Here is a 57,671-nt window from a genome sequence, read left to right on the forward strand (position 1 = left end):
TAACAGTCGTTAACTACCTTTTCATTATTGTTGCTCGTTCTTTAATTTTGCATCTAGTACAAACGTGCCAAATGGGATAACTGATGAAACGAATGCCCCAAGTGCCCATAAAATTGATTTACGGTGTACGATTGTTACTTGAATTACTGCGAAGATAAATAAAATAAATAAAACACCGTGAGCCATGCCTGTAATTTTAACAGCTGTTGCAAATCCTGCGAAATATTTTAATGGCATTGCTACAAATAATAGTAGTAGAAAAGAAATCCCCTCAATAAGTCCAATTGCTCTTAATCGTCCGATTGGTGTAGATAACATGTAAAATAGCCTCCCTTAACGTATGCTTGTTTATAGTAAATTTGTATTCTTTTTTAAAATAAAATAGTCTATTTTGTTTCATTATATACAAAAAGAAAGTTTACACTACGAGAATAGTGTAAAGTTCAAAATATAGTCACAAAAGCATGGTAATTTAAATAAAAACCTATTTGAAGTGTTTGACTTCAAATAGGTTTTATGAGTGGAAATATTAAACAAGTGCTTCTTTTTTTAGTACGAACTTCTCTACAACCTTTGCTACACCATCGTTCATATTTGTATCTGTTACATAGTTTGCAATTTCCTTAATATCATCAGGTGCATTGCCCATTGCAACACCAAGACCGGCGAATTCAATCATCGCCTGATCGTTATAGCTATCGCCCATTGCGATAACTTCTTCGCGCTTAATGCCAAGTTTTTGGATTAATTGGTTTAAGCTCGTTCCTTTTGTAACACCGGCTTCAGTAAATTCTAAGAAGAATGGTTTAGAACGCATAACGCTTAATTGTCCTTCTAGTTGTTTTTGTAATTTCTTTTCTACTTCAACAAGGCGTTCAGCTTCTTTATTCATTAATACTTTTACTACAGGCTCTTTAACAGCAGCTTTAAAGTCATCTACTACAACAATAGGCATCCCAGTAATATCGCCCTCGATTTCAGTGTAAGGATTATTTTCTTCTGTTACGATATCATCGCCAATATAAGTATGAATCCATACATCTTCAGTTTTACTAATTTCAAATAAGTTGTGAACGATTTCAGGAGAAAGCGTACTACTAAAGATTTCTTCGTTTGTTTTACAGTTAATAATTTTTGCGCCATTAAAAGATAGAATGAAACTGCCGTATTCTTCTAAACGAAGTTCTTTCGCTACATTGCGCATACCAAACGTTGGACGTCCGGAAGCAAGTACAACTTTTACACCTTGTTCTTGTGCAGTCATTAGAGCTTCTTTCGTACGAGGTGAAATAGTATGGTCGTCACGTAATAAAGTATCATCTAAATCTAAAACAATCATTTTATAAGTCATATTGAAAATTCCCTTCTTTATTTAAATCAAATATATGTTCATGGAGATGTAAGAAATAATAGTAAGACATAATAGTAAGACATCGAACCTCTTTAAAAAGAAGTAGATTCATTTTTCTGAGTGTTTTTCTCATCATATTAATTAATAATCATTGGGGATGGACAAAACCCCAATGATTAAATGTTTATTTTATCGTAACAACTCTAAAGGTAGAGTGCAATAATGGAAGTTTTCCAATTTACGATACTTGTTTTGTTGTCGAACGAGAAAATAGTATTTCTAGTAAGATTGCCATTACAGCCCCAAGAACGAGACCATTACTTAGGAATGAAGCTAGAAATGGTGGAAGCGTGGAATATGCTCCTGCTGGAACGAACATAACCCCAATTCCTGTGAAGATTGACAGACCTGCTACTTTAAATAATCGTTCTTTATCCTGTACCGTTTCGTATTCTCGAAAGGCGAGACCGATCATGCTTGCAAATACAGGATAAATGGCAGCATAACCAACTGCAACTGGGATTGCCGCAAAGAATGAAGTGATCTTTGGGAATATACTAACGACAATAATAAAGCTTGACCCTAATATAAATGGGAGGCGTTTATAAATATTAGTCGTTGCAATAAAACCTGCTGATCCAGAAATAGCGACAGGTCCGATAGCCGAAAACAGGCCGCCTAGTAATTGATTGATTCCTGTTATAATACCGGCCTGTTTAAAACGATCTGATGCAGCATTTTCTTCATATTTAGAGACAACCTTTTGTACAACGCGAATACTTGCTAACATATTTGTTAGAAGTAAGAGTGTAACGAAAATGACCGTAATTACCATGTTCCATTCAACACGAGGCATTCCGAAAACAAATAAGGATGGAAAACGGATTATATCTGTCACTGGTGTTATTGGATTAGATAATCCGAAGCATGCGAATAATATCCAGCCACAGACGATACTGAAAAGAACAGAATATTGTCCGATAATAGGTAGCTTCATGATGAAAAAGGATAGTAAAATAACAATGAGTGAAAGAATAAATACGTTAGGTTGTACTTCTGTATGTTTTCCATCCAGGCCGAACATTCCTTTTAAGAAGGAACCACTAAGTTGTGCAACAAGAAGAAATAAGTACGTTCCAATGACTGTCGGTGTAAAATAGCGAACGAGTTTATCAATAAGTCCAAAAACGCTAAGAATAATACAAATGATACCGCTTAATAAGAAAGCATATTGAAGAACTTTAAGTGTCTCATTGTTTGATCCAAATAATACGACACCTAAACTTGCATATAGGGAGAAAATTCCCCACCAAAGGCCAGCAGGACCTTCTTGAATAGGAAGTTTATGCCCAAATATAGCTTGTAAGAGACCAGCAAAGCCTAGAACAAATAATGTTCTTTGTACGAATGCGATAGCTTCAGCGCCATCAAGACCATAACTAGTTGCGACGCTAATTGGTACAATAAGACTCCCAGCTAAAATAAATAGTGCCCATTGTAAGGCGGAAAGAAATGTTTTCATTATATCAACCTCTTTCATAGATTCCGTATCTAGTATATATGTATTTCATTTCCACTGGCAAAGATTGTAGATAGAGAAAAGAGTTGAAACATGATATGAATGCACGTAAGCAATTATGGATAGCAGTTATATGTATGACTTTTGTTGTAATTTTAGGAACGCTAGGATTTATGACGATTGAAGAGATTAGTTTGTTTCAAGCATTTTGGATGACGATGATTACTGTATTAACTGTTGGATACGGAGATGCCATTCCTGTAACACAGGCAGGAAAAGTTTTTGCGCTCCTTATCATACCGATTGGAGTCGGTATCGTTACGTATGCAATCGGTGTAGTGGCAGCTATGATTATTGAAGGGAACCTATTTCATGCAGTACGGAGGAAGAAGATGGATAAACAAATAGCACAGTTACAAAATCATATTATCGTATGTGGTTGCGGTAGAGTAGGGCTTCAAGTTGTACATGAATTGCAAGAAAAGAAAATTCCATTTGTCGTCGTGGATAAGGATGAAAGCATATTAGAGAAGGAAAAGCTTTTATATGTACATGGAGATGCAACAGAAGACCAAGTGTTACATCATGCTGGGATTTCAAAGGCAGCTGGTTTAGTTGCTATCGTAGCAAATGACGCTGAAAATGTATTTATTACGTTAACTGCAAGAGGATTAAACGATGCAATTAAAATTGTGGCAAGAGCAGAAAAACCAGAAACCGAAGACAAATTAAAGAGGGCTGGTGCAAATAAGGTGATTAATCCATCTAGTATGGCAGGGATTCATATTGCAAAAGGTATTGCGAATCCGCTAACAGTTCATTATATTGATACAGTACTGTATGGCGTGGAGCAGTCATTTGTAATTGAAGAAATTGCAGTAGGTAAGGGCTCTATTTTAGCTAATAAATCATTATTAGAGAGTGATGTTAGAAATCAATTTGATGTAACAATTTTAGCGATTTTGAGAAATGGGAATGTTATACATAATCCAACGGGGCAGGAAAAGTTGCAAGAACATGATATGATAATAGTATTTGGTTCAGTAGAGAAGCTGGGACAATTTGAGAAAGAACTACAAAGTACGAGGTGATAAGGGATGCAAATATCAAGCGATAAGATTTTAAATAAAATGGCGAATGAAATTGCAAAGGCAAAAAGTAGTGAAGGACAAAAATCAAAAGAACATGTATTAGTTGTGCGTGCTTTATGTGATTTATTATTAGATGAGCAAGTTGAATCTTCTACGTATAGAGAGCCACAAGTTCAATCACAAATAATTGGATCACAACCAATCACGATGCAACCAATTGCACCAGTTTCTAATGAGCCAGTATATATAAAAGAAAGTGATGCAAACGGTAATTCTTTATTTGATTTTTAGAGGATAAATCGTTTGGCTTATATGAAAAAATTGCTTATGATAAAAGTAAAAAGGGGAATTAAGATGAAGATTTTCTTTTTACTAGGTTGTATTGCAGCGGGGCTATCTGTTGCGTTAGGGGCTTTCGGAGCACACGGTTTAGAAAATAAAGTTTCTGCAAAAATGTTAGAGGTTTGGAAAACAGGTGTTACATATCAAATGTTTCATGCAGGTGGACTATTTGTAGTTGCTTTATTGATGGATAAAATTCAATCATCACTTTTAACTACTGCTGGCTGGCTTATGGTAGCCGGGATTATTATGTTTTCAGGTAGTTTGTATGCATTAAGTACGACGGGTATTAAGTTCTTTGGCCCAATTACACCTCTTGGTGGTGTGGCGTTTATTGTGGCATGGATCTTAGTCGGAACTGCAGTTGTAAAAGGATTATAAAAACAAAAGCTGGCATATGCCAGCTTTTTTTATGGTCTTGGAGCATAAGTTGCTTGTTGACCAGGCAAATACGTAATTCTTTCTGGGAATTCTACATAATCTAAGTAAATCATTAGTAGTAAATAACGTTTCCCTGACTCTGGCTCACTAATTACAATATGATCACGACCAGCTGCTTCGATAATACCTGTATAGGATTGTGTACCGAGTGAACTACCATGCTCATAAGTCATTACAACTGTGGCTTGCTTGCCCTTGTTCAAGCGAAGAATATTTTCAATATATGACTGTTCTAGAGGTAACATACCTTGAGAAACAGCATATTGAGCTTGCGCAGCTTGTAGTTGCATTGCTTGCTGTTGTTGCTGTTGCTGTGGGGTCATTTGTTGCGGTTGTACGTAAGTTCCAGATGGTTGATAGAAACCTGTTCCGTAATACGGATTTTGTTGCTGTGCCATTCAAAAATCCCTCCTTGTTTTCATTCCTTAATATATGCTAGGGCAATCCCCAGCATTTGGCTGGAAGAAGCAGTGCTTTTTGAAGCGACCAGAGTTTTGCTGGTTATACCAAGTTGGTGGGCATGCACCTTCAGGTCTAAAAAACCATAAGGCAAAGTTGGCAGGCCAAAAGCGTTGCCCTTGAATGGTCCGTCTTGCCAGAGCAATATCTTGTTCACGCGCACGCTGATAAAAATATCCTTTTTGCGTTGCTTCGAAACCGCCAGGGTTTTGATAAACCATTTGACGTAAATTACGAATGTTTTTAAAGTCCAAACAATTTCCACGAACGCGATTTACTCCAACATTTCCAACCATTAACATTCCTTGTTGCCCTTCTCCTTCAGCTTCAGCACGCATCAATCTAGCTAATAACTTAACATCTTCTTCGTTATGCGCGATAACGCCCATTATGTGTCACCTCTGTTTTTGGAATACCTTTTGGAAAGAGGTTTATCTCTAGATGAAGTGTGTAACAATTACTAGTTCATACGTATGAGGAAAAAGAGTCAGATATGACAACCAAACGAAGTTTTACATTGGGAGTAGAAAATAAAAAAAGCTAGCGTGAGCCAGCTTTTTTATTAAAAAACTTTAGACCATAAGTTTGAGAAGAAATCACCGATAGAGCGCATTGTTAACACAAACCAATTTGCTTTTTCAACTTCTTCTGTCGTTTTTGCAGTAACTTTCATACTTTTACTACCGTCTAAGAAACCATATTTATCAGTTGATTCTAAAGTAATCGAACCTACTTTGGCACCCTTCTTAATAGGAGCAACTAAATGACCATCTTCAGCAAGTGATTTATCTGCTTCAGTTCCAATTTTATAAGGGTCTTTGCTACCTTTTTTTGCAATTACGGTTATTTCTTTTTCCGGTGCAACAGTTACTTGATCTTCTTTTCCTTGTACTACAGAGAGTGTATTGTTTTTATCGACCTTTAGTTTTTGTTTTTCGAAGTTATTAAACCCGTATTCGATTAACTCACGAGATTCTGTGAAGCGCTCGTCCATTGATTTTGTTTTAATAATAACCGAAATAAGACGTACATCACCACGTTTAGCAGTAATAGTAAATCCGTATCCAGCTGTATCAGAACTTCCGGTTTTTAAACCATCAGTACCTTCATAAGCGAAAGCAGCTCCTGGTAACATCCAGTTCCAGTTTTCCATACGAATTGGTTTCGGATGATTATCTGGGAAGTTTCTAAATCTTTGTTTTGTATCCTCTAGCATTTCTGGATACTTTGTAATCATTGCTTTTGAAAGTATACCCATATCGCGAGCTGACATAGAGTTTTCTGCATTTGGATCAGTCCCCTCAGGATGTTTTCCTTTTAAGTCAGCGTTATTTAAACCAGTAGCGTTTACAAATTTATATTTCTTTAACCCTAGTTTTTTTGCATGTTCATTTGCAAGATTTAAGAAGTTTTTCTCACTTCCTGCAAGAAGTTCTGCTAAGGCAATACTAGATCCATTTGCAGAGAAGATAACGATAGAATGATATAGTTCTCTTACAGTATATTGACGTCCTTTTTCGAACGGCACGTTAGAGAATTCATTATTACGTGAAAATTCATAAGCGTAATCGGAAATATTTACCTTTGTATCCCAAGTGATTTTTCCTTCTTTAATTGCTTCTAACACGGCATAAACAACAATTAATTTTGACATACTAGCGATAGCTAGTAATTCATCTGGATTTTGTTCATGCAGTATTTTTCCTGTATCTGCATCAAATAGAAGTGCAGCAGCTGCCTCAATATGTATTTTTTCTTCCGCATGGGATGTTGTTACTCCTAAGGAAGAAATTGACAATAGAAACACTAGTAAAATAGAAAAGATTTTCTTCATATACATTATCACCTTCGCATCGTTATTAGCATATAGCTCGTACCATTTTAGCATAAATTTGGATATAGAAAGGTTACAATTTTGTAAGGTATTTAAAAGGGATTTGTCAATTTTTGTTCAAATTTGCGAAAAAAAGAAGTTTTTTGAGGAGAAATATAGAGGGGAATAAAAAAAGGAACGAATTTCGTTCCTTTTTCACGATTTATATGTGTAAAAATTTCTCTACCTTTTCGTCTGGTAAAATGTTTCCGACGAAAAATGTTCCGAATTCACCATAACGAGCACTTACTTCATCGAAGCGCATTTCATATATAAGCTTTTTAAATTGAAGAACATCGTCAGCGAATAATGTTACGCCCCACTCAAAATCGTCGAATCCAACAGATCCTGAAATAACTTGGCGTACTTTACCTGCATACTGGCGACCAATTTTACTATGACTGTACATCATTTTCTTACGTTCCTCCATCGGAAGCATGTACCAGTTGTCATCACCTTGGCGACGCTTGTCCATTGGATAGAAGCAAATATGATTTGCTTTCGGTAACTCAGGATATAAGCGAGCTAAGATTTGTGGATTTTGGTATGGATCTTCATCAGCTGGAAGGTAGTTGCTTAGTTCAACAACAGATACGTAAGAGTATGCAGGAACCATATATTCAGCTAAAGTTGTTTTATTCAATTCTGTCTCAATTTCATTTAACTCTTCCATTGTTGGACGTAAAATCATAAGCATAATATCAGCTTTTTGGCCAACAACTGTATACATTGCGTGACTGCCCTTTTTTGCAGCAGCTACGTCGTTCCATTTTTCAACGACATTTAAAAATTCAGACACAGCTTGTCCGCGTTCGTCGCTAGATAATGTTTTCCATGCAGCCCAATCAATAGAACGTAAATCATGTAAACAATACCAGCCATCTAACGTTGTTGTTGCTTCACTCATTCTATTCACCTCAGTTAATGATAGTTTTACACGTTAACTATAGCATATATAGTTTTAAAATCATCTATATAAAACCTTGGCGCATAAAATTGTCACATTTAAGTGTTTAAGCAAGGTGAATTTAACGGCTGAATTTTATGAAAATATAATCATTTTTATTTTATCTATTTTTTGGGAGCTATAAGTTTAAAATATAGAGGAAAAGAAGTATTCTTAAAGATAGAGTTTTTTAACATATGTAGGAGGGTTTATTCGTGAGCAACTTATTTACAACAGTAAAAGAAAAAGTTCAAGGAAAAGGCATTTCTATCGTACTTCCTGAAGGAACTGATGAAAGAATTTTAGGCGCTGCAGAGCGTTTAGCAAAAGAAGAGTTAGTAAAACCAATCTTAGTTGGTAATAAAGAAGAAATTAGCGCAAAAGCTGCTAGCATGAATTTAACATTAGCAGGCGTTGATATTTACGATCCAGCTACATACGAAGAAATGGATGCAATGGTAGCATCTTTCGTTGAACGCCGTAAAGGTAAAGCAACTGAAGAAGACGCTCGCAAAATCCTTAAAGACGAAAACTACTTCGGTACAATGCTTGTATACATGGGCAAAGCACACGGTTTAGTAAGTGGTGCAGCTCACTCTACAGCTGATACAGTTCGTCCAGCACTTCAAATCATTAAAACAAAACCAGGCGTTACAAAAACTTCTGGCGTATTCATCATGGTACGTGAAGAAGAGAAATATGTATTCGCTGATTGTGCAATTAACATTGCACCAAATAGCCAAGATTTAGCTGAAATTGGTATCGAAAGTGCGAAAACTGCTGAACTATTCGGCATTGATCCACGCGTTGCTATGTTAAGCTTCTCTACAAAAGGTTCTGCGAAATCTCCAGAAACAGAAAAAGTTGTAGAAGCAACTCGCATTGCAAAAGAAATGGCTCCAGAATTAGCTCTAGATGGAGAATTCCAATTCGATGCTGCATTCGTACCATCTGTAGCTGAGAAAAAAGCTCCAGGTTCTACAATTAAAGGTGATGCTAACGTATTCGTATTCCCAAGCTTAGAAGCTGGTAATATCGGCTACAAAATCGCTCAACGTTTAGGTAACTTCGAAGCAGTAGGACCAATCTTACAAGGTTTAAACATGCCTGTAAACGACCTATCTCGTGGATGTAACGAAGAAGAAGTGTACAAGTTAGCTTTAATTACAGCAGCTCAAGCACTTTAATTCTATAACGAATTGAAATAAAGACCGTCGCTAAAATAGCGACGGTCTTTATTGTTCTAAGCCAAGTGCTTTATTGTTACGATCAATAATACGTTGTAAATTCGTCTCATATAAAGGTATTTCATCTATTGTTAATTGAGATGGTGTTAACTTTGGAGCGAATTGCTGCAATGTTTTTAAAAGGCGCATCATTAAATCTTGTACTGTAATGGTTTCGCCAAGTAATTCTGAAAGTGAAGCCATCGTACTCGGTACAATTTCAGGATAAGTAAAGCGTGTTTCTTCTCCTTGAATGGCTAGGTTGTAGAAATCACGAACGAGTGCGGCACGTTCAGAGCCACTTCCTGTAGCACAGAGATAAATTTGGACAGCGACACCACCGCGAATACGGCGCTGTGAAATACCAGCAAATTTTTGATCGCGAATACTTAAATCGTAGCTACCAGGGCAGTAAGAACCAACGATTTCTTTTGCCTCAATTGTAACATCGTAATCCTTTAACATTTCCTGAATTAAATGCCACATTGTATCGTATCCAAGATCAATATCGATACCTTTTTCCGTCTCTTGGAATAAAAGCGATACGTTTAACACACCTTCATCAAGTACGACTGCAAGTCCGCCAGAATTACGAACGATAACATTGAAGTTGTTTTCTTTTAAAAAGGAAATACCTTCTTCCAAGTGCGGTAGGCGTGAATCTTGAATGCCAAGAACAATTGTATTGTGATGAACCCAAGAACGCATTGTTGCAGCTGATTGACCATTTCCGATACTTGTGCATAATGTGTCGTCCATTGCGAATGACTGCAATGCATGGAATGTTGGTCCCAAACTAGACTGATCTACAATACGCCACTCTGGCTGAGATAAAATGGAACGGGAATTGCTCATATAACTAACCCCTTATCTTTAAAATGACAATCTCTATTATAGCAAAAAATAATGAAAGTAGTTTTTAAGAGAAAACCTTACTGAATTGTAAGGTTGTTGTAAGGAAAGTGAATTGGTTAAATGATCTAAGATGGCTAAACTAAGAGATGTAATTATTGATTTTAGGAGGCATACAAATGAAAAATGTTAAATTAGGAATCGTAGCGATTATGTCAGCTGCTGTATTTAGTGGCTGTTCTATTATGGATATGATTGCACCACAAGCAACGGGTGTTGTTATGTACGGAGATGAAACAGGCGTTCAACAAACAATGGATCAATATAAAGATAAAATTGAATCTCAAAATAAATTTGAAGCTAAACTAGGTACTGTTAATGAGAAAAAGGTTTTAATCATGAATAAAACAACGGCTGAGAAGATGATAAAGGAAAACATGCTGAAAAAAGTAGTGAAAGAAGATGTAGAACCTATTAAAGCATTGCCGGCTATTTCTGATGAAGCTGGAATTGTATTTGCTAAAGAGGAACAAAAAGATGTAGTAATTGATGGAAAGAAAATGAAGTACGAAGGCAATGTAGTAATTGGTGATGCGCGTAAATATACAGATATGTATGCAGTTGTTAGTGATGCAGAATATGCAAAAATAAGTGAACCGGTAAAAACAATTGGTTTAGCATCCTTTAAAGAGAATCCAAAGGAAAAGATTTTCCCAGATATAAAGAGGGATTCTAAAGTAGAAGAAGCACATATGGTTGAAGTGAAATAACAAAAAGGATGCATGTAATGCATCCTTTTTACTCTGCAATTTTTTCTAAATTACCGTTTCGATCCATTCGGAAAGATGTTTGAGAACGTTCTTCTTCATCCATGACTGCCAACTTACGAGCGCGGTTCATAATGTTCATAAGTGTTTCGTAATCTTCTTGTACAGTATGAGATTGTTTTTCTAATTTTTCCAGTTTCTTTTCTAGTTCTTCATTTCGAAGGATTTGTGATTTAATTTCTTGTTTCAATCTCGTATTCTCGTTTTCAAGAGCTGTCACTTTTATATTTGAAGATCCGATTGTTTGTAAAAAATAAATAACATCTTGCATTGTCATAGAGCCTTTTGCAGTAGGAACGGTAGTTTCTTGATATGGAGTAGCTTCTTTATATTGTACAATTGATTCCTCTTGTACGAACTCTTCATAATTAGTTATCGAATCTGAAGCTGGTGGTGTATAAAGTAAACGTTTTTTCGCTTGTTCACCACTTGCAGCACGCATTTTATCTTTACGATGTTTTTTTGCTAGTTGAAGAGCTTGTTCATAGCTATAGCGAACAACAGCATTCCAACGGAAACCACAGGCAGCCGATGTACGATTTAATCTGTCTCCTACTTCTTCAAATGCATTTAATTGGGTACTTCCTTCTCGAACGTGACGAAGTACAGTTTCAGCAAGTAATAAATCATCCTCATCCGTCCAAGCATCTTGTCTTACTTTCATAGATTCAACTCCCTTTCTTTTTATGAACTTCCTATTTTTATAATGGGCAAAAAAGTGAGCTTTTATACAAAGCTTTTAAAAATATGGTAGATTTCGATGAGAGGTATAAAGTGAAACTTTAATCAGTGGGGAGGTTCTTCATCCCCTACCTAACTTCTTTGCTTTCGCTGAATTTTAAGGTGGGGATCTTACTGCCCATTAAAGCGGGATAAATTTTGCCAAGAATGATGGAAGGTGCTGTAGGAAAACATATAAATATGTAGCATTATATGAGGAAAGAGCGTCGAAAGGAAACTTGCAACGAGCTTCAAAGAGCGGTAAAATACCATTTAGTGTTTATTTTTAAATGTACTTGAGAAAAGTTTAAAATAGAGGAAGTGTTATATAATGGGAAACGAATTTCGTGTGTGTGATGATTGTCAGGCAACGAACGTTAAAACGCTGATTCCAAAGCTAAAAAAAGTAGATTCATGTGCAACGATTGAAGTTGGATGTCAGTCTTACTGTGGCCCTGGCCGTAAAAAATCATTCGCATTTGTAAATAATCGTCCAGTTGCAGCGCCAACAGAAGACGAATTAATTGTAAAAATTGAGGCAAAGTTAAATAAGTAAGGAAAAGAAGAGTGAACAGATTACTCTTCTTTTTTTATGCCCATAAGAGGGAGAATCTATTCTGAGAAAGCTTAACTGGTGATGATAATAGTTCATGACAGATAGGCATTATCTATTTATTAAGGTCTCGACCTATATGAATTTGTATTTCAAAATAATGGTTGACAGTCTTTTGAAGCGATAGGTAGAATAGAAGGTGTCTGATTCTGAGAATCATTATCAGAAAAGGGCCGATTCATTTAATTTTTTTATTGCTATTTGAGAATAAATTTCATTTCATTTCATTAAATTAAACATATGTTGTTGGTTAGGATGGTTGAGGGATGGAAGCGAGCGCAAGGAGTATAGAACAGCAAGATGTGAATGTTAAAGAGATTAAGAGCAGGCCGCTCATTGCTTCTATTATTTTAGTAGCAGGTACAATTTTGTTAGCTTTAAGCATGGCACTGTCTATTTCGTTTGGTGCTGCAGATATTAGTTTAAAGACTGTATGGCAAGCTGTATTTCAGTTTGACGGTTCTATTACGCATCATAATGTAATTCAAGAACTTCGCATGCCTAGAGCAATAGGGGGCGTAGTAGCAGGTGCCTTTTTAGCGGTATCAGGAGCAATTATGCAAGGTATGACGCGAAATCCACTTGCATCACCATCGTTAATGGGGATTACAGATGGAGCTGTATTTGGAATTGCAATTATGTATGCATTCTTCCCTAATTCACCTTATTTAATGTTCGTCATCGCATCTTTTATTGGTGCTGCGTTTGGAGCGAGCATTGTATATGGAATTGGATCTTCTTCACCAGGTGGATTAACGCCTGTGAAATTAGCTTTAGCGGGTGCCGCGATTAGTGCTTTATTAGGGGCCATTTCATCTGGAATTGCGCTATATTTCAATCTTGCCCAAGAGGTAAGTATGTGGAATGCAGGCGGAGTTGCTGGAGTGAAATGGGAAAGTATTAATATGTTAGTACCGATTGGTCTAGTTTGTCTCTTCATTGCAATTATGATGTCGAGGTATATTACAATTTTAAGCTTCGGTGAAGAAATTGCGATTGGACTTGGTCAAAATACTACATTAATTAAATTTATCGGGACAGTACTTGTTCTTGTGTTAACAGGTTCGGCAGTTTCTATGGCAGGATCGGTTGGATTTGTTGGCCTTGTCATCCCACATATGACTCGTTTCCTTGTAGGCTCAGACTATAAATGGGTTATTCCATGTTCTGCGGTCTTAGGCGGGCTGTTAATTGAATGTGCAGATATGTTATCTCGCGTTATTAATCCGCCGTTTGAAACGCCAATTGGAGCAATTACAGCGTTAATTGGGGTTCCATTCTTCCTCTACTTAGCACGTAACGAAGGGAGAGGAAAAATGTGAGGACAAGTGTCTTAACAAAAAAGAACGTTTCTGTTTTAACAATTTTAGTAGGATTAATCGTTACTGTATTTTTAGTGAGTTTAAATACAGGGACATTTAAAATACCGCCAATGGACGTATTAAAGTCATTGGTTGGACTCGGGGCTGAAGATCAGTCTGTTATTTTATTTGAATTCCGTATGCCGCGTATGGTCATTGCTATACTAGTTGGATCTGCTTTAGCGATGTCAGGTGCGATTTTGCAAGGGTTATCACGAAATCCACTTGCTGATCCAGGTATTATCGGTATTAACGCTGGAGCGGGATTAACAGTTGTTATCTTTGTCTACTTTTTCTTCGGGAAAGTAGGAACTGGTACATTTTTATCTGTATTCATTCTTCCGTTCTTCGCACTAGTTGGAGCGATATTAGCAGCTGTTATTATTTATTTACTAGCATGGAAAGATGGTGTTTCATCGACTCGATTGATACTGGTTGGTATCGCTGTTGCAGCCGGGTTTGGTGCTGTTAGTTTAATTTTTTCTATGAAGATGACATCTAACGATTTCCGTTTTGCTACGATTTGGTTAGCAGGAAGTCTATGGGGCACAGATTGGAAGTTTGTACTAAGTGTACTTCCATGGATGGTTATTTTCATGCCACTTGCCATTAGTAAAGCTCACATATTAAACGTAATGAACCTAGGCGATTCCACAGCAGTTGGCCTTGGTGTAAATGTAGAAAAAGAAAGACGTAAATTATTATTTATTGCAGTTTGTTTAGCTGGTGCATCTGTCGCTGTTGCCGGAGGAATTGGTTTTATCGGTTTAATGGCTCCGCATTTAGCGAGGCGCCTTGTTGGTGGTAAACATCAAATTATGCTGCCTACGGCTGCACTAATAGGAACGTTTTTACTTTTATTCGCAGACGTAATTTCAAGAAGTGTGTTAACAACTTCAGAAATACCGGTCGGTCTTGTTATTTCTGTAATTGGTGCACCGTATTTCATATACTTACTTATGAGGACAAAATAAAGGGAGGCTTTTTGTATGGCAACTTTAGCAGTTGATGCGGTATCTGTTGGCTATAATGAAGGGTTAATTATTGATGGATTAACAGTTGAAATTCCGGAAGGGAAAATTACAACAATTATTGGACCAAATGGTTGTGGGAAGTCCACATTATTAAAAACGGCTTCTCGTATTTTGAAGGCAAAAAAGGGTACTGTTTATCTTGACGGAAAAGCAATCGAGAAACAGCCAACGAAAGAAATCGCAAAGAAAATGGCAATTTTACCACAGACTGCAGAAGTACCAACTGGCCTTACTGTATTTGAACTCGTTTCATATGGACGCTTTCCTCATCAAAAAGGATTTGGAACGTTGAAAGAAGAGGATTATCGCTACATTCATTGGGCACTTGAAGTGACGGGAATGACAGAATTCGCAAATCGTCCAGCAGAGGCATTATCAGGTGGGCAACGTCAACGCGTATGGATTGCGATGGCTCTTGCACAAGGGACAGAATTACTCGTATTAGATGAACCGACAACGTACTTAGATATGGCTCATCAATTAGAAGTATTAAACTTATTGAAAAAGTTAAATGAAGAAGAAGGTAGAACGATTGTTATGGTTATCCATGACTTAAACCATGCTTCTCGTTTCTCAGATCATATGATTGCACTAAAGGCTGGTAAGTTAATGAAACAAGGAACGCCAGACGAAGTGATGACAAGTGAAACGCTTCGCAGTGTATTTGAGATTGAAGCTCAAATTGTTCCATGTCCAGTAAACTGTAAGCCAATTTGTTTAACGTATGATTTAGCGATGATTAGTAATCAATTGCGTAAAAAAGCATAAGTAGAATCCCCCTCGTAAAGAGGGGGGCTTCTAATGGACGTTGAGCTTCTTATTAGTAAATAGGAAGTTGAACACCCGTTAGAACGGGGGCATAAGCAACAATTAATCAATATATATTTATTAATTGTTAACCTTGTTTCTTATAGTTCACTGTAACTTATAAGAGAAATACAGCTAGAAGGAGTGGGAACATGAAGAATTTTAAAATGGCGTTATTAGCAATGGTACTAGTCGTTACTTCTGTACTATTTGCAGCTTGTTCTAACAATGAAGAGAAGAAAGCAGATGCGAAGGATGCGAAGACTGAAGAGCGCACTGTACAACATGCAAAAGGGGAAATTAAAATCCCTGCAAATCCCAAGAAAATTGCTGACCTTAGTGGTTCAACAGAAGAATTATTAATCTTTGGTATGAAACCAATTATTACTGCTAATACATCTCAAGAAAAAATTGATGCACATATTGAAAAGAAATTAAAAGACGTAAAACCAGTTGGTTCTGCTTGGGGAGATAAAATTAATATCGAAGCAGTAGCTGCTGCAAAACCAGACTTAATTCTTGTAAATAATCGTCAAGAAAAGATTTATGATCAATTATCTAAAATTGCACCTACAGTTATGTTAAAAACTCCATTAGACCAATGGCGTCCAAAATTCGAAGAAGTAGGTCAAATCTTCGGTAAAGAGAAAGAAACAAAAGAATGGTTCAAACAGTATGATGAAAAAGCAAGCAAATTACATGATAAAATCGTTGCGAAAACTGGCGATGCTAAATTCATGAAAATGGCTGCATATCCAAACGCTTTCCGCGTATACGGTGACTACGGTTACGGTAGCGTAATCTTTAATGATTTAAAATTACCAGCAGTTAAAGGTACACCAACTGATAAACCTTTAGTACAAGTACAAAAAGAAGCTTTAATCGATTACAACCCAGATTACTTATTCGTATTTACGACTGGTGACGGTTCTCAGCGTCTAAAAGAATTCCAAGAAGAATCAATTTGGAAAAATATGAACGCTGTTAAAAATAACCACGTATTTACAATTAAAAACGAAGACTTAAACAAAGGTTACTTCCCGCTAGGTAAAGAAATGATCTTAGATGAAGTTGCTGAGTTCGTTTTAGGGAAATAATATATAAAAAGAGATCACTTTTACTCCGGTAAAAGTGATTTTTTCTTTATATAAGGGCAATTAATATAGTCTTTCATTTCTTTCTGTTTCCTATTTCGTTTATAATATATAGTAAGAATGCAGTAAAGAAAGGGGGATGTCGGAAAGTGGTATATTTAAACGACAAACTCAGCGAAACAAAAGTGTTTAAAGACCCGGTACATAAATATGTGCACGTGCGCGATCGTGTTATTTGGGATTTAATCGGAACGAAAGAATTTCAACGCTTGCGCCGTATTAAGCAGCTTGGAACGACATTTTTTACATTTCACGGTGCAGAGCATAGTCGCTTTACTCATTCGTTAGGTGTATATGAAATTATTCGTCGTATGATTGATGATGTGTTTGATGGCAGACCGAACTGGAATGCTGAAGATAGATTGTTATGCTTATGTGCGGCATTACTTCATGATGTCGGTCACGGTCCGTTTTCTCATTCGTTTGAAAAAGTATTTTCATTAGACCATGAGAAATTCACGCAAAAGATTATCGTTGGAGATACGGAAATTAATCGTGTATTAAGTCGTGTGGATAAAGATTTCCCACAAAAGGTAGCCGATGTAATTGCGAAAACATCTACTAATAAATTAGCGATTAGCATGATTTCTAGTCAAATTGATGCAGATCGCATGGACTATTTATTAAGGGATGCGTACTTTACTGGCGTAAAATATGGAAACTTTGATATGGAACGTATACTGCGTGTTATGCGTCCGTACGGGAATCAAGTAGTTATTAAAAATAGTGGTATGCATGCTGTTGAGCATTATATTATGAGTCGTTATCAAATGTATTGGCAAGTATATTTCCATCCAGTAACGCGCAGTGCTGAAGTTATTTTAACGAAGATTTTACACCGTGCAAAATCATTGCATGAGAAGTACTATACATTTAAAAATCACCCTGTTCATTTCTATTCTTTATTTGAAGAAGAAGTGACAGTAGAGGATTATTTAAAGTTAGACGAGAACGTTATGTATTATTACTTCCAAGTATGGCAGGACGAAGAAGATCCAATTTTAAGCGATCTATGCCGTCGTTTTATGAATCGAAACCTATTTAAATATGTAGAGTTTACAGATAAGCACGGTTTAGATAATTGGATGGAATTAAGTAGCTTATTTAAAAAGATTGGACTCGATCCAGAATACTATTTAGTAGTTGATTCAACATCAGACTTACCGTACGACTTTTACCGTGCTGGTGAAGAAGAAGAACGTCTGCCAATCTTACTTCTTATGCCAAATGGAGAGCTTAGAGAGCTTTCACGTGAATCGGATATTGTTGAGGCGATTACTGGTAAGAAGAGAAGGGATCAAAAGCTATTCTACCCGCATGATTTAATCTATGAAGATGGAAGAAAAGGAAAATATAAAGAGAGAATCATCGAGTTACTAGAAGGAAAAAAATAAGAAGCAGCTAATGGCTGCTTCTTATAAAAAAACTTGAAATTATTTGTCGCTTAAGCGTTTTCCGCCAACTGCATAATGGTTTTTAGACATTTCTTCGATGAAAACAACGATGTTTTCTTCAGGAGCACCAGTTGTTTCGCTTACTGCTGCTGTTACTTTCTCAGCAAGAGCTTTCTTTTGTTCCTCTGTGCGTCCTTCTAGCATTTTCACTGTTACGTATGGCATATATAATCGCTCCTTTTATGTAAGTTACACTCTTATTATAGCGGATTATGTGGAAGAACAATCGAAAAAACAAATAATTTCTTTTTTGACATATGGAAGAGGAGATGAAATATGGATCAGTTATTTAGATACCCGTTGCACCAAATTCCTTTGGTAGCAATGGCCATTATTATCGCATTATCAGTGCATGAATTTGCGCATGCATATGTAGCATATAAATTTGGAGACGATACAGCAAAGAGACAAGGGCGCTTAACTTTATCGCCGATGGCACATTTAGATCCTATCGGGATGATTGCTGTATTAATTCTTGGTTTTGGTTGGGCGAGACCAGTTCCAGTTAACCCATATAACTTTAAAAGACCTCGTCTTGCAGGTATATTAGTTTCAATTGCAGGACCGATTAGTAACTTAATTTTAAGCGCAATCGGTTTAATTATTTGGTATAGCTTATTAACATTTGGTGTATTAGACTCAATTCCATTTGCAGTAGCAGATACGCTAGCTCAATTTTTCCAGATTTTTATTATGTTGAATATCGTTTTACTTGTCTTTAACTTATTACCAATCCCGCCACTTGATGGATATCGCGTAGTGGAGGATTTAGCACCAACAAATATTCGTGCGAAAATGACACAGTATGAAAAATACGGGGCAATTGCTTTATTAATTCTAGTTATTACACCGCTTAGCAATTACACAATCCAACCTATTTTTAATGTTGTCATTCCATACGTATTTGCATTTTTAAACAGTATTATTGCGCCTATCTTTGGCCTTTTATAATCATTAAGTGAGGAGGAATTTACATATGACAGAGAAAAAGAAAAAAATCGGTTTTAATATCGTGAAAAATGATTCAACAGATGGACATGGTGGTTTTGGCGTTGGGGCATTAAGTCTAGAAAACATTTCACCTGTATTTGTCGATGTACTAGAGAAAACAGCATTTGTTGATATCGGTGCGATGCATGCACGTAGTACAGTAGAAAAAGGTATTAAGTTTTTAACAAATAAAGATGATGTTCCAAACGGAAAACCATACTGGCTTGTATGGGTAACGATTGAAAGAACAGCAACAGGTGCGTATTACGCAGGTGTAACAGCTTGTGAAATGACAGTTGACCGTGAAATTCGCCGCGGATATAAGTCACTTCCAGAGCACGTAAACAAAATGGATAAATCATTGAAGCGTCACATTATGGTTGAACATATGGACGAATCATCTAAAAAAGTACTTGGTACATTCTTAAAAGAACATAATGAAGCGATTTGGAACGAGTCTAGCGAAGAATTGCGCCGTGCATTATTAAGTGAATAAATAAAAAGGATGTCTCACTAGTCGATTGTTGACTAGTGAGACATCCTTTTTATTTTGGCTTGTTGTATGAAGATATATCGACGATTCGACAAGGAATATCGATTTACCGACAAAGAATGACAATAAAGGCTATTCCACATTTTATTGGAATAGCCTCGTGTGTCACCAAGGAAGATATTTCTTCCACCAACTTGTTTTTTTCTTTTCTTCAGTTGTCTTTTCAAATTCCTCTTTATCATCAACGTGATCCATACAATATTCAGTTGGTTCTGTACCTTTTGCAAAATACATTTTCACTGAAATTGGACAATTTTTTGTAGCGATTTTCCCGTTTTCAGGGTTAATATCGACTGCAACGACGTCACTTGGTTGTTTAAACTCTTTTTTAGGTTGTCCATCTAAGCCTTTCTCCATCGTATCAGTCCATATTCTTTTCGCATAGCCTTGTTCTGCTACGTTTGAAATTGATTTAGGTTGATCATATCCAACCCATACGCCAGTTACGAGTTGCGGGGTAAACCCAATCATCCAACTATCTGTTTCAGTAGAACCAGATTTTCCGGCATAGGTTCTTGATAGTTTAGATAACATTGATTGACCAGTTACAGCAGCATAACTACTTAGTTTTTTATTAAACATGCCTGTCATCATTTCTTCCATCACAAATGCTTTGCTCTTATCAAGAACTTGTTTACTCTCCAAATGAGCATCGTATAAAATATTTCCTTCATGATCCATAATGCGGCGAATGAAAATAGGTTTTACTTCTTTTCCCCCGTTTGCGAACATGCTATAAGCGTTAACCATTTCAATTGGTTTTACAGGAGATGTACCGAGCGCGAGGGAAGGGACATCTTTTAATGCACTTTTAATGCCGAATTGCTTCGCCGTTTTTGTAAGAATGTCTTCGCCTAAAAATAAATTGGTCTTCACGGCATATACGTTATCAGAGACCGCAAGAGCTTGCGCCATTGTTACAAAATCGTCTGCATAATAGTCTTTATAGTTTTTCGGTTTATACTTTGAAACACCGTCACCTAAAGTGAACACGGTGTATTCGCTTTTTAAGCGCGTAGCAGGGGTGAATCCTCGTTCTAATGCCGCATAATATAGAAATGGCTTAAATGTAGATCCAGGCTGGCGAGCGGCCTGTGTAGCCCTGTTAAATTGACTTGTATTATAATCAGTTCCACCAACAAGGGCAGCTACTTCACCTGTTTTTGGATTCATAGAGACGAGCGCAGTTTGTATGTTTGTCGTGTCAGGTATGTGGTCTTTTACAGCTTGTTCTGCAACCGATTGTAATTTTGGGTCTAGCGTTGTATAAATACGCAAGCCGCCTTTTTGTAAGGCTTGCTCATCTAATCCGATATCACGAAGAAGAGAAGCTTGTACAGCATCTTGGAAATAAGGCGCAACCTCTGCGACTTTTTTCGTATCTAATGAAGCGAAAGTTAGTGATTCTTTCTTTGCTGAAGCTGCTTGTTTCTTCGTAATATAGCCTTGTTCTACCATTTCATCTAATATAAGAGATTGTCGTTCTTTCGCACGATCTTTTTTTAAATAGGGAGAGTAGACACTAGGTCCTTTTGGTATACCCGCGAGCATACTAGCTTCCGCTAATGTTAATTCTTTTGCTGTTTTATCAAAATATAGACGGGACGCAGCTTCGATTCCATAAGCACCATGCCCGTAATAAATTGTATTTAAATATCCTTCTAAAATATGATTTTTATTATAATTCACTTCAAGACGGATTGTGTACATTGCTTCTAATAGTTTACGTTTCCACGTTTTATCATGATCTAAGTATAGGTTACGGGCATACTGTTGTGTAATCGTACTAGCGCCTTGGACTTTTGCCATCGCTTTTAAATCAGCAACAATGGCACCAACGATACGCTTCATATCAAAGCCATGATGTTTGTAGAATCTTTGATCTTCGATAGAAAGTGTTGCCTCTTTTACATAAGGAGAAATTTCATTGAGAGATACATTGTATCGTTTTTGCATCTCATTACTTTGTCCTATAACAGTGTCATCATTAGCATAAAAGACACTTGTTTGCGGGACAGCGACAGGAGGAGGTCCCATAATTTTTGCAACTATAATAATAACAAAAAAGGAAAAAACGAAAAAAAGAACAGAAGAAAACATTACGGTGAAGAAAAGACGTTTATATTTTTTAAGTTTTGGATTCATAGTTTGATCCATCTTTTTCAGCCCCTCATTCATACAAACATTATTGTATTAGTATTGAGGGTTTTCGATTATTTTAAACAATGAAATTTCGAAAATAAAGAGCTCCTTCAATTAAGAAAGGAGCTCAAATGCACGTGCTGGCCAATCGGTAATAATGACATCTACGCCATAATCAATCATAGTTTGTAAATCTTTGTATTCGTTAATTGTATAAGGGCGGAAAACATACCCTTGTTTTTGCGCGAGTTGAACAAATTCCTTTGTTAGTAGTTGAAAGTTTGGGTGTAAACCAGTTGCATCTCTATTTTTTGCTTCGGCGATAGGATCAGCAAGTGGTGTATCATATAAAATTGCTCTTGGGATTTCAGGAGCAATTTCTGCTAATAATGAAACAGAGTCGTGATTAAATGAAGAGAATACAATTTGATTAGAAAGGTGATATTCTCGAACGAGAGCAACAACTTTTTCTTCAATGTTTGGATAGTGAATGACATCTGTCTTTAACTCAATGTTGAGCTGTAACTTTGTTGTAGATAACCAAATGAATACTTCGCGTAACGTTGGGATTTTTGCTTCATGGAAAGAAGGATCTTTATGGCTGCCGGCATCTAAAGCTTGTAACTCTTCTACCGTTTTTTCAGAGACAAGACCTACATCATTCGTTGTACGATCGACTGTTTCATCGTGAATTACGACAAGTTCACCATCTTTTGATAGGTGGACATCAAGTTCAATGCCATGGGCGCCGATGCGTTCAGCTTCTTGGAAGGCAATCATCGTATTTTCTGGATGTGTTCCTTTTACGCCGCGATGAGCGAAAATAAGTGGTTTACTCATGTGAAATTCTCCTTATCATTTCTTTTCTTTCATTATGAAACTGCTTTTGAAAAAATACAATTTAATATGACAAACATTTACAAAAGTCTAACAGTTGCACAAAAGTTAACGTTAACGTAAAATGTAATAATCGAGTGAAGGGAGGAATAAACATGTATAAGATTGATGAAGTTACAAAGCAAGTTGGTTTAACAAAACGTACACTTCGTTATTATGAGGAAATTGGTTTAATTCATCCCCCAGAACGTAGTGAGGGGAACATTCGCCTGTATACAGATGAAGATATCGCTAGAATTAAAAGAATTGTGGAAGCGAAAGAAGTGTTAGGGATTACGCTTCAAGAAATGCAACATTTTTTATCGTTAAAAGAAAGAATGGAGCAAAGAAGAAATAGTGAGAATCCCCGTGATCGTGAAGTGATTCAAGAAATTAAAGAGATGCTTGAAAAACAAGTGCAAACGCTAGACGAGAAAATGGAGCAAATGCAGCGTGTAAAGGGAGAACTTGAAGACAGCTTACATCGTGCAGTGACATTTTTAGAGAATACAAAAGGAGAGTAATCAAAATGGAGAGCAAACAAAAACTAGGGAGATTGATTACAGTGTTGGCTACTTTCCTTGCCTTTTCAGGTATAGGGGTAGTCGATCCAATTTTGCCAATTATTGCTGAAAAGATTGGTGCATCGCATTGGCAAGTAGAGATGTTATTTACAGCGTATATTTTGACGATGGCAATTATGATGTTACCAGCTGGAATATTTGCATCGAGATTTGGTGATAAACGAATGATGACAATCGGTCTTGCGATCGTGACTGTATTTGCGTTTATATGCGGTATATCGCAAACGATTGCTCAGTTATCTCTTTTCCGCGCTGGATGGGGATTAGGGAATGCGATGTTCTTCGCAACGGCGATGACTTTATTGATTGCATTAAGTAAAGAAGTTCATGAAGCAGTAGGGTTATATGAAGCAGCTATCGGTTTAGGAATGGCAGGTGGACCATTATTAGGCGGGATATTAGGTGGACATTCTTGGCGTTACCCATTTTTTGCGACGAGTATTTTAATTTTCTTAGCATTTATTTTAGTTTTCTTCTTTGTGAAAGAACCAGAGCGAAAAGTGAAGCGTAAAGCGGCAGGCGTAGGAGAATTACTTAACCTGGTGAAGTATAAGCCATTTATGCAAGGCGCCATTTCAGGAATGTTATACTACTACGGATTTTTCGTTGTGTTAGCATATTCACCACTTATTATGCATTTATCTGCTATTCAATTAGGTTTTGTATTTTGTGGATGGGGACTCGCGTTAGCTTACGGTTCTGCAATTTTAGCACATAAGCTAGAAGGGAAATATGAGCCGAAAACATTGTTGAAAGGCAGTTTACTCGTATTTGCGCTGTTCTTAATTGCACTATTCTTCGTGAAAATTATGTGGTTACAAATTGTATTAATTGTTCTATCAGGATTAGCATCAGGATTAAATAATGCATTATTTACAAGTTATGTAATGGATATTTCACCTTATGAAAGATCTGTTACATCTGGTGTTTATAACTTCGTTCGTTGGTTAGGTGGCGCAATTGCTCCGATTTTATCAGGAATTATCGGTCATACTGTTTCACCACAAAGTCCGTTTTTAGTAGGTGGAATCGTGGTGTTAGTTGGTTGTATTATGATCCTAATTCCAATTCGTAAACCAGTAGAAATAGAGACAAAAGCCCTTTCTTAAGAAAGGGTTTTCTTTCCTTTTACGGTGCAACCCCTTCCTGCACATATGTTAGAACCCTCTGACTAAAATATATTTTCGGTATTTTTGTACTTTTAACTATACATTTTGGATGTTTTGTTTTATTTTTGTTAGGGGACATTAATGATGTCCCTATTATAAATTTGCATTGAAAGGCGTGATTGTACGATGGAACTATGGTTCACTGAAAAACAAACAAAACATTTTGGGATTACGGCGCGTATTAACCGCACATTACATACGGAGCAAACAGAATTCCAAAAACTTGATATGGTTGAAACGGAAGAGTTCGGAAACATGCTTATTTTAGATGGCATGGTTATGACAACAGAAAAAGATGAGTTCGTTTATCATGAAATGGTAGCGCACGTACCTTTATTTACACATCCAAACCCTGAAAACGTATTAGTTGTTGGTGGCGGCGATGGCGGTGTTATTCGTGAAGTGTTAAAACACCCAAGCGTAAAGAAAGCAACTCTTGTTGAAATCGATGGAAAAGTAATTGAGTACTCTAAACAGTACTTACCATCAATTGCAGGTGCATTAGATAATGAGCGTGTAGAAGTGAAAGTAGGAGACGGTTTCCTACATATCGCAGAAAGCGAAAATGAATATGACGTAATTATGGTAGATTCTACTGAGCCAGTAGGACCAGCAGTAAACTTATTTACAAAAGGCTTCTACGCTGGAATTTCAAAAGCGTTAAAAGAAGATGGTATTTTCGTTGCACAAACGGACAACCCTTGGTTTACGCCAGAACTAATTACAACTGTGTTTAAAGATGTAAAAGAGATTTTCCCAATTACTCGTTTATACACAGCGAACATTCCAACTTACCCAAGCGGCCTTTGGACGTTCACAATCGGATCTAAAAAACATGATCCATTAGAAGTAAGTGAAGAGCGTTTCCACGAAATCGAAACGAAATACTACACAAAAGAATTACACAATGCAGCATTCGCATTACCGAAATTTGTTGGCGATTTAATTAAGTAAGAGAATCGCACGGAACAAATAAAGTGTAAATAGCTCATTTAAGGTGTTTGTCCAGAAGACTTGAACATGCTAGCTATTTACACTTCTGTAAAGAAAATTGTCTTCTTTGTATGAAATAGAAGACCCGGTAAATCGAGAAAGAGGAGCAACTCGCTCCAAATTTGAGAAATAATGAAAGGTTGGGATACCTTAAGTTCCACATAAGGAGGAAAAGAATATGCGTTTTGATGAAGCTTATTCAGGTAAAGTATTTATTAAAAGTCATCCAAGTTTTGAAGAGTCGAAGGTAGTTATTTATGGGATGCCTATGGATTGGACAGTAAGTTACCGTCCGGGATCTCGTTTTGGCCCTGCACGTATTCGTGAAGTATCAATCGGTCTTGAAGAATATAGTCCGTATTTAGATCGTGAACTAGAAGAGGTAAAATATTTTGATGCGGGTGATATCCCATTACCATTCGGAAACGCACAGCGCAGCTTAGACATGATTGAAGAATATGTATCAAAACTTTTAGATGCCGATAAGTTTCCACTAGGTCTCGGCGGTGAGCACTTAGTGTCTTGGCCAATTTTTAAGGCAATGGCAAAAAAATATCCGGATTTAGCAATCATCCATATGGATGCTCATACTGATTTACGTGAATCGTATGAAGGGGAGCCTTTATCCCACTCTACACCAATTCGTAAAGTGTGTGATTTAATTGGTCCGGAAAACGTATATTCTTTCGGAATTCGTTCTGGAATGAAGGAAGAATTTGAATGGGCGAAAGAAGTAGGTATGAACTTATATAAATTTGACGTATTAGAACCGTTAAAAGAAGTATTACCGAAACTTGCAGGACGCCCAGTCTATGTCACAATCGACATTGATGTATTAGACCCAGCTCACGCTCCAGGAACAGGAACGTTAGAAGCTGGTGGTATCACATCTAAAGAATTATTAGATTCCATCGTAGCAATTGCAAATTCAAATATAAATGTAGTTGGAGCAGACTTAGTAGAAGTAGCTCCTGTCTACGACCATAGTGATCAAACACCAGTCGCAGCAAGCAAATTCGTGCGGGAAATGCTGCTCGGTTGGGTGAAGTAAAAGCGGAATCGGCTCGCCCAGAATGTGAGGGGGATGGAGCTTCAGACATAGAGGCGTTTTTTGCCTCGAAGGAAGAAGCGAAGCCAACGATCATTCTAGCCGATGCAGCTAGATAAAATAAAAGTGAAGCCGACTGTTTAGACGCAAGGGTCTAAACAGTCGTAGCTTAGATAAAATAAGAGCCCTCTATATGATTAGAGGGCTCTTATTTTGTCGTTATGTGTCGGTAAGTCGATATATTTAAAAAATCGCTGATAAAATTCGAGTTGCGCCGATATAATTTCATTTACCATCACGCAACACAAAAAATCGCTATTCCCAAACAACGGGAATAGCTCTTTTTCTTATGCAACCTTCTCTTCTGAAGGGATGCCGCGAATTTCATCAGCAGAACGAATTGGATATTTACGGAACAAGATTGATCCGATGTATCCAACAATCGTGGTAACGATTCCACATAATACAGCAGCAATTGTTACTTTTACAACGTCATTAAATCCGAATAAAACAAGAAGTCCTGGGATTGGTGATGCTGTTCCTGGTGCATTATTAACGAGCTGGAATAGAGATGTAATAATACCAGCAAGTGCACCGCCAACGAAGTTTGTCGCATAAATTGGAATTGGATTTGCTGAAACAACATCGGCTTGTGTTAAAGGCTCGATTGCTACAGCAATTGTGTCTTTCTTTGAACAAATCTTTAGTCGTTTAAAGAAAATAAAGTTCATTGGGGCTGAGGCTGCTACGGCAAGACTACCAATTGCCATTGGTAAACCTGTTAATCCAAGCATTGCAGTGAGTGCCATAGAACTCAGTGGAGAGGTAGAAATAACTGTTATTAATCCACCAAGCATAATACCCATGATAATAGGGCTTTCTGTAGTTGCAACTGAAATCATAGAACCGATTTTGCCGAGTGTTGCGTTAACGAGCGGATCCATAAGCATTGCCATTCCGCGTGAGATTGGTGCAGCGATAAATAAAATTGCTAAAAACTCTACACCAGCCGGTAATTTCTTTTCGAGAAATTTCACGACGAAGGCACAAACGTATCCAGCAAAAAATCCTGGTAAAATACCAAATCCACTAGTAGCGATACCGATTAAAACAGCATATACGGGGGAAACACCGATTGCTAATGCGACTAAAATCGCTGCTGCGACACCGCTCATACTACCGGAAGCTTCTCCTACTGATTGTAAAAAGTCATTATGAAACATTTCTCCACCTATATAACGATGAAATGCTTCAATAAGAAAACTTGCGATTGCTGCATTAGCTAAAGCACCCATTGCTTTCATGCCGTAAGGAGCACGGTAACTAAAAAGTGTAAATAGACAAAGTACAACAAGTAATAGTGCTAAACCTTGCAAGATAGCCATTTGAAAACTGTCTCCTTTGATTTTTGTAATAAAAATTCGTATCATTCAATAATAATATAAAAGTGTATGAAACGGAAAAATTTTTTCTTGGGAACTTGCTGCAAGAAAAAATCCCTTACAATAATGTAAGGAAAGTGTAAGACTTTTAGATAGAGTATAGTATGCCATTTTTCGTATAATACAAGTATAGATATATGACTAGGGAAAAAGAAGTGCAAACAGGAGGTTCATGTATGAAATTGGTAATTAAAGTTTTAGCTGTATTCGCCATTATTCTAGGTGGAACAGCGTATTATTTGAACACAAAAACAGAAGGTGTACATGCTTTTGTAGACAACTTCTTTTCAAATAAAGAAATACAAGATTATTATGCGGTTATAGATAAAGGTGAGAAAAAAGACGGAGAATACTTGTATACTTTTAAAGGGTATACAGAAGACGGAAAGTTACAGGTTATTAAAAGAATGATGAACCGTGAATTGCATACGGGTGCTTTTATAAAAATTTATGCAAAAGGTATGCAAGGAAAAGGATGGGCTGAAATCCCGAAAGAATCAATTCCGCAAAAAGCGTTGGAAAAAATAGAAAAACGATAAAAGGAGCGACTCATTCGCTCCTTTTTTAGTGCGTTAAAATAATGATAGATGTTTTTTCTTTGTTAGAAATGATTGTTGCACGTCCGCCAATTGGGAAGGTGAAAATCGGGGTTGTATGACCGAAACTTGCGTTTGCAATGATAGGGATATGTGCAAGCTCAGGCTTTGAAGCAATCATTTCTTGCACGTCTTCTATCGTACATTCTGCGCCTTTTTGCATCTTTCCTATAACGATGCCTTTTACATGTTCAAAATCTTGCTGCTGCATAAGAGAATGTAAATATCGATCAAAAGTTTTAAGAGTAGCTCTCCCAGTTAAACTATCCTCTTCAAGAAATAAAATTTTATCCTTTAAGTTTGGCATATATGGTGTACCTTGCAGTAAGTTCAATGTGCTCATATTACCACCGATAATATCTCCCGTAGCTTCTCCTTCGTGAATCGAAACGTATCCTTCATTCTTAATAAACTCTCGATTTTCCTGATCAATGTACCAAGAATCATCACTCCATGTTTCAGATGGTAGGACTTCAATCGGCTCATTAGAAGTTACGCATTTTAAAAAGTAATCTGTTGTATACTCGAGCCCTTTCTCCATTCCAAATGAAGAGAAATGGGGACCTGAATATGTAACAAGTCCTGTTTTAGTGTAAATTGCATTATTTAGTGCAGTGATATCCGAATAGCCACAGAAAAATTTCGGGTTTTCTCGAATTAAATCGTAATCGAGATGTTTTAATAAGCCATTAGAATTGTATCCTCCAAGTGTCGTCAAAATGGCTTTTACATTCGGATCTTTAAATGCTTCGTGAAGGTCTTGAACGCGTGAAGAAATAGAAGAGGAAGCAAATCTGTCTATCTCATCAGCATATGTTGAAAATGTAACGTGAAAGCCCATTTCGGTTAACCTTTTTACAGCAAGCTTCCTGTTTTCAGTTGAGACAATACTTAAACTACAAGATGGTGAAATAACTCTAATTTCATCACCTTTTTTCAATTTTGTTGGTAGCACTTCATTCACCCCTTTAAATGAAAGAATATTTAGATTTAAAAAACATTTTATCATATAAAATAAAGTGAGAGTGAATTATGTTTTGAAATGGAGTTTTCCTGATTTTTCAGCAGACAGACAGAGGTTTTTTTTGATATGATAGGAAAAGTGATTTATTATAAGTAGTATTTAATATCTATAACATTTGAAAGGTGTGCAAGACGTGGAGAAACAACTTGCAGGCTTGCCGGTACACGTTCATTTCGTAACAGAAATCCGTGAAGGGGCGAGGAAGGAAACCGTTGCTTTTGAAGCAAATGGTCAATACTATGTAAAAGGTCAAGGTACATACGTAACATTCCAAGAGCCGAACGAACAAGGCGAAGTGAAAACAATTATTAAAATCCAAGATGAACAAGTTCTCATTATGCGTTCAGGTGCTGTTTCGATGCGTCAAACGCATGTGAAAGGTGAATGGACAACTGGTACGTACACGAGTGAACTTGGTACGTTTGCATTGCAAACAAAGACTGATAACGTTCTTTTTAAATGGTCGGATGAAAAGAAAAAAGGACAACTCTTCTTAACGTACGCATTGCTTCTAAGTGAACAAGAAGCTGGCAGATATACAATTACGATTAATTTGAAGGAGGCAAAATAATGAATTCTTTAGAACAAGTAAAAGGATTAATTAAAGAAGAAATTCAAGCTGCTGTATTAAAGGCAGAATTAGCGACAGAAGAACAGATTCCAAACGTTGTATTAGAATCTCCAAAAGATAAAACAAATGGTGACTTCTCTACAAATATGGCAATGCAACTTGCACGTGTTGCGAAAAAAGCACCTCGTATGATTGCAGAAGAATTAGTTGCAAACTTCGATAAAGCAAAAGCTTCTATTGAAAAGATTGAAATCGCAGGTCCTGGTTTCATTAACTTCTACATGGATAATAGCTACTTAACAGACTTAATCCCAACGATCGTTAATGCTGGTGAAGCTTACGGTGAAACGAATACTGGTAAAGGTGAAAAAGTACAAGTTGAGTTCGTATCTGCGAATCCAACAGGTGACCTTCACTTAGGACATGCACGTGGTGCAGCAGTAGGTGACACGTTATGTAACTTATTAGCAAAAGCAGGATATGATGTATCTCGTGAGTACTACATTAATGATGCTGGTAACCAAATCCATAACTTAGCTCTTTCTGTTGAAGCTCGTTACATGCAAGCTTTAGGCTTAGAGAAAGAAATGCCAGAAGACGGATACCATGGTGCGGACATCATTGCAATTGGTAAGCGTTTAGCTGAAGAGTTTGGCGATCGTTATGCGAAAGCTGATGAAAAAGAAAGTTATGAATTCTACCGTGAGTACGGTTTAAAATATGAGTTAGCAAAACTTCAAAAAGACTTAGAAAGTTTCCGTGTTAAATTTGATGTATGGTTCTCAGAAACATCATTATACAAAAACGGAAAAATCGATCAAGCTCTTGCTGTATTAAAAGAGCGCCACGAGATTTTTGAAGAAGACGGTGCAACTTGGTTCCGCTCAATGACTTACGGTGATGATAAAAACCGTGTATTAATTAAAAACGACGGTTCTTACACGTACTTAACGCCAGATATCGCGTATCACCGTGATAAATTAGAGCGTGGTTTCGATAAGTTAATCAACATTTGGGGTGCTGACCACCACGGTTACATTCCACGTATGAAAGCTGCTATTCAAGCGCTAGGTTACGATAAAGAAACATTAGAAGTAGAAATCATCCAAATGGTACAACTGTATCAAAATGGTGAGAAAATGAAAATGAGTAAGCGTACAGGTAAAGCAGTTACACTTCGTGAGCTTATGGAAGAAGTAGGTGTGGACGCAATGCGTTACTTCTTCGCAATGCGTAGCGGTGATTCTCATTTAGACTTCGATATGGACTTAGCTGTATCAAAATCTAACGAAAACCCAGTATACTATGCACAATACGCTCACGCTCGCGTATGCAGTATCCTTCGTCAAGGTGAAGAATTAGGATTAGCTACAGGCGGAGACGTGAACTACAAACTTGTTACTTCTGAGAAAGAAGTAGAGTTACTGAAAAAACTTGGTGAATTCCCAGCAGTAGTTGCGGATGCAGCACAAAAACGTTTACCACACCGTATTACAAACTATGCATTTGAATTAGCAGCAACATTACACAGCTTCTACAATGCAGAAAAAGTATTAAACCAAGATAACTTAGAATTAAGTAAAGCTCGCTACGAGTTAATGAAAGCAGTACGCACTACACTTCAAAACGCATTAGCAATCGTAGGAGTATCTGCACCAGAAAAAATGTAATGAAGAAAAGCGGAGCCGACTGTTTAGTCCCGAAGGCTAAGGTTCTTTCCCACAGAAGATGCATTTTATCTTCTCGTGGGGAAGGTTCTTAGACGGAAGGGGCTAGGAGGCAGAGCTAGACATAAAGAAAAGCGGAAGCGGCTCGTTCAGAATAGGAGGGGGATGGAGCTCCTGACAGAGAGGCGTACTTTGCCTCGGAGGGAGGTGCGAAGCCACCGAGTATTCTAGCCGCTGGAGCTGGACAATAGAGAAAAGCGGAGCCGATTTTTCGCTTTCAGTAAAAGGCAATCACACGATGTTGTGATTGCCTTTTTGTATGGAGATAATAAAAAAATAAAATTTTATCAAACAAAAGGAGAATTTGCGTCGTCTTATATAAATGACAGGAGGTTTCCGATGGAAGAAAAGGTAGAAGAATTAATTGATATATATAAGCAGCAAATATATTCCTTATGCTATAAGTTAGCGAAGACGAAAGAAGACGCGGAAGATATTTTTCAAGAGACGTGGATAAAAGTTTTTTCATCGCGGCACCAACTTTCTTACGTGGAGAATTATAAAAAGTGGATTACTACAATTTGTGTTCGTACGTTTTATGATTTTTATCGCAAAAAGAAAAGATGGAAAGATCGTGTATTGGATTTATTTCATAAAGAAGATGATGGAGAAATAGAGTTTGCAGATGATGTGAATATATCAGAAGAACTCATTCAAAAAGTCGAAGCAGAAATGATACGAGAAGTTATACAGTTATTAAATGAAAAATATAAAACAGCGCTCGTACTCTACTACTATGAACAATATTCTTACAAAGAAATGAGTGAAATATTAAATATACCAATTGGTACGGTGAAATACCGCCTTAATTATGCGAAGAAGCAAATGCGAGAACATTTGGAGGGGTTCGTTTATGAAGGAAGATAAATTTGAACAAAAGATAAAGAGTAGCTTAGAAGAAGAGATAACTCCAAGCGAAGAGCTGATAGATAACACGAAGCAGGGCGTGCGAAAGGCTCAGAAGTTAGAGAAGAGATGGATGATTTATATTCACGCCATTTGGATTGTTTTATTAACAGTTGTTATAGAACAATTTGTTACTCATTTAGATAACAAAATTCCAATTATTATAGCAGTTGTTATTACGATGCACGTATACATTCCGATATATGTTGTAATACAGTCATTTTTAAAGAAGGAGTATAAATTACATGAAAGAGTTCGCTAATCCGTTTGTAATATTTGAAGTAGCTGGAGTGACAATGCTTTTAGCTTTTATAGCACTGTTAATATGTGTTGCATCATGGGTATATACAGATGCGAAAGCACATCAAATGAGTAAAGGGTGGAGTGTTTTAGCAGTTATATTACCATTCTTTATTGGATTTTTATTATATATGGTGAGAAGAAGTAAAAAGAAAGTTGAAGGAGAATATAGGATGAATTTTGTTAAAAAGCAGAAGGTAACATTAGTTGCGATATTGGCAAGTACAATGTTTGTATTACTTAGTGGCTTTACTTTTGCACAGACGTTAGATGATGCCTGGAGAGCAGGAGATATATATTTAGAAAATGAGAAGCAAGGAGAGACAAGTTACGAGGCAAAATTCTCATCATGGGATATTGCTGGGAAAGATATTGAACTTGAGTATGCAAAAGATACAGAAGTAACATTTTCTTATGAGACGGATGCAAAACGTGGGAATTTATGCTTTAGCTTGTATGAAAGGCAAGGAGAAGGTATAAGAGAGTTAAAAGAGATCTGTGAATCGAAAAAAGGTACTTTTAAAGCTACATTGAAAGCGAATGAAAAGTATGTATTTAGTATAAGTGGTTTAATGGTGAAAGATGGTTTTGTAAAAGTGAATTGGGAAACAAAATAAAGGCCCTTGGGAAGGGCCCTTTATTTTATTGGATTGTATACGTAACCGAAAAGCTAACAGGACTATAGTAAACATAAGGTGCATGAAATTGAACGTACATATTCCCATCTGCTTTTGCAGTGAAAATTCGGCCGTAGCCATCAGAATAACGTCCAATAAGGTTATGATTTGAGTCATAAACACTGTAACTAGGGGTTTTGCTGTTAGGTTGAATTGTTAACTCTTGTCCCTTTTGAAGGAAAACAGGTTCTTGTTCAGAACTACTTCCAGTTTGCAAAGAATAAAATTTTGTAAAGCTTTGTTCTTGAGTAGCGGCAGCGGCCTTTGTTTCAGGAATAAACGCGGTAGCACCAGTAATTCCTGCTAAAGTTAATGCACCGGCTAAAATCATTTTTTTCATAGTAGAAAAGCCTCCTTAATTGTTGTAATCATTTTTGTTACAGTTAATATTGTATACGATAATGAGTAGGAGAAAATATGCTTTTATGCATATATATTTTTTCTCAATAAAAGACCACTGATAAAAATCGGTGGTCTTTTAAATGACTAAGCAGCTTTTTGTTCAGTTTGAGCGACAGGTTTTTGAAGTGTATTATAAACTCCTGTTCCAATAACCTCTAATGCCATTTTCATACGTTCAGGTGAAATGTTCTCAAATACGTTATCTTGAGGTGTGTGATATACCTTTTCGATATGATAGATTAATGGATTCCAACTATCGACACCCATCCAGATAAATAGGGCGGCCGGAATCCCAACTTCAGCAAATGGCACGTGATCACTAGAGCCGAATTTTCCTTGCAGAACGAGGTCATTATTTAATTGTTTACCTGCTTGTAAGGCTGCGTCTGTTACAAGATTTGGAGAACCGTTAGGCGTCATAGCATATAAATTCTTCGCCTTATCGTAATTTGTTGCAACCATGTCTGCGTTAAAGACACCTAAAATCCGGTCACGTTCTTTTTGGGATAGACTATTAACGTAATGATCGGAACCAAGTAGGCCAGTCTCTTCAGAACCGAAAGCAATAAAACGAATTTCTTTATCAGTTTCTACATTTTGAAAAGCGCGTGCTAACTCTAATACTAACCCTGTACCAGAAGCATTGTCATTTGCTCCAGGTGCTCCAACGACACTATCGTAGTGTGAACTTACAACGACAGCTTTTTCATTACCTGTACTATTTTTTGGCTTCTTTTTAGCAATGACGTTTAATGACGTTAAATTAGATTCATGTCTCGCTTTTAGGGAAAGAATTGTTGTCCCTTTTTTAGCGATTTCTTCTTTAAATGCATTTCCCTGTGCATAAGCAAGACCAAAGACAGGGATAGACTGTTTTTTCGTTAGACGGGGATTGAAAGTTTGTCCGTAGTTTCCACGTCCACCAATTAAACTGTATAAAAGAACACCTTTTGCGCCTTTACTAACAGCATTTTCAACTTGTTTATTATAGTCCGCTACTGTTGTTCCTCTTTCGAATAGGACAATTTTTCCGTTTACTTCATTTGGGATATCCTCTAATTTTGTCCCACCTTGAACAAAGATAAGAGGGGCTGTAACAGCCTCTGTAGAAATTAGTGCGTTAGGAGCAGCGCCAGCTTGCCAATTACGCTTTGTGGATAATGGTGATTCAATAAATCCAACGTATTGATCCGGCACTTGGAATGGTTGATATTCTACTTCATAGCCCATTGATTTAAGCTGCATACCAACGTAGCGAGAAGCCCATTCCTCTGATTTTGTTCCACCGGGGCGAGGGCCAATTGTTTCGGATAAGAAACGGATGTGTTCGATAGCGCGGCTTGCATCAACTTGTTTTGTAATAGATGAAGTCTGTGTGATTTCTGAAGTGGAATCAGCTTTGGCTTGTCCAATCGGAGCTAAGCTAACAGCGAGTGATATAGCAAGCAAAGAGCTTACTATTTTTTGTTTCAAAGATTTTTTCATTTTTTCCTCTCCTATTCTTCTATTCTCTCTGACTGACAAAAGAAGACGGATAACGACTTCATTTTACCCTTATCTTTATTATTTTTCAATATTCTGACATTGAGAAATAAAAAACGCTATATGCACATTTGCATATTTTTGACGGAGATATGTATGCTATCATTTTAAACGAAGGTTCGCTTTCTATTTGGAAAGCTCCTACATTGCATGAATCTAGTGTACCCAAACTTTAGATTATGTAGAGAAAAGAATCCACTGTAGGGTTTCTTTTCTCGTGTTTGAATCATGTGATGATAAATATGTTTCCGCATTTCATAATTATCATCAGTGATATATGTAAGGCATCCATATGAAAATACGAGGCTGTTCAAAGGTTTTCCGTACTTTTGGACAGCCTCACCCCGTTAAAAGGACGATACTCTATGTATCGTCCTTTTTTGTATAAAAAAACACCCAATCAAATGTTCACTTGATTGGGTGTGAAAAACTATTAATAATATTTTTTTCGTTTTGTAGCTAAAATACTTAACAAACCAGCTAGTAGAAGTAAGATACCTACTGTTTGAGTAGAATCTTTTTTGTGACCTGTATTTGGAAGTTCTTTACCCGTATTTCGGTTATCTTGCTGTTTGTTTATTTGTGTTTCAGGGTTACCTTTTTCTAGTTCTTCGGAAGTTCCTTTACCGTGTGCTTCAGGATTTCCTTTTTCTAGTTCTTCAGAAGTTTCTGTACCAGGTGTTTCAGGATTTCCTTTTTCTAGTTCTTCGGAAGTTTCCTTACCTGGTTTCTCTTCTTTATTCGGAGGAGTAATTGATTCATTATCTCCACCTGATGAAGATTCAATCTTTTTATTTGAAACTGTAATTTGTAGTGGTGCAGCTTGGGCTTTTTCAATTATAAAGCTTATTGGTGATGCATCTAATTGATAGCCTTCAGGAGCTTTTGTTTCCACTAGTTGATAATTGCCAGGTTTCAAATCATTTATGATTAATTTACCATGCCCATCTGTTTTTAAGCCTTCTCGTACTACTTTTCCATCTTGATCTAAAATATTGAAAATGGCACCTTCAAGTGTTCCATTGTGATCCATATCAACTTTAGTTAACTCTATTGAACCTGTTGTTAAACTATTTAAAGCAGTCACAGAAGTAACTTGAGATTGTCCTTTCGTAATAGTGAAAGGAATTGGCTTAGCGTTTAAATCGTATCCAGTAGGAGCTTTCGTTTCAATAAACTGATAGTCTCCTGGACGTAAATCAGAAACAGAAATCTTGCCATCTTTATTAGTAGTTAAATCAGAACGAACGTCATTGCCATTCATATCAATGATTTTAAATACTGCGCCTTCAAGGGTAGCGCCGTCGACGTCATCAACTTTCGTTAATTCCACAGCACCTTTTGTTAAGCTATTCTTAGCGGTAACAGAAGCAGTAGCGGTTTGACTCTTTTCAACGGTAAAGTTGATAGGAGTTTGATTTAAGTCGTAATGAGTAGGAGCCTTTGTTTCAATGAATTGATAGTCTCCCGGACGTAAATCAGAAACAGAAATCTTGCCATCTTTATCAGTAGTTAAATCAGTGCGAACGTCATTGCCTTTCATATCAACGATTTTAAAGATAGCTCCTTCAAGAGTAGAGCCGTCGATGTCATCGACTTTCGTTAATTCCACAGCACCTTTTGTTAAGCTATTCTTAGCAGTAACAGAAGCAATTTTTTCTTGTCCTTTTTTAACTGTGAACTTAATAGGTGTTTCGTTTAAGTCATAATGAGTAGGAGCTTTTGTTTCGATAAACTCATAGTCTCCTGGTGGTAATTCATCCACAACTAAACGGCCGTTTTTATCAGTAGTTAAATCAGTACGGACGTCGTGTCCATCCTTATCAACAATTTTAAATACCGCACCCTCGAGTGTTGTGTTTTCTTCAACATCATCCACTTTAATTAACTCCACACTACCTTTCGTTAAGCTGTTAGTAGCTGTAACGAAGACATGTTTTGTTTGATTTCTTTCAATTGTGAACTTAATCGGATCTTCATTTAAGTCATAATGTTTCGGAGCTTTCGTTTCAATAAATTGATAGTCTCCAGGTTGTAAGTCTTTAGCGATGATTTTTCCGTCTTTATTGGTAACTAAATTCGTACGAATATCATTACCGTTCATATCAGTAATTTTAAATACCGCACCTTCTAGCGTTTCTTTCGCATCTAAAGAGTCAACTTTCGTTAATTCAACGCCACCCTTAGTTAAGCCATTTTTAGCAGTAACAGAAACGTGAGTTGTTTGGCTTTTCTCGATAGTGAAAGGAATAGGTGTTTTATTTAAATCATAATGTTTCGGAGCTTTCGTTTCCACGAATTGATAATCTCCTGGTCTTAAATTAGAAGCAGAAACTTTCCCGTCTTTATCAGTAGTTAAATTTGTGCGAACAATTTTACCTTTCGCATCAATGATGTTAAATACTGCATCAGAAAGTTTTGTATCTGGATTTATATCATCCACTTTAATTAACTCTACCGCACCTTCAATTAAGCTGTTCTTAGCAGTGACTTGTAACTTCTCTGCTTGGCTTTTCTCAATTGTAAATTTAATTGGTGTAGCATCTAGTTTATAGTGCTTAGGAGCTGTTGTTTCAATAAATTGATAGTCTCCAGGATGTAAATCAGGAATAGAAACTTTCCCTTTCGCATCTGTCGTAATGCCAGTGCGAACGTCATTGCCGTTCATATCAACAATTTTAAATACCGCACCTTCAAGAGCTGTACCGTCGATATCATCCATTTTAGAAAGTTCTACCGCACCTTTAGTTAAACTATTTTTAGCAGTAACAGAAATCGGTTCGGCTTGTCCTTTTTCGATAGTGAAAGGAATTGGTTCTTTATTTAAATCGTAATGTTTCGGAGCCTTTGTCTCGATGAATTGATAATCACCCGGACGTAGGTCAGGAACGCTAATTTTACCTTGTGAATTGGTAGTAAGACTCTTGCGAATTACAGTACCCTTCATATCAACAATGTTAAATACCGCACCTTCAAGAGTAGTACCATCGACGTCATCGACTTTAGAAAGTTCAACTCCACCTTTAGTTAAACTATTTTTCATAGTAACAGTAGCAATATCTTTTTGGCTTTTTTCAACTGTAACTACAATTGGTTTTTTGTCTAAATCATAATGTTTCGGAGCGGTTGTTTCGACAAATTGATACGTACCAGGACGTAAATTTTCAACAACGATCTTTCCTTCATTATTTGTTTTTAAATCTGTTTTAAGCACTTTTCCGTTTTGGTCTAGTAAATTAAATACCGCATCAGAAAGTTTCATTTGATCGTTTAGATCATCTACTTTAAGTAGTTCAATACTACCTTGTTGTAAGCTATTTTTAGCAGTTAAAGAAATAGCTTTCTTCTGTCCTTTTTCAATAGTGAAATGGATTGGCGTTTCATCTAAAACGTAATGCTTAGGAGCTTTCGTTTCGATGAATTGATAATCACCCGGACGTAGGTCATCGATTTCGATTTTTCCTTTATTATTTGTAACAAGATCTTTATGAATTACAGTACCGTTCATATCAACAATGTTAAATACTGCACCTTCAAGTTTAGTATCATCGATGTCATCTACTTTAGAAAGTTCAACGCCACCTTTTGTTAGAGCGTTTTTAGCCGTAATATGAAGAGTTTCAGTTTGGCTTTTCTTAATTGTAAATTTGATCGGTTTTTTATTTAAATCGTAATGTTCAGGAGCTATTGTCTCAACGAATTGATACGTGCCAGGACGTAGGTTTTCAACAACAATTTTTCCCTCATCATTTGTTTTTAAGCCTTCTTCAACTATCTCTCCGTCTGCATCTAATAAATTAAATACAGCATTAGAGAGCTTCGTATCAGTATCAATATCGTCAATTTTTGTTAATTCAACGCTACCTTTTTTTAACGTATTTTTACCTGTAACAGTAATTTTCTCTGTTTGACTTCTTTCAATTGTAAATGGAATCGGTTTCTCATCTAACACATAATGTTCAGGAGCAGCTGTTTCAATAAACTGATAGTCACCCGGACGTAAATTGGAAACAGAAATTTCACCATCGTCATCTGTAACAAGGTTTGTGCGAACTTCGTTACCATTCATATCAACAACTTTAAAGATTGCACCTTTCAGCATTGTACGATCGATGTCGTCGATTTTGGTTAAAATGACGCCACCCTTCGTTAAGCTGTTAGTAGCGGTAACGCTAATATTTTCTTTTTGACTTTTTCCGATAGTGAACGGAATAGGATCTTGTCTTAAGTCATAGTCTTTTGGAGCTTTTACTTCAATAAATTGATAGTCACCTGGACGTAAATCAGAAGCAGAGACTTTACCATGTTCATCGGTAGTTAATCCTTTGCGAACTACCTTTTTCGTATCATGAGCATCAACAATGATAAATTCTGCACCTTCAAGAGTAGCCCCATCAACGTCATCAACCTTTGTTAAAGTAACGCCACCTGTAAGTAAACTATTTGTTACAGTGACAGGGACTGGAAGCTCATCCTTGCTACCTTTTTTAATTGTGAACTTAATAGGTGTTTGATCTAATTTATAATGTTCAGGAGCTGATGTTTCAATAAATTGATAATCTCCTGGTGCTAAATCAGGAATAACTAGTACTCCGTAATCATTTGTTTTTAAATCTTTCGCAATTTCTTTGCCAGTTGCGTCTTGTAATGTGAACACTGCGCCGACAAGAGCGATACTACTTTCCACATCATCTTCTTTAATAAGTTTAACTTTTCCTTTCGTTAAACTATTTTTAAATGTAAGTGGAAGAAGTTTTTGTTGTCCTTTTTCGATTGTAAATTCAATAGGTTCTACATTTACATCGTAATAAGTTGGGGCCTTTGTTTCGATAAGTTTATAGTTACCAGGACGTAAGTCGTCTACAACTAACTTTCCTTCACTATTCGTAACAAGTTCCGCTTCATCTGCAGCATTCACTTTTGTTAATTCAATACCGCCTTTTGTTAAGCTGTTTTTAGCAGTAACAGTAGCCGACGTCGTTTGACTTTCTGTGATCGTAAATTTAATCGGATTTGTATTTTTATCGTAATACTTCGGTGCTGTCACTTCGATAAATTTATAATCGCCAGGGCGTAAGCCGGTAGCGATAGCTTTACCATCTGCACCAGTTTTTATATTTTCGCGAATGACTTTCTTTTCATCATTAGCATCAACAATTTTAAATACAGCACCTTCAAGAGCTGTACCATCGATATCATCAACTTTCGTTAATTCAACATCTCCTGGTTTTAAAGCATTTTCAGCTTTCACAAGTAGAGTTTCTTTCTGACTTCTATCGATTGTAAATTCAATAGGTTCTGCTCGTAAAACGTAATGTTCAGGAGCAGCTGTTTCAATAAATTTATACGTACCAGGACGTAGCTTATCAGCTTTTGTTTTTCCATCAGCATCTGTAGTTAGGTCAGTACGAACATCATTATTATTTACATCAACAATTTTAAATACGGCACCTTTTAGAGGTTTTTTATCACCGAATTCATCAACTTTTAATAATTCAACTTCTCCTGTTTTTAAACTGTTAGTTGCCGTAACAGTAGCAAATGACTGTTGGCTTTTATCGATTGTAAACTCGATAGGATTTGTATTTAACACATAATCCTTAGGAGCTTCTGTTTCAATAAATTTATACGTACCAGGCTCTAAGTCTTTAACAGTTACTTTACCATCCGCACCAGTTGTTACATTTTCGCGAATGACTTTCTTTTCATCATTAGCATCGACAATTTTAAATACAGCACCTGCAAGAGCTGTACCATCGATATCATCAGTTTTTGTTAAAGTGACGCCACCTTTAATGAGGTGATTTGTCGCAGTAACAGTCACTGCTTTCTTTTGACTTTTTACAATTGTAAACTCAATTGGTTTTTTATCTATGTCATAATCTTTAGGAGCTTTTTCTTCGACAAATTGATAGTCTCCAGGGCGTAAATCTTTTGCTTCAATTTGTCCTTTATTATTTGTCGTTAATTTTTCATATCCACGAATTACATTGTTATGTCGATCTCGTACACTGAACTCCGCACCTGCTAAAGTTTTTCCATCTTTATCGACTTTTGTTAAAATGGCCGAACCTGGAATCAAGCTGTTTGTTGCAGTGCGGTTTATTACTGTTGTTTGATCTTCCGCGATTTTAACCTCAATCAGTCGATCATCTAATTTATAATGCTCAGGAGCCTTTGTTTCTTGTAAGTAGTAAGTTCCTGGTTTTAAATGATCTACAGTAATTTGTCCTTTGTTATTTGTTGTTAATTTTTCGTGTTCTGAAATTATTTTTTTATCTTTATCAAGTAGTGTGAAAACGGCACCTTGCAGTGTTACGTTTTTGTTCAGGTCATCAGACTTTGTTAAAACTACTTTCCCGACAACTTCTTATTTGCAAGTTTATATGTTGTAGTCTCTTGTGTACCAAGTTCAACAATTTTCCCTTGTTTTAAATCCCAGCTAATTACATAGCCTTCAGGAGCCTTTGTTTCTTTTAATAAATATTTATCGCGTTTTAAGTTATTAAATTTAGCGATACCGTCTTTATCTGTTGTAATTTTACGGATAACAGTTTTACCTGTACGATCGTATAAAGTAAATTCTGCCCCAGTTAATAGAGTGTTCTTATTGTCGTTATCTACCTTTATAATTTCAAGGTTTCCACGACCTTTAGTAGCAGATCCTCCGCCTGAACCCGAAGACATTCTCACTTCAATCGTTTCAGTAGTTTCTGTGTTCTTAACTGTTAACTGATTGCCAGCGATTTTTGCTTTATTACTCACTTTTTCTTTATCGTCTGCATTAATAAGTGAGCGATATTCTAAAATATAAGCTCGATCAATTTTCTTCAAGAAAGCAATTTCAAAATGTTGCTTTCCGGTATTATTGTCTGTTGTTATTTTGAGTTTATAGTCTGTTCCTTGTTTTAATTCATTTGCTGTATCTTTTGTTACATTTCCATAGTAATCGACAGTTGTAGGATATAAGTGGAATGAATCTTCCACAAGTACTTGATTGTCTGTTGGATCGTCTGTTACAACTGCGTCTGCAATGGTCGATTGGCTTTCATTAATTGCAATACTCCAATTAATATAGTTGTCATCTTGCACAGCTTTTTTAGTAACGAAGCTGCCACCTTTATTTACTTGAGCATCACCTTTAAGAGTGTTTACAATTTTAGAGCCATCTTTTAACTCTGCCTCGTTTTTGTAGGTGCCTTGGATAAGTTCACCATCAAGGCTTGTTTTAAAGATAATATAGTAAGGTGAATTAATTGATTGTTTGAAATGAACCTTTAGGGTGTTTTTATTTTTCTCTGTAGGTTCTTCAAGTTCATATTTCTCAGTTGGTACAGCATTACCAGGTTGTGCATTATCAGGACTTCCATTTAAAATCATATCGCGTACTTCAATGGATCCTGGTACTAACTTTTGTTTATCTTGTATTACGTCTATAACATAAGGATCTTTAATCTCAACATTATTATAGTTAAAGCCTATTACCCAAGTAATTTCCTTCGTTTGGGCGTTATAAGAACCGTATTTATAACCATTTGCCTTTGTAAAATTATCAGGATCAAAATTAGCTTCAACTTTATTTGATTGTGGATTAGAATCCGTATCTATCCAAGATAGGTTACCTGTATTTTTAAATGAAGTTTTACCACTTTCTAATTTTGTATAATCAAAGTCTGTCGTATATTTTACGACTAATGTCTTTGTCATATTAGACTGATATGTACCTATAAGGGTAATTTTGAAACCTTTATCCGTTACATCTAAAACATAGTCAGTCCCAGCTTGAAGGGTATAATCTCCGTCTTTAATTTCTAGTTTCTTATCTTTTAATTGTAATCCACCATGGTCAAAGGTATCCGTAATGATCGCATTGTTTAATGGATAGTTATTATTATTTACTGTAATTGTCCAGGTTGTTGTTTTGTCTTTATAGTTTGTTTCAGCTTTATTATTAGATTTAATAATATTTTGCTGCTTGAAGCCAATTTCATTTTCTTTACTTGAACCATTATCAGCTGTAACTGTATTTTTTACTTTTCCATCTTTTATGACATTACCAGTTGGCTTTGTTTTATAGGAAATTACATAAGCGCTATTAATATCCTCATTAAACTGTAAGTCGAATCCATTCTTCTTATTACTTACAGTGTAATTATTAACAGTATCTCCTGTTACAAGCCTTCCATTACCATCGTAGGAAGCGTTTTTCACAACGATAGAATTTGCATCTAGTTCATGTGTATCGTCAAAAATATCTTTTAAAAGTGCATCTGTTTTTTTGATATTTCTTTGATCACCGTTGTAAGTAATTGTCCATTCAATCGTTTGCGTCTTTGGATCATATTTACTTGTTTTGTTTAAATGTGTACCACGAGAGACAGTAACAGTAGCACTTGCGTTTTGTTGTTTTTGATTATCACTCGTTATCGTAACGTTATTTCGGAAGTCTTTTACATTTTCATCAGTAATTTTTGTGACATATTCGATTTGGTATGCTTTACTGATATTTTCCTTAAAAGCAATCTCCAATTTTGAACCATCTGATGAAATAATTTTGTAATCTGCTGGATCAGCTTCTTTACCACGTGTTGCGTTTCCGTTAACATCAACTTCTAAATAATAAACTTTAATAGAATCCTTATTTAAACTTGTACCTTGTGGGATGTTATCTTTAAAAACAGCGTTTTTAAGAGTGTCTTTCGTTTTGTTCATCTCTACTGTCCAATTAATTTCATTTGTATTAATTGGTCTATCAGGTAACCCTTTTTTATTCGTAGTTGTTTGTATATTAGGCTTAAAGTCAACTGTAATAGAAACATCTTTATCTTTAATTGGGAAAGGAATTTCTTGTGTTGTTGTACCTTTAATTTCAGCTTTATTAAATTCGGTCTTTAATTTTAGGTTACCAACAACATCTGGATGTTCTTCAACATAATCGTTGAATGTCATCGTGACTTTTCCATCTTTTGTAACAGTGAAATTACCAATTGGATTGTTTTCACTATCGTATAAAGGACTGTTAATTGTATTGTAAATCTTAAAGTGTTTAGGAAGATCAAAAATATAGTAATCTCCGCTTTTCACATTCATTGATTTTAAAAGTTCCCATGTAAACTCAATGTTGGCAGGGGAATCTGTACTTGGACGGTTATCCTCTGTAAATGGTTTTCCGTCTTTGTCCGTCAACTTTACACCCGTTAAAATGTTTGTTGTTATTTGCTTTGGATCTGAATTCGTACTCTCAGCAGGATCGCTTGCTAGATTTTGTTCCGGGTTATCAGTAGCAGGTTTAGTTGCTGGGTTTTGTTCCGGATTGTCAGTAACAGGTTTAGTTACTGGATTTTGTTCCGGATTGTCAGTAGCAGGTTTAGTTGCTGAATTTTGTTCCGGATTGTCAGTAGCAGGTTTAGTTGCTGAATTTTGTTCCGGATTATCAGTAACAGGTCTAGTTGCTGGGTTTTGTTCCGGATTATCAGTAGCAGGTTTAGTTGCTGGGTTTTGTTCCGGGTTATCAGTAGTAGGTTTAGCTACTTGATCTGGCACTTGTTTATTAGTATCCTGTTTGGTGCCATCTTCTTTAGAATCTTCTACTTGAATAGGAACTGTTATAGGCTGAACCAGTGTTCCTAAAGGAAAAGCGATTTGAACTGATTTCTCTTCAGCTTTTAAAGTTGGGTTAAACACAGTATCGATTTTAATTTTTCCTTTAGCATCTTTCGAATTTTCTACTTGATCATTAAATATTAGTTTTAATTTATTATCTTTAGCTGCTATAAAATATTGACCAATATTTTTTTGATCTGTTACTAAATCTCCTTGTAAATCTTTAGATACTTTTAATGCAAGTGGTATTTGAATTACTGCTGTATCGTTTGCATGTACAACTTGTTGATCCTTTATTGACCAAGCATATTCTACTTGAATGGTTGATCCTATCTTTATTAAGTTGTTAGGATTTTTTGCTTCGTCAATAATATGATCCGTTCCATCTTTCATCTCAACAGTGTCAAATAATGAAGTTTCCTTTAAAGTCTCAGCTTTTGCCTGATTGTACGGGAAACTAATAAACTGTGAAAATAGTACAAATACAATTAAACATATATTGAAAAGTTTTTTCATTTTGCCTCCTTTGAACATTCATTTGTTCACTGAGGAATATATTCCACATGAACAAATGGAATATAAAAAAAGTTAGTTATTATAAAGTATTTGTTGCTACTATCCCTCCGTTTCTATGTACGTTCTCTGACAGAATAGATGTTTAATTAAAGGCATATATAAAGTAACGTAAAAATCTGGAATATACATAATTCGACAAAAAATGTCGAAAGTATGCTGATAAAAGGAACGATATCAGACCTTTATATACAAGAGCATTTTCTTGTGAATGTGTTATGAACTGGATAGTCATAAAGGTAGGTTTTACGATACATGCTAACCAAAGTAATGTATCCCAAGTTAAAAGTTTGTTTTTTGCTTTAAAATTATGTGGAAAAAATCTGAATAGGGTTGATTTTGGTTAGGGTGAAGACAATATGCACTTTGAAAATATTCATTTATGTAATATGAAATTGAGATAATTGTATCTTAAGAATGTCACTTATTACATTTATGAAAATTAGCTTTCTGCCTAGAGAGAGTTGTACAATTTGTGGACCGAAGTTAAGATGGTACAGTTCCTTTTCGGATTTAGTGGAATATAAGTTATTTATAATATTCGGCTAAATCATTACTGCGGTCATTTTTGAAGCTGTTTTACATAAGAAAAAAGAAGGTATCCCTTTTGATAATAGTGTTATCTTCTCTTAAAGATGATTATGAATAACCTTCGCTAAAGATTATATACTTAAATGATAAAGAGTTCAACAGCGGTTTAACAAGTATTTTCCAAAAATTAAAAATGACCGTTTTAGTAGAAAAATTCTAAAAAACGGTCATTTTTAATTTTATATTTCTGTTAAAATTATCGGTTCGCCGCGTGTTACGACGACTGTATGTTCACATTGTGCAACAAGGCTTTTATCAGGTGTAACGAATGTCCAACCATCATCGCCACGTTCGATAATATGATCAGCTTTCATAGAAATGAATGGCTCTACAGCGATAACAAGACCGTCTTTTAGAAGCGCATTATCCATTGGATCAAAATAGCTTAAAATGTGGTTTGGTGCTTCATGTAAGCTAAGACCAATACCGTGACCAGTTAAGTTTTGAATAACATTGTATCCATTTTTATGTGCAAAGTTTGAAACGGCACGACCAATTTGGTTTTGTTTTGAACCAGCTTTCACCTTTTTCATTGCTGCCCAAAAGGCATCAACAGCTGCTTGGCAAAGCTTTTCTTTTGCTTCATCTTCTCCAAGTACAAATGAAATACCTGTATCTGCATAATAACCATCAAGTGCTGCAGATACGTCGACATTTACAAGGTCGCCTTCTTTTAATACACGATCACCTGGAATGCCGTGAGCAACTTCTTCGTTTACACTGATGCAAGTTACGCCAGGGAAATCATATTCTTTTTCAGGTGCAGAAATAGCACCATGCTCATCTAATACTTTTTTACCGATCAAATCAAGCTCTTTCGTTGTCATGCCTGGCTTCGCTTCTTTTTTCATTTCTTCACGTGCAAGCGCAACGATGCGGCCGATTTTTCGTAAGCCTTCTAAATCTTGTTCATTACGAATAATCATGAAAACCACTGTCCTTCCTCGAATATATATCTTACCCGATTGTATCATGTTTATTTTCGTCCTGCTACTCGCTTGCAGTATGGCGGATTGATTCCTCTCATAAAGAATACATGACAATTGTCATATCGATGTCATGACGCATCATACTGTTTCCTAAGTTTTCCAAAGAATACAATGTAAATATAAGAAACAGCGGGGGTGGAGAGATGGAAAAGATTATTGAAGTAAATAGTGTTTCTAAAACATTTAAACATAAAAAAGCAGTAAATAACGTTTCATTTCATGTGAATAAAGGAGAAATCGTAGCATTGCTTGGACCGAATGGTGCAGGGAAAACGACGACGATGTCGATGATGCTTGGATTAAAGGATCCGACGGAAGGAACGGTTTCTATATTTGGAAAGAGTCCAAAGCATAGAGATGTTCGTAATAGACTCGGCGCGATGTTACAAGAAGTAAGTGTCATTGATAGCATTACAGTGGAAGAGGCAATTGAGTTATTCTGTAGTTATTATACGAATCCGGTAGCGAAAGAAACGTTACTACAGTTATCAAATTTAGAATCGGAGCGAAAGCAAAGATGTGAGAAATTATCAGGAGGTCAAAAGAGAAGGTTAAATTTTGCACTCGCACTTGCAGGAAATCCAGATTTGCTATTTTTAGATGAACCGACGGTTGGAATGGATATTACGTCTCGAAGAACGTTTTGGGAAACGATTCGAAAGTTAGCAAGTGAAGGGAAAACAATTATTTTAACGACGCACTATTTAGAAGAAGCGGATGCATTGGCGAATCGTATTTTATTGTTTACAAATGGAAAGATTATCGCAGACGGTACACCAGATGAGATGAAAGCGACGATTTCACGAAAAACAATTACATTTTATTCGAAGGAAAGTATTCCTGCAAAATTATTAAAAGAGTTACCAAGCGTAACAGAAATACAATCAAACGAAGGTCACTTCACTTTAATAACTGAAGATACGGATGCAACCTTAAAAGCAATTTATGAAAAGAACTTACCTGTAACAAATATTTCAGTTGAACGTGGAAGTCTTGATGAAGCATTTGAACAGTTTGTCGCAAATCAGAAGGGGGAAATCGCATGAAAGCTTTATGGATGCAATGCAAAATAGAAATTTTACGTACGTTCCGCAATAAATTATTTATCTTTTTCTCATTATTAATGCCAGTTATGTTTTACTACATTTTCACTAATGTTATTCAAGTGCCACAAAACGGAGATGCGTGGAAAGCGCATTATTTAATCTCAATGGCGACGTTTAGTATTGTAGGGACAGCACTTTTTAGTTTCGGTGTAAGGATTTCTCAGGAAAAAGGGCAAGGGTGGACACATTTGTTGAAAATTACACCACTTCCAGAGGGAGCGTATATAACAGCAAAGATCATCGCTCAAACAGTAGTAAATGCTTTTTCAATCTTAGTTATTTTTATTGCAGGAATATTAATTAATCATGTTGAGTTAACGGTAGGGCAATGGATTGGTGCTGGATTATGGTTGTTGTTAGGTGTAACACCATTTTTAGCATTAGGAACAGTAATAGGTTCTATTAAGAAGGCGGATGCAGCAGCGGGTTTAGCGAATATTTTAAATATGAGTTTAGCTGTAATTGGCGGTCTATGGATGCCAATCGAAGTATTCCCGAAAATATTAAGATCTATCGGTGAATGGACACCAACATATCACTTCGGAAGTGGTGCATGGGATATTGTAGCTGGAAAATCAATTGGTTGGGAAAATATCGCGGTATTAGGAGGCTATTTCCTTATATTTGTTGTAGTATCAATATATATAAGAAAAAGACAGGAAGCGGTATAAATGACAGAGAAGAAGAGGATTGAGATTTTTCCGAAACATATGGGATTCTTTCCGTATATGTGGCTCGTTTATTTGTTATTTCCAATTTATAATTTAACACAAGTATCGGGATGGAAGCTTGTAATAGGAAGCGGTATGTTGATAGTTTTCATGATCACATACCGTCAACTTTATTTTGTTCAGAAGACGTTCATTTTGTGGGCTTGTATTCAAATGATACTTACGCTTTTATTTGCTTTATTTTATAATCCCTTCATGATATTCTTTGGCTTTTTCACAGCAAGTGCAATGGGATTTGCACCAAGTAAGAAAGTATTTCGGATATTACTATGTTTGTTAGTTGTAATGCTTGGAGTATTTGTATTTATAAATATGAATCAACTAACACCGACAAGTTTAGTAAATATCGTTCCGATGTTTATTTTAATGCTTCTTACACCATTTGGTATGCGCAATTTTAACCAGAAAAAGATGTTAAGAAATCAATTAAACGAAGCGAACGAGCAAATTAAGGACTTAGTAAAACGTGAAGAGAGGCAGCGTATTGCAAGGGACCTTCATGACACGCTCGGGCATACGCTATCTCTTATTACGTTAAAAAGTCAGCTTGTTGAAAAGCTAATCGTCAAAAATCCAGAGCGCGCAAGTACGGAAGCGAAGGAGATTACACAAACATCTCGAACTGCTTTAAAACAGCTAAGGGAATTAATTTCTGATATGCGCATGATTACGGTAGAAGAAGAGCTTGAGCAAATAAAAGCGATCTTACAAGCTGCTAATATTGAATTAGAGATCAAACAAGAAACGAGTGCAAGTTCGCTATCACCCATTGAACAAAATATTTTAGGAATGTGTTTACGTGAAGCTGTTACGAATGTTGTAAAGCATAGTAAGGCGACGCGGTGCATAGTTTCTGTACGAGAATTACAAGGTGAATTGATTTTGACAGTAGAAGATAACGGAATTGGTTTAGCGGATCAAAATCACGATGGGAATGGTATTCGTGGTATGAAGGAGCGAATCGCTCTTATTGATGGATTTGTTGAACTGGGTACGATTAATCCAGGAACACTATTAACAGTAAAAGTTCCAGTTGTTATTAGAACAGGAAAAGATGAGGTGAAGGCATGATTCGAATTATTATTGCAGAAGATCAGCGAATGCTTCGTGGTGCGTTAGGAGCCCTACTCGATCTAGAAGATGATATTGAAGTAATTGGGCAAGCAGCGAACGGAGAAGAGGCACTAAAACTAATTGAATCATTAAAACCCGACATAAGCATTATGGATATTGAAATGCCAATTCAAAGCGGATTAGATGTTGCAGAAACGTTGAAGAAAGAAAAATCGGCATGTAAAGTAATGATTTTAACAACATTTGCGCGCCCTGGATATTTTGAACGAGCAATGAAAGCTGGTGTGCACGGATATTTATTAAAAGATAGCCCAAGCGAGGATTTAGCTGCATCGATTCGCAACGTAATGAAAGGTAAACGAGAGATTTCTCAAGATTTAATGTTCGGCTTATGGCAGGAGCAAAATCCGTTATCAGATCGCGAAAAAGAAGTATTGCTACTTGCGAAAGAGGGAAAGACGGCAAATGAAATCGCCAAGGCACTTTATCTTTCGCCAGGTACAGTACGTAATTATATTTCTGAAGTATTAACGAAGCTTGATGCGAAAAATAGAATTGAGGCAATTACAATTGCGGAAGAAAAGGGATGGATATGAAAAGAAGTTTACCTATGAATGGTAAACTTCTTTTTTCTTATAAACAAGTATTTCAATAGAGAGTTTCGTCACAGTCGCATCGCTCAGGATTTGAAGTATATCGTGTAATTTAGATTTTACTTCATTTTTCGACAAAAAATTTGTTATAGTAAGATTAGGTTGTTGATCTAAGTTTTGGACAACTTTACCACTAACAGTTGTGATTACTCCATTTTTATCTACTTTTACAATGAGATCTTGGCCATATACTTTATAGTTTTTATATGTTTGTGCAAGGCGAGCTTCGGTTTGATTTTCTTTTGTTGCTTTATTTGTAGGTTGGGAATCTATATTCATTTCAGTTGTCATTCACTTTTGTTGAGCTTCTGCCTCATTTATCTCACCTTTTAAATACTTTTTCAGTATGTTTTTTTCGTATCATTTTGAGGTTGTGTAATTTTTTAAGCGTTAAATTAGGCTAAGTAATTTCAAATTTTACTTCATTTCTGTCTAATTCTTGGGTGTGAATAACTTCTGCTACTGCTAATAAAGGAAAAAGAAGACCGAATGTAACGAAGGCACGGACGAATCTTCTATAATTTATTTATAAAACCACTAATCTATTATTATATGTGAGACGAATTGTATGAAGAATTTGCCGAATTTTATATATATTATGCATTATTTCATGTCAAAAATTGTCGAACTCACATTATTGTAGTGGTATGACAACTTAACAAATTATATTGTTATAATGGGATGGTGAGTAAGTATGCACGCAGAAAAATTAGGAAGTGAAATTAAGAAAATTAGGGTAATGCGGGGATTAACACAAAAACAGTTATCCGAGAACATATGTCATCAATCGGAAGTGAGCCGAATTGAATCAGGCGCAGTATACCCAAGTATGGATATATTGCAAGGTATTGCAGCAAAGTTACAAGTTCCCATTATTCATTTTTATGAGGTACTCATTTATTCAGATATTGAGAGAAAAAAGCAGTTTAAAGATCAAGTCATTACGCTATGTAAGCAAAAAAAATATAAAGAGATTTATAATAGAGTATGGAATGAGCTGAAAAAGGAAGAATATCATCCCGAATTCCAGCAGTTTCTTCAATGGCAATATCATGTAGCAGCTTACATGTTGAAGAAAATTGATTATGAATATTGTATTTTAGAATTGAAAAAATTGTTAAACCAACAATTAGCTGGAATAGATGTATACCAAAACCTCTATATAGAAAATGCAATCGCAAATATTTATGCTGAAAATGGCTATTTTAAGAAGAGTATTGAGTTATTCGAAGGTATATTGAAACAATTAGAGTCATTGCATGATAATGAAGAATTCGACGTGAAGGTAAGATATAATCATGCAAAAGCATTATACTTAGATAATCAATATGAACAAGCCTTATATCAAGTGAATAAGGCGATTGAAATATCTTGCCGAATTAATAGTATGGCATTAATTGGGCAGCTGTACTATCAAAGAGGTGAATGTCTAGAAAGGTTGGAGTATGATGAGGCAGAGATTGAAGACACATATAAGAAAGCAAGTTTCTTTTTTGATATATTAGAAATGCATGCATATAAAGAGGCAATCGTAAATAAAATCAATCAATGAATAACCCTAAAAAATGGATATGCATAATTGCATACGGCATGGATAAATTTTCATGATATATTAAAAGAAAAAATGTGGGTGATGGAATATGAAAAAATTACTTATTGGTAGTTTATTAACGTTAGCAATGGCATGGGGTATTTCATTAACAGATACAGCTTTAGAGAAAAGCCAAGTAATTTCTCATAATGATCAAGAGGTACAATTAGCTTCGGACCTACCTTTTGAATATTAAAAAAACAACCGTCTTACTTAGACGGTTGTTTTTTTGTGGAGTAACCTCCAAACGTCTTTACTAGAAACGGGCTTGCTAATAAAGAATCCTTGAATGTGGTCACAGTTTTGCTCATATAAAAATTTCCATTGTTCTTCGGTTTCTACACCTTCTGCGATAACTTCTAAATTTAGTTCTTTTGATAGTGTAATAATGGAAGAAATAATCGCTTCCTCTAAAGGACTAGTTGTAATTCCGCAAATAAATTCTCGAGCAATTTTTAATGTATTAATTGGATATTTTGTTAAATAAGCTAAAGAACTATAACCAGTTCCAAAGTCATCAATTGAAATTTGAATACCGAGATTTTGAAGTTGTTCTAGTTTTGCAACTACAGATTGATTTTGGTTAATGGCGATACTTTCTGTAATTTCGATATCTAGTGCTTCTGGTTTTAACTCTGTTTCTTCTAAAACTTTTGAAATAGTTGGGATTAAATCTGCATGATTAAATTGAACTACAGATAAATTTACACCGACTTTTAAGTGAGAGAAACCTTGATTATGCCATCTTTTCGCTTCTAAGCAAGCAGTACGTAAAATCCAATTTCCAAGTTCAATAATGAATCCAGTTTCCTCTGCTAGAGGGATAAATTGGGCTGGGGATACGATACCGAGCTTTGGATGTTTCCAACGAATTAATGCTTCAAAACCAATAACTTGTTTTGTTTTTGTGCTTACTTGTGGCTGGTATTCAAGGAAAAATTCATTTTGTTGTAATGCTTTTGAAAGTTCTCCTTCTAAGAAGTTACTCTCATTTTGAGCGATACTCATTTCTTTTGAGAAGAAAACAAATCGATTTTTTCCATTTGCTTTCGCGCGATACATAGCCATATCAGCATTTTTCATTAATTCTGTTACGTCAGTTCCACAATCAGGGTACATTGCAATTCCGATACTTGGCGTAATAGACAGTTCTTCATCTTTAATGAAGAATGGTTTGTTTAAAATATTTAAAATTTGTTCAGCTATAAAGGCCGCACTTTTTTCTGAGTACATATCTGGTAATAGAATTGTAAACTCATCTCCGCCTTGGCGAGCAACGACATCCTTTGAACGTAAGCAACCGCGTAATCTTTTTGCGACTTCAATTAATAATAAGTCTCCGACACCATGACCGAGTCTATCGTTAATTTTTTTGAATCGATCTAAATCAAGAAACATGACGGCAACATCATTTGCGCTAGCCTGAGCGGTATTTAAAATGTTTTTTAAATCCTTTTCAAACTTACGGCGATTTGGTAGTCCAGTAAGTGCATCATGAAAGGCTAAATGTTCTACTTGTTTTTGTTTTTCATATAAAGTTGTAATATCACGTGCTATACCGAACATCCCGACAACTTCCTTGTTTATGAAAGTAGGGATGAGTGTAATGTGAAGGTAATAGTAGTAACCTTCTTTTTCTTTTGTGCGAACTTCTAAAGTTTGTGGTCTACCTTCTTTCGTTAGTTGTAAAGCTTTCTTTAGTAAATCATGGTCTTTTGAGTCAATAAAGTGTAAAAGGGAATAGCTTTCTACTTCACAATAGTAGGCAGTAAATAAGCTTTCGCAAGCTGAATTAGACTGTTGGAAAATACCATACATATTTAAAGAGAAAACAGCATCCGGGTGATCTTCAAATAAAGATTTATAACGTTGTTCACTTTTTGATAAAGCAGATGCACCTTCTTCTACTTTGCCTTCTAGTTGTGTAGTCAGCTGTTCGTATGTATCGATTAGTGCCTGATTATCTTTCCACATATAAAGTTGTCGTAGGAATAATAAGATGAGTGATAATACTAGACCGATTAACATGAACTTATCATCCCAAGGTTGAAAGATAATAAAAGAAAAAGTAATGATTATACTAAAATAGGGTAATATAAAGCGCACATAATCAAACCGATAATATTTTGTTTTCGTTTCATGCTGTATTGGTTTATCTAAAATATATAGTATGGATGACAAACCAATTAATAAAATCGAAGCAGTATGTATTAAGTAAGAGACTTCAGAAGAAGGTTTTATCCCTGCGTTTAATTGAAACAGGTGTATATATCCGTACACGAGTATAATAGTAAAGCCGATAATTAATGAAATTCTGCTAGAAGAATATTCTTCTCTTCTATATAGACTAATTACGGCGTAAATGACTAATGATTGTGCAATAAAATATCCAATTAAAACCCAGGTATCTGTTGTTAACATACGAAAGCTTGAAATGTCCAAAATAAAAGTTAAGGTAAAATAAATATTCATAATAACGATAAAGATGCTATCGAATGAAAATTGAGCTAGTCCTCTAATAGAGTAATGTTTTATGAACTTTATAGCAAAGCCAGAAAAGAGCAAAATATATTGTACGATAAAAAAGGGCAATGCCTTATATGAGAATATGACTTGGTCATATATAGAAAGTGAATGAAGAAATAGAGTTATCTCCATTGTCAATCCACATAGGCAAGTGCATAGTATCAAAACCCAAAATAATTTGTCACCGCGCTTCATTTTCTTAATTGCTTTATATAGGCAATAGCAAGAAAAGAGTGTAGCGAAACAAAATAAGAAGAGAATTCCAATTTCTTTTATATTTAAGTCCTTAGGGATAAGAAATATCCAAAGAGAAAATATAATTATGTACATTATGACAAAGTGTACGTATTTTTTTTGATTAATCATATTATGACTCCGTTTCAATAAAGTTGAATCACAGGTGGAAAATGCTAATTCCAATCATAGCATATAAAATAGGGTGTTTTTTACTAAAAAAATTACTTTTTTTGAAAAAAATAGCTCAACATTACAATTTACCATTGTAATGTTGAGCTACTTATTCTTTTTACCCCTCTTATAGAGGATAATTCATGTATGAATTGCAGCATCGCTAAATCTTTCTGTTTACTTTCAATCATAATATCGAAATTATGATTGATTTTTTTTGCAACGTGTAAGAAAGGTTTAATAAACTCTAAATCAATATATTCCGCGTGAGCCCTAAATTCTTTTTTTGATTTAGGAGAGGAAATGTGAACTTTAGGAACAATATTTGTATGTGACCAAGTTTCAAAAATTGCAGGAAGTAACTCTTCTAACGGTTCCTCGCAAAGATTTGCCATGTGATGGTGATAATCAAATACGAATGGGATCTTTTCTTTTTGGCAAATAGATAAAGTTTCAGCAGTTGTATATGTTTTATCATCATTTTCAAGTGTCATTTGCCTCTTTATATGTGCAGGAAGTTTTTTTATGTTTTCATGGAAACGCTCAACCGCTTTTTCTTTATTTCCGTAGGCCCCACCTACATGGATGTTAATATAAGAAGAATCTGCAATGCCTATTGCATCTAATACTTTATAATGATAGGTCATATCTGTAATAGCGTTAGTCGTAATGTGTGGTTTGTCGCTTGTAAATAGTGTAAATTGATTTGGATGAAAACTTACTCTTAAATTATGTTCTTTAATTAATGCCCCAATTGTACGCCAAAGCGGTGTGAACAATCCGATGTAATCAAACTCGACTTCGGGATGTGTTGCAAGTGGGACGATGGAAGAAGATAAGCGATATAATGGAATTTCATGCGCTATATTGTAATGAAGAATACGTATTGTATGCTCAAGATTCTGCCGCGTAACATCGTATAATTTATCTTCTCGTTCTTGTTTACTAAGCTTTTGAAAGCTTGTAAATGTCATCGTTTTAGCCGGAGAACAGTCCCAGAGTGCCATTGCATGTGAGACATATCCGAAACGCATGATCATAATGAATACATCTCCTTTATGTATTATCTTTCCTATAGGAAGAAAGCAAGTATTGTTCCTATCCATTCTTTGCCTCTATTAATGAGAGAATTCGGACTAACATCTTTCAAGGAAAGTAATGACGCATTTTCTAGATCTTCGTGGAATTTATTTTTTACTGTTTGTATAAAATGTTCATCATATAAAAGGCAGTTGATTTCATGGTTAATATATAAACTTCTCATATCAAAGTTTGCAGTTCCGATATCACAGATATAGTCATCAACTATAATAACTTTAGCGTGAAAAAAACCTTGTTGAAATGCGTAAATATTACAGCCAGCTTGTATTAACTTTCGGCAATATGGGAATTTTGCTTCTCGAACAAGGGGGTGATCCGCTTTTTCTGGAACGAGAATCGTGATTTGAACCCCGCGTTTTCGTGCTTCTAATAATGCGTTCATAATTTTTCTTCCAGGAATGAAATAGGGTGTACCGATAAAGAGTTCCTTTTTTGCACCTTCAATTAAATGTAAAAAAGTATGTTGTAAATAGGCACCATCAGTTGGAATAAATTGATGTTCGATAGTACCGGGTTGCTGTTTCGGAAAATAAAGAGAAGCGTCCAATAAATTTTGGTTTGTATCATCAAACCAGTCATGTAAAAATTGCTTTTGTAAATCTTGTACTCCTTCGCCTGTAAGACGTAAATGATAGTCCCTCCATAATCCTAACCGCTCATTATGTCCCAAATACTCTTCACCAATATTAAATCCCCCAATGTAACCAATTTTCCCGTCGATAACTGTAATTTTTCTATGGTTTCTTTGATTTGCAGAAAAGAAAGGAAAAGGAAACTTTACTTTGTGACAAAATGAAAAAGAGACACCATGTTTTTGCAGGGAGCGAACGGCCTCGTTTGATAAATGATGGCTTCCAAATCTATCGAGTAAAAGTCTTACTTCAATTCCTTCCTTTGCCTTATCAATAAGTAACTTTAAAAATTCTCGGCTGATTTTATCGTTTTTTACAATGAAAAACAAAACATGCACATGGTGTTTCGCCTGTTTTATATCAGTAAATAGAGTGTCATACAAATCTTTTCCGTATGTATAAAGGTGAAAATCACTTTGACGTAAAGGGAAAGAACGAGAACGGACACGCCTTAAATGAACAATTCTCCCATAAGAAAGAT

Annotated in this window: 50 protein-coding genes and 1 pseudogene (1 of these 51 cut by a window edge); 29 read left to right on the plus strand and 22 right to left on the minus strand. The window is 35.9% G+C overall.

Annotation, left to right across the window (positions count from 1 at the left end; translation table 11 throughout):
- Positions 1-24: 24 nt before the first annotated feature.
- The 3 genes from QCI73_RS00560 to QCI73_RS00570 all read right to left on the minus strand — a co-directional run bounded on the left by QCI73_RS00560 (position 25) and on the right by QCI73_RS00570 (position 2,873).
- The gene (locus tag QCI73_RS00560) at positions 25-318 is read right to left on the minus strand and encodes a DUF3817 domain-containing protein (RefSeq protein WP_000953390.1); all 294 of its coding nucleotides are present in this window, start codon (positions 316-318) and stop codon (positions 25-27) included.
- A gap of 211 nt (positions 319-529) precedes the next feature.
- Positions 530-1,351: a Cof-type HAD-IIB family hydrolase gene (locus QCI73_RS00565; protein WP_000221376.1), complete on the minus strand. Its 822-nt coding sequence runs from the start codon at positions 1,349-1,351 to the stop codon at positions 530-532.
- A gap of 238 nt (positions 1,352-1,589) precedes the next feature.
- A complete protein-coding gene (locus QCI73_RS00570) occupies positions 1,590-2,873 on the minus strand; it encodes a purine/pyrimidine permease (RefSeq protein ID WP_000847024.1) in 1,284 nt (427 codons plus the stop codon).
- Positions 2,874-2,968: 95 nt separating this feature from the next.
- Between QCI73_RS00570 and QCI73_RS00575 the strand changes: the two genes are divergently transcribed.
- The 3 genes from QCI73_RS00575 (at position 2,969) to QCI73_RS00585 (ending at position 4,684) form a co-directional block, all read left to right on the plus strand.
- Complete coding sequence (locus QCI73_RS00575) at positions 2,969-3,961, plus strand: potassium channel family protein (protein WP_327923317.1); 993 nt, start codon at positions 2,969-2,971, stop codon at positions 3,959-3,961.
- A gap of 6 nt (positions 3,962-3,967) precedes the next feature.
- Positions 3,968-4,252 (plus strand): YwdI family protein, encoded by a 285-nt coding sequence (locus tag QCI73_RS00580; RefSeq protein ID WP_001167357.1) that lies wholly within the window; start codon positions 3,968-3,970, stop codon positions 4,250-4,252.
- Between the two features lie 63 nt (positions 4,253-4,315).
- Positions 4,316-4,684 carry a DUF423 domain-containing protein gene (locus tag QCI73_RS00585; RefSeq protein WP_000688322.1) on the plus strand — a complete coding sequence of 123 codons (369 nt, stop codon included), beginning with the start codon at positions 4,316-4,318 and terminating at the stop codon, positions 4,682-4,684.
- A gap of 29 nt (positions 4,685-4,713) precedes the next feature.
- On the opposite strand, the gene gerQ is transcribed toward QCI73_RS00585, so the two are convergent.
- The 4 genes from gerQ to hemQ all read right to left on the minus strand — a co-directional run bounded on the left by gerQ (position 4,714) and on the right by hemQ (position 7,983).
- A complete protein-coding gene (gene gerQ / locus QCI73_RS00590; RefSeq protein WP_353822338.1) occupies positions 4,714-5,142 on the minus strand; it encodes a spore coat protein GerQ in 429 nt (142 codons plus the stop codon).
- A gap of 27 nt (positions 5,143-5,169) precedes the next feature.
- Entirely contained in the window at positions 5,170-5,592 is a 423-nt protein-coding gene (gene cwlJ, locus QCI73_RS00595) for a cell wall hydrolase CwlJ (protein ID WP_000538151.1), read from the minus strand.
- A gap of 173 nt (positions 5,593-5,765) precedes the next feature.
- Positions 5,766-7,043: a serine hydrolase gene (locus QCI73_RS00600; RefSeq protein ID WP_353822339.1), complete on the minus strand. Its 1,278-nt coding sequence runs from the start codon at positions 7,041-7,043 to the stop codon at positions 5,766-5,768.
- Positions 7,044-7,239: 196 nt separating this feature from the next.
- Complete coding sequence (gene hemQ / locus QCI73_RS00605; RefSeq protein ID WP_001287585.1) at positions 7,240-7,983, minus strand: hydrogen peroxide-dependent heme synthase; 744 nt, start codon at positions 7,981-7,983, stop codon at positions 7,240-7,242.
- A 254-nt stretch (positions 7,984-8,237) separates the two neighbouring features.
- On the opposite strand from hemQ, the gene pta reads away from it, so the two are divergent.
- A complete protein-coding gene (gene pta, locus QCI73_RS00610; protein ID WP_000067214.1) occupies positions 8,238-9,209 on the plus strand; it encodes a phosphate acetyltransferase in 972 nt (323 codons plus the stop codon).
- A 48-nt stretch (positions 9,210-9,257) separates the two neighbouring features.
- On the opposite strand, the gene lipL is transcribed toward pta, so the two are convergent.
- Positions 9,258-10,103: an octanoyl-[GcvH]:protein N-octanoyltransferase gene (lipL, locus tag QCI73_RS00615; RefSeq protein WP_353822340.1), complete on the minus strand. Its 846-nt coding sequence runs from the start codon at positions 10,101-10,103 to the stop codon at positions 9,258-9,260.
- 176 nt (positions 10,104-10,279) lie between these two features.
- On the opposite strand from lipL, the gene QCI73_RS00620 reads away from it, so the two are divergent.
- Positions 10,280-10,870 carry a lipoprotein BA_5634 family protein gene (locus QCI73_RS00620; RefSeq protein ID WP_270394096.1) on the plus strand — a complete coding sequence of 197 codons (591 nt, stop codon included), beginning with the start codon at positions 10,280-10,282 and terminating at the stop codon, positions 10,868-10,870.
- A gap of 28 nt (positions 10,871-10,898) precedes the next feature.
- Here the strand turns inward: QCI73_RS00620 and QCI73_RS00625 are convergent, their stop codons facing one another.
- Positions 10,899-11,591, minus strand: a complete 693-nt coding sequence (locus tag QCI73_RS00625) for an RsfA family transcriptional regulator (protein ID WP_353822341.1) — start codon at positions 11,589-11,591, stop codon at positions 10,899-10,901.
- A gap of 387 nt (positions 11,592-11,978) precedes the next feature.
- Between QCI73_RS00625 and QCI73_RS00630 the strand changes: the two genes are divergently transcribed.
- The 6 genes from QCI73_RS00630 to QCI73_RS00655 all read left to right on the plus strand — a co-directional run bounded on the left by QCI73_RS00630 (position 11,979) and on the right by QCI73_RS00655 (position 18,010).
- On the plus strand, positions 11,979-12,203 hold the full coding sequence (locus QCI73_RS00630) for a YuzB family protein (RefSeq protein ID WP_000526077.1): 225 nt from the start codon (positions 11,979-11,981) through the stop codon (positions 12,201-12,203).
- A 323-nt stretch (positions 12,204-12,526) separates the two neighbouring features.
- Positions 12,527-13,582 (plus strand): FecCD family ABC transporter permease, encoded by a 1,056-nt coding sequence (locus QCI73_RS00635; RefSeq protein WP_000388275.1) that lies wholly within the window; start codon positions 12,527-12,529, stop codon positions 13,580-13,582.
- A complete protein-coding gene (locus QCI73_RS00640) occupies positions 13,579-14,595 on the plus strand; it encodes a FecCD family ABC transporter permease (RefSeq protein WP_001260778.1) in 1,017 nt (338 codons plus the stop codon). Before QCI73_RS00635 ends, QCI73_RS00640 begins: the two co-directional genes overlap by 4 nt.
- 15 nt (positions 14,596-14,610) lie before the next feature.
- Positions 14,611-15,423 (plus strand): ABC transporter ATP-binding protein, encoded by an 813-nt coding sequence (locus QCI73_RS00645; protein WP_000212064.1) that lies wholly within the window; start codon positions 14,611-14,613, stop codon positions 15,421-15,423.
- A 191-nt stretch (positions 15,424-15,614) separates the two neighbouring features.
- On the plus strand, positions 15,615-16,559 hold the full coding sequence (locus QCI73_RS00650) for an ABC transporter substrate-binding protein (RefSeq protein ID WP_353822342.1): 945 nt from the start codon (positions 15,615-15,617) through the stop codon (positions 16,557-16,559).
- 146 nt (positions 16,560-16,705) lie between these two features.
- The gene (locus tag QCI73_RS00655) at positions 16,706-18,010 is read left to right on the plus strand and encodes an HD domain-containing protein (protein ID WP_000262739.1); all 1,305 of its coding nucleotides are present in this window, start codon (positions 16,706-16,708) and stop codon (positions 18,008-18,010) included.
- Between the two features lie 39 nt (positions 18,011-18,049).
- Here the strand turns inward: QCI73_RS00655 and QCI73_RS00660 are convergent, their stop codons facing one another.
- The gene (locus tag QCI73_RS00660; protein ID WP_001147171.1) at positions 18,050-18,235 is read right to left on the minus strand and encodes a 2-hydroxymuconate tautomerase; all 186 of its coding nucleotides are present in this window, start codon (positions 18,233-18,235) and stop codon (positions 18,050-18,052) included.
- A gap of 111 nt (positions 18,236-18,346) precedes the next feature.
- On the opposite strand from QCI73_RS00660, the gene QCI73_RS00665 reads away from it, so the two are divergent.
- Together QCI73_RS00665 and QCI73_RS00670 are read left to right on the plus strand one after the other, a co-directional pair.
- Complete coding sequence (locus tag QCI73_RS00665) at positions 18,347-19,021, plus strand: site-2 protease family protein (RefSeq protein WP_000372461.1); 675 nt, start codon at positions 18,347-18,349, stop codon at positions 19,019-19,021.
- Positions 19,022-19,046: 25 nt separating this feature from the next.
- Positions 19,047-19,556, plus strand: a complete 510-nt coding sequence (locus QCI73_RS00670; RefSeq protein ID WP_353822343.1) for a YwhD family protein — start codon at positions 19,047-19,049, stop codon at positions 19,554-19,556.
- 162 nt (positions 19,557-19,718) lie between these two features.
- Here the strand turns inward: QCI73_RS00670 and QCI73_RS00675 are convergent, their stop codons facing one another.
- Together QCI73_RS00675 and QCI73_RS00680 are read right to left on the minus strand one after the other, a co-directional pair.
- Positions 19,719-21,770 (minus strand): transglycosylase domain-containing protein, encoded by a 2,052-nt coding sequence (locus QCI73_RS00675; protein WP_353822344.1) that lies wholly within the window; start codon positions 21,768-21,770, stop codon positions 19,719-19,721.
- 99 nt (positions 21,771-21,869) lie between these two features.
- Positions 21,870-22,595: a glycerophosphodiester phosphodiesterase gene (locus QCI73_RS00680; protein WP_000042760.1), complete on the minus strand. Its 726-nt coding sequence runs from the start codon at positions 22,593-22,595 to the stop codon at positions 21,870-21,872.
- Between the two features lie 152 nt (positions 22,596-22,747).
- Here QCI73_RS00680 and QCI73_RS00685 point away from each other — a divergent pair, with 152 nt between their 5' ends.
- The 4 genes from QCI73_RS00685 (at position 22,748) to speB (ending at position 26,428) form a co-directional block, all read left to right on the plus strand.
- Positions 22,748-23,155: a MerR family transcriptional regulator gene (locus tag QCI73_RS00685; RefSeq protein WP_000276568.1), complete on the plus strand. Its 408-nt coding sequence runs from the start codon at positions 22,748-22,750 to the stop codon at positions 23,153-23,155.
- Positions 23,156-23,160: 5 nt separating this feature from the next.
- Entirely contained in the window at positions 23,161-24,324 is a 1,164-nt protein-coding gene (locus QCI73_RS00690) for an MFS transporter (RefSeq protein WP_000444219.1), read from the plus strand.
- Between the two features lie 186 nt (positions 24,325-24,510).
- Positions 24,511-25,338, plus strand: coding sequence for a polyamine aminopropyltransferase (gene speE, locus QCI73_RS00695; protein ID WP_000424696.1), 828 nt, complete (start codon positions 24,511-24,513; stop codon positions 25,336-25,338).
- Between the two features lie 217 nt (positions 25,339-25,555).
- Positions 25,556-26,428, plus strand: a complete 873-nt coding sequence (speB, locus tag QCI73_RS00700; RefSeq protein WP_001209831.1) for an agmatinase — start codon at positions 25,556-25,558, stop codon at positions 26,426-26,428.
- 344 nt (positions 26,429-26,772) lie between these two features.
- On the opposite strand, the gene QCI73_RS00705 is transcribed toward speB, so the two are convergent.
- Positions 26,773-27,810, minus strand: a complete 1,038-nt coding sequence (locus QCI73_RS00705; RefSeq protein WP_000996321.1) for a PTS sugar transporter subunit IIC — start codon at positions 27,808-27,810, stop codon at positions 26,773-26,775.
- Positions 27,811-28,043: 233 nt separating this feature from the next.
- Between QCI73_RS00705 and QCI73_RS00710 the strand changes: the two genes are divergently transcribed.
- Positions 28,044-28,406 (plus strand): YxeA family protein, encoded by a 363-nt coding sequence (locus QCI73_RS00710; protein WP_016719024.1) that lies wholly within the window; start codon positions 28,044-28,046, stop codon positions 28,404-28,406.
- Between the two features lie 25 nt (positions 28,407-28,431).
- On the opposite strand, the gene QCI73_RS00715 is transcribed toward QCI73_RS00710, so the two are convergent.
- Positions 28,432-29,418 (minus strand): S66 family peptidase, encoded by a 987-nt coding sequence (locus tag QCI73_RS00715; protein ID WP_353822345.1) that lies wholly within the window; start codon positions 29,416-29,418, stop codon positions 28,432-28,434.
- A gap of 202 nt (positions 29,419-29,620) precedes the next feature.
- Here QCI73_RS00715 and QCI73_RS00720 point away from each other — a divergent pair, with 202 nt between their 5' ends.
- The 5 genes from QCI73_RS00720 to QCI73_RS00740 all read left to right on the plus strand — a co-directional run bounded on the left by QCI73_RS00720 (position 29,621) and on the right by QCI73_RS00740 (position 33,608).
- On the plus strand, positions 29,621-30,058 hold the full coding sequence (locus QCI73_RS00720; protein WP_000414867.1) for a YwiB family protein: 438 nt from the start codon (positions 29,621-29,623) through the stop codon (positions 30,056-30,058).
- Positions 30,058-31,728 (plus strand): arginine--tRNA ligase, encoded by a 1,671-nt coding sequence (gene argS / locus QCI73_RS00725; protein ID WP_353822347.1) that lies wholly within the window; start codon positions 30,058-30,060, stop codon positions 31,726-31,728. Before QCI73_RS00720 ends, argS begins: the two co-directional genes overlap by 1 nt.
- A 396-nt stretch (positions 31,729-32,124) precedes the next feature.
- Complete coding sequence (locus QCI73_RS00730; protein WP_242304436.1) at positions 32,125-32,652, plus strand: RNA polymerase sigma factor; 528 nt, start codon at positions 32,125-32,127, stop codon at positions 32,650-32,652.
- Complete coding sequence (locus tag QCI73_RS00735) at positions 32,639-32,953, plus strand: anti-sigma factor (RefSeq protein ID WP_353822348.1); 315 nt, start codon at positions 32,639-32,641, stop codon at positions 32,951-32,953. Before QCI73_RS00730 ends, QCI73_RS00735 begins: the two co-directional genes overlap by 14 nt.
- On the plus strand, positions 32,937-33,608 hold the full coding sequence (locus QCI73_RS00740) for an anti-sigma factor (protein ID WP_270394247.1): 672 nt from the start codon (positions 32,937-32,939) through the stop codon (positions 33,606-33,608). Before QCI73_RS00735 ends, QCI73_RS00740 begins: the two co-directional genes overlap by 17 nt.
- Before the next feature lie 25 nt (positions 33,609-33,633).
- Here the strand turns inward: QCI73_RS00740 and QCI73_RS00745 are convergent, their stop codons facing one another.
- From QCI73_RS00745 to map, 4 genes and pseudogenes are all read right to left on the minus strand, one after another.
- Positions 33,634-34,008, minus strand: a complete 375-nt coding sequence (locus QCI73_RS00745; RefSeq protein WP_074532662.1) for a hypothetical protein — start codon at positions 34,006-34,008, stop codon at positions 33,634-33,636.
- A gap of 146 nt (positions 34,009-34,154) precedes the next feature.
- Positions 34,155-35,555 (minus strand): M28 family metallopeptidase, encoded by a 1,401-nt coding sequence (locus QCI73_RS00750; protein WP_353822349.1) that lies wholly within the window; start codon positions 35,553-35,555, stop codon positions 34,155-34,157.
- A 490-nt stretch (positions 35,556-36,045) separates the two neighbouring features.
- Positions 36,046-45,731: pseudogene (locus QCI73_RS00755) on the minus strand (SpaA isopeptide-forming pilin-related protein).
- Positions 45,732-46,558: 827 nt separating this feature from the next.
- The gene (gene map / locus QCI73_RS00760; RefSeq protein WP_002096176.1) at positions 46,559-47,353 is read right to left on the minus strand and encodes a type I methionyl aminopeptidase; all 795 of its coding nucleotides are present in this window, start codon (positions 47,351-47,353) and stop codon (positions 46,559-46,561) included.
- Positions 47,354-47,511: 158 nt separating this feature from the next.
- Between map and QCI73_RS00765 the strand changes: the two genes are divergently transcribed.
- Genes QCI73_RS00765 through QCI73_RS00780 form a run of 4 tightly spaced genes read left to right on the plus strand, consistent with a single transcriptional unit; the run spans position 47,512 to position 50,875 of the window.
- Positions 47,512-48,414 (plus strand): ABC transporter ATP-binding protein, encoded by a 903-nt coding sequence (locus QCI73_RS00765; RefSeq protein WP_353822350.1) that lies wholly within the window; start codon positions 47,512-47,514, stop codon positions 48,412-48,414.
- On the plus strand, positions 48,411-49,145 hold the full coding sequence (locus QCI73_RS00770) for an ABC transporter permease (RefSeq protein ID WP_061131882.1): 735 nt from the start codon (positions 48,411-48,413) through the stop codon (positions 49,143-49,145). The genes QCI73_RS00765 and QCI73_RS00770 overlap by 4 nt, the downstream gene beginning before the upstream one ends.
- Complete coding sequence (locus tag QCI73_RS00775; RefSeq protein WP_000136743.1) at positions 49,146-50,276, plus strand: sensor histidine kinase; 1,131 nt, start codon at positions 49,146-49,148, stop codon at positions 50,274-50,276.
- Positions 50,273-50,875 carry a response regulator transcription factor gene (locus tag QCI73_RS00780; RefSeq protein WP_000619249.1) on the plus strand — a complete coding sequence of 201 codons (603 nt, stop codon included), beginning with the start codon at positions 50,273-50,275 and terminating at the stop codon, positions 50,873-50,875. Before QCI73_RS00775 ends, QCI73_RS00780 begins: the two co-directional genes overlap by 4 nt.
- Positions 50,876-50,887: 12 nt before the next feature.
- On the opposite strand, the gene QCI73_RS00785 is transcribed toward QCI73_RS00780, so the two are convergent.
- Positions 50,888-51,211, minus strand: a complete 324-nt coding sequence (locus QCI73_RS00785) for a bacillolysin (protein WP_012644730.1) — start codon at positions 51,209-51,211, stop codon at positions 50,888-50,890.
- A gap of 415 nt (positions 51,212-51,626) precedes the next feature.
- On the opposite strand from QCI73_RS00785, the gene plcR reads away from it, so the two are divergent.
- Both plcR and papR read left to right on the plus strand, forming a co-directional pair.
- Positions 51,627-52,484, plus strand: a complete 858-nt coding sequence (gene plcR, locus QCI73_RS00790; protein ID WP_000542922.1) for a transcriptional regulator PlcR — start codon at positions 51,627-51,629, stop codon at positions 52,482-52,484.
- Between the two features lie 88 nt (positions 52,485-52,572).
- Positions 52,573-52,719 (plus strand): quorum-sensing peptide PapR, encoded by a 147-nt coding sequence (papR, locus tag QCI73_RS00795; RefSeq protein WP_000734741.1) that lies wholly within the window; start codon positions 52,573-52,575, stop codon positions 52,717-52,719.
- Positions 52,720-52,736: 17 nt separating this feature from the next.
- Here papR and QCI73_RS00800 read toward each other — a convergent pair whose 3' ends face one another.
- From QCI73_RS00800 to cls, 3 genes are all read right to left on the minus strand, one after another.
- A complete protein-coding gene (locus QCI73_RS00800; RefSeq protein ID WP_353822351.1) occupies positions 52,737-55,415 on the minus strand; it encodes a DUF4084 domain-containing protein in 2,679 nt (892 codons plus the stop codon).
- Positions 55,416-55,543: 128 nt separating this feature from the next.
- Complete coding sequence (gene uvsE / locus QCI73_RS00805; RefSeq protein WP_000605892.1) at positions 55,544-56,497, minus strand: UV DNA damage repair endonuclease UvsE; 954 nt, start codon at positions 56,495-56,497, stop codon at positions 55,544-55,546.
- A gap of 32 nt (positions 56,498-56,529) precedes the next feature.
- Positions 56,530-57,671: the 3' portion of a cardiolipin synthase gene (gene cls / locus QCI73_RS00810; protein ID WP_353822352.1), read on the minus strand. 52 nt of this gene lie beyond the right edge of the window; only the last 1,142 of its 1,194 coding nucleotides appear in the window; the start codon falls outside the window, past its right edge; it ends in the stop codon at positions 56,530-56,532.

Origin of the sequence: Bacillus cereus group sp. MG16, assembly GCF_040459875.1 — a bacterium.
Lineage (GTDB): Bacteria > Bacillota > Bacilli > Bacillales > Bacillaceae_G > Bacillus_A > Bacillus_A paranthracis.

Bases quoted from the DNA above. Each gene is read 5' to 3' on its own strand.
- QCI73_RS00560 (WP_000953390.1), bottom strand. From the start codon at position 318: ATGTTATCTACACCAATCGGACGATTAAGAGCAATTGGACTTATTGAG.
- QCI73_RS00565 (WP_000221376.1), bottom strand. From the start codon at position 1,351: ATGACTTATAAAATGATTGTTTTAGATTTAGATGATACTTTATTACGT.
- QCI73_RS00570 (WP_000847024.1), bottom strand. From the start codon at position 2,873: ATGAAAACATTTCTTTCCGCCTTACAATGGGCACTATTTATTTTAGCT.
- QCI73_RS00575 (WP_327923317.1), top strand. From the start codon at position 2,969: ATGAATGCACGTAAGCAATTATGGATAGCAGTTATATGTATGACTTTT.
- QCI73_RS00580 (WP_001167357.1), top strand. From the start codon at position 3,968: ATGCAAATATCAAGCGATAAGATTTTAAATAAAATGGCGAATGAAATT.
- QCI73_RS00585 (WP_000688322.1), top strand. From the start codon at position 4,316: ATGAAGATTTTCTTTTTACTAGGTTGTATTGCAGCGGGGCTATCTGTT.
- gerQ (WP_353822338.1), bottom strand. From the start codon at position 5,142: ATGGCACAGCAACAAAATCCGTATTACGGAACAGGTTTCTATCAACCA.
- cwlJ (WP_000538151.1), bottom strand. From the start codon at position 5,592: ATGGGCGTTATCGCGCATAACGAAGAAGATGTTAAGTTATTAGCTAGA.
- QCI73_RS00600 (WP_353822339.1), bottom strand. From the start codon at position 7,043: ATGTATATGAAGAAAATCTTTTCTATTTTACTAGTGTTTCTATTGTCA.
- hemQ (WP_001287585.1), bottom strand. From the start codon at position 7,983: ATGAGTGAAGCAACAACAACGTTAGATGGCTGGTATTGTTTACATGAT.
- lipL (WP_353822340.1), bottom strand. From the start codon at position 10,103: ATGAGCAATTCCCGTTCCATTTTATCTCAGCCAGAGTGGCGTATTGTA.
- QCI73_RS00620 (WP_270394096.1), top strand. From the start codon at position 10,280: ATGAAAAATGTTAAATTAGGAATCGTAGCGATTATGTCAGCTGCTGTA.
- QCI73_RS00625 (WP_353822341.1), bottom strand. From the start codon at position 11,591: ATGAAAGTAAGACAAGATGCTTGGACGGATGAGGATGATTTATTACTT.
- QCI73_RS00630 (WP_000526077.1), top strand. From the start codon at position 11,979: ATGGGAAACGAATTTCGTGTGTGTGATGATTGTCAGGCAACGAACGTT.
- QCI73_RS00635 (WP_000388275.1), top strand. From the start codon at position 12,527: ATGGAAGCGAGCGCAAGGAGTATAGAACAGCAAGATGTGAATGTTAAA.
- QCI73_RS00645 (WP_000212064.1), top strand. From the start codon at position 14,611: ATGGCAACTTTAGCAGTTGATGCGGTATCTGTTGGCTATAATGAAGGG.
- QCI73_RS00650 (WP_353822342.1), top strand. From the start codon at position 15,615: ATGAAGAATTTTAAAATGGCGTTATTAGCAATGGTACTAGTCGTTACT.
- QCI73_RS00660 (WP_001147171.1), bottom strand. From the start codon at position 18,235: ATGCCATACGTAACAGTGAAAATGCTAGAAGGACGCACAGAGGAACAA.
- QCI73_RS00665 (WP_000372461.1), top strand. From the start codon at position 18,347: ATGGATCAGTTATTTAGATACCCGTTGCACCAAATTCCTTTGGTAGCA.
- QCI73_RS00670 (WP_353822343.1), top strand. From the start codon at position 19,047: ATGACAGAGAAAAAGAAAAAAATCGGTTTTAATATCGTGAAAAATGAT.
- QCI73_RS00675 (WP_353822344.1), bottom strand. From the start codon at position 21,770: ATGGATCAAACTATGAATCCAAAACTTAAAAAATATAAACGTCTTTTC.
- QCI73_RS00680 (WP_000042760.1), bottom strand. From the start codon at position 22,595: ATGAGTAAACCACTTATTTTCGCTCATCGCGGCGTAAAAGGAACACAT.
- QCI73_RS00685 (WP_000276568.1), top strand. From the start codon at position 22,748: ATGTATAAGATTGATGAAGTTACAAAGCAAGTTGGTTTAACAAAACGT.
- QCI73_RS00690 (WP_000444219.1), top strand. From the start codon at position 23,161: ATGGAGAGCAAACAAAAACTAGGGAGATTGATTACAGTGTTGGCTACT.
- speE (WP_000424696.1), top strand. From the start codon at position 24,511: ATGGAACTATGGTTCACTGAAAAACAAACAAAACATTTTGGGATTACG.
- speB (WP_001209831.1), top strand. From the start codon at position 25,556: ATGCGTTTTGATGAAGCTTATTCAGGTAAAGTATTTATTAAAAGTCAT.
- QCI73_RS00705 (WP_000996321.1), bottom strand. From the start codon at position 27,810: ATGGCTATCTTGCAAGGTTTAGCACTATTACTTGTTGTACTTTGTCTA.
- QCI73_RS00710 (WP_016719024.1), top strand. From the start codon at position 28,044: ATGAAATTGGTAATTAAAGTTTTAGCTGTATTCGCCATTATTCTAGGT.
- argS (WP_353822347.1), top strand. From the start codon at position 30,058: ATGAATTCTTTAGAACAAGTAAAAGGATTAATTAAAGAAGAAATTCAA.
- QCI73_RS00730 (WP_242304436.1), top strand. From the start codon at position 32,125: ATGGAAGAAAAGGTAGAAGAATTAATTGATATATATAAGCAGCAAATA.
- QCI73_RS00735 (WP_353822348.1), top strand. From the start codon at position 32,639: ATGAAGGAAGATAAATTTGAACAAAAGATAAAGAGTAGCTTAGAAGAA.
- QCI73_RS00740 (WP_270394247.1), top strand. From the start codon at position 32,937: ATGAAAGAGTTCGCTAATCCGTTTGTAATATTTGAAGTAGCTGGAGTG.
- QCI73_RS00745 (WP_074532662.1), bottom strand. From the start codon at position 34,008: ATGAAAAAAATGATTTTAGCCGGTGCATTAACTTTAGCAGGAATTACT.
- QCI73_RS00750 (WP_353822349.1), bottom strand. From the start codon at position 35,555: ATGAAAAAATCTTTGAAACAAAAAATAGTAAGCTCTTTGCTTGCTATA.
- map (WP_002096176.1), bottom strand. From the start codon at position 47,353: ATGATACAATCGGGTAAGATATATATTCGAGGAAGGACAGTGGTTTTC.
- QCI73_RS00765 (WP_353822350.1), top strand. From the start codon at position 47,512: ATGGAAAAGATTATTGAAGTAAATAGTGTTTCTAAAACATTTAAACAT.
- QCI73_RS00770 (WP_061131882.1), top strand. From the start codon at position 48,411: ATGAAAGCTTTATGGATGCAATGCAAAATAGAAATTTTACGTACGTTC.
- QCI73_RS00775 (WP_000136743.1), top strand. From the start codon at position 49,146: ATGACAGAGAAGAAGAGGATTGAGATTTTTCCGAAACATATGGGATTC.
- QCI73_RS00780 (WP_000619249.1), top strand. From the start codon at position 50,273: ATGATTCGAATTATTATTGCAGAAGATCAGCGAATGCTTCGTGGTGCG.
- QCI73_RS00785 (WP_012644730.1), bottom strand. From the start codon at position 51,211: ATGAATATAGATTCCCAACCTACAAATAAAGCAACAAAAGAAAATCAA.
- plcR (WP_000542922.1), top strand. From the start codon at position 51,627: ATGCACGCAGAAAAATTAGGAAGTGAAATTAAGAAAATTAGGGTAATG.
- papR (WP_000734741.1), top strand. From the start codon at position 52,573: ATGAAAAAATTACTTATTGGTAGTTTATTAACGTTAGCAATGGCATGG.
- QCI73_RS00800 (WP_353822351.1), bottom strand. From the start codon at position 55,415: ATGATTAATCAAAAAAAATACGTACACTTTGTCATAATGTACATAATT.
- uvsE (WP_000605892.1), bottom strand. From the start codon at position 56,497: ATGATCATGCGTTTCGGATATGTCTCACATGCAATGGCACTCTGGGAC.